The sequence below is a fragment of the Streptomyces sp. NPDC003036 genome (genome assembly GCF_040611175.1).
In the GTDB taxonomy this organism is placed as follows: Bacteria; Actinomycetota; Actinomycetes; order Streptomycetales; family Streptomycetaceae; genus Streptomyces.
This window is the reverse complement of record NZ_JBEXNO010000040.1, coordinates 1-57,671: the sequence shown is the minus strand read 5'-3', so window position 1 is coordinate 57,671 and position 57,671 is coordinate 1. Positions and strand designations below refer to the sequence as shown.

At 73.8% G+C, this 57,671-nt stretch carries 41 protein-coding genes (1 of these 41 running past the window's edge); 27 read left to right on the top strand and 14 right to left on the bottom strand.

Annotation, left to right across the window (positions count from 1 at the left end; translation table 11 throughout):
* Positions 1–1,475 carry the 5' portion of a glycoside hydrolase family 3 C-terminal domain-containing protein gene (locus tag ABZX67_RS26135; protein ID WP_355364540.1) on the bottom strand. Its footprint begins 1,453 nt before the window's first position, so 1,475 of the gene's 2,928 nt are visible here — the first part of the coding sequence; the start codon lies at positions 1,473–1,475; its stop codon lies off the left edge, out of view.
* A 217-nt stretch (positions 1,476–1,692) separates the two neighbouring features.
* Between ABZX67_RS26135 and ABZX67_RS26130 the strand changes: the two genes are divergently transcribed.
* Genes ABZX67_RS26130 through ABZX67_RS26110 form a run of 5 tightly spaced genes read left to right on the top strand, consistent with a single transcriptional unit; the run spans position 1,693 to position 9,564 of the window.
* Positions 1,693–3,366 (top strand): Tat pathway signal sequence domain protein, encoded by a 1,674-nt coding sequence (locus tag ABZX67_RS26130; protein ID WP_355364537.1) that lies wholly within the window; start codon positions 1,693–1,695, stop codon positions 3,364–3,366.
* Complete coding sequence (locus ABZX67_RS26125) at positions 3,363–4,328, top strand: ABC transporter permease subunit (RefSeq protein WP_355364534.1); 966 nt, start codon at positions 3,363–3,365, stop codon at positions 4,326–4,328. Before ABZX67_RS26130 ends, ABZX67_RS26125 begins: the two co-directional genes overlap by 4 nt.
* A complete protein-coding gene (locus tag ABZX67_RS26120; protein WP_355364531.1) occupies positions 4,325–5,251 on the top strand; it encodes a carbohydrate ABC transporter permease in 927 nt (308 codons plus the stop codon). The genes ABZX67_RS26125 and ABZX67_RS26120 overlap by 4 nt, the downstream gene beginning before the upstream one ends.
* 60 nt (positions 5,252–5,311) lie before the next feature.
* Complete coding sequence (locus ABZX67_RS26115) at positions 5,312–7,318, top strand: beta-galactosidase (RefSeq protein ID WP_355364528.1); 2,007 nt, start codon at positions 5,312–5,314, stop codon at positions 7,316–7,318.
* Complete coding sequence (locus tag ABZX67_RS26110) at positions 7,315–9,564, top strand: glycoside hydrolase N-terminal domain-containing protein (protein WP_355364525.1); 2,250 nt, start codon at positions 7,315–7,317, stop codon at positions 9,562–9,564. The genes ABZX67_RS26115 and ABZX67_RS26110 overlap by 4 nt, the downstream gene beginning before the upstream one ends.
* Before the next feature lie 167 nt (positions 9,565–9,731).
* Here ABZX67_RS26110 and ABZX67_RS26105 read toward each other — a convergent pair whose 3' ends face one another.
* Together ABZX67_RS26105 and ABZX67_RS26100 are read right to left on the bottom strand one after the other, a co-directional pair.
* Positions 9,732–10,808, bottom strand: a complete 1,077-nt coding sequence (locus ABZX67_RS26105) for a LacI family DNA-binding transcriptional regulator (protein WP_355364522.1) — start codon at positions 10,806–10,808, stop codon at positions 9,732–9,734.
* A 182-nt stretch (positions 10,809–10,990) separates the two neighbouring features.
* Positions 10,991–13,579, bottom strand: a complete 2,589-nt coding sequence (locus ABZX67_RS26100) for an alpha-L-arabinofuranosidase C-terminal domain-containing protein (protein ID WP_355364519.1) — start codon at positions 13,577–13,579, stop codon at positions 10,991–10,993.
* A 160-nt stretch (positions 13,580–13,739) separates the two neighbouring features.
* Here ABZX67_RS26100 and ABZX67_RS26095 point away from each other — a divergent pair, with 160 nt between their 5' ends.
* Positions 13,740–15,809 carry a SpoIIE family protein phosphatase gene (locus ABZX67_RS26095; protein ID WP_355364516.1) on the top strand — a complete coding sequence of 690 codons (2,070 nt, stop codon included), beginning with the start codon at positions 13,740–13,742 and terminating at the stop codon, positions 15,807–15,809.
* Entirely contained in the window at positions 15,809–16,840 is a 1,032-nt protein-coding gene (locus ABZX67_RS26090) for a PHP domain-containing protein (protein WP_355364513.1), read from the top strand. Before ABZX67_RS26095 ends, ABZX67_RS26090 begins: the two co-directional genes overlap by 1 nt.
* Positions 16,841–17,217: 377 nt before the next feature.
* Here ABZX67_RS26090 and ABZX67_RS26085 read toward each other — a convergent pair whose 3' ends face one another.
* Positions 17,218–17,970, bottom strand: coding sequence for a class I SAM-dependent methyltransferase (locus tag ABZX67_RS26085; protein WP_355364510.1), 753 nt, complete (start codon positions 17,968–17,970; stop codon positions 17,218–17,220).
* 500 nt (positions 17,971–18,470) lie between these two features.
* Between ABZX67_RS26085 and ABZX67_RS26080 the strand changes: the two genes are divergently transcribed.
* The 4 genes from ABZX67_RS26080 to ABZX67_RS26065 all read left to right on the top strand — a co-directional run bounded on the left by ABZX67_RS26080 (position 18,471) and on the right by ABZX67_RS26065 (position 25,562).
* Entirely contained in the window at positions 18,471–18,899 is a 429-nt protein-coding gene (locus tag ABZX67_RS26080; RefSeq protein ID WP_355364507.1) for a CU044_2847 family protein, read from the top strand.
* Entirely contained in the window at positions 18,896–21,139 is a 2,244-nt protein-coding gene (locus ABZX67_RS26075) for a trypsin-like peptidase domain-containing protein (protein ID WP_355364504.1), read from the top strand. Before ABZX67_RS26080 ends, ABZX67_RS26075 begins: the two co-directional genes overlap by 4 nt.
* A 76-nt stretch (positions 21,140–21,215) precedes the next feature.
* The gene (locus ABZX67_RS26070) at positions 21,216–22,259 is read left to right on the top strand and encodes an AAA family ATPase (protein ID WP_355364579.1); all 1,044 of its coding nucleotides are present in this window, start codon (positions 21,216–21,218) and stop codon (positions 22,257–22,259) included.
* Positions 22,260–22,262: 3 nt separating this feature from the next.
* Positions 22,263–25,562 (top strand): SAV_2336 N-terminal domain-related protein, encoded by a 3,300-nt coding sequence (locus ABZX67_RS26065; RefSeq protein ID WP_355364501.1) that lies wholly within the window; start codon positions 22,263–22,265, stop codon positions 25,560–25,562.
* 339 nt (positions 25,563–25,901) lie between these two features.
* Here the strand turns inward: ABZX67_RS26065 and ABZX67_RS26060 are convergent, their stop codons facing one another.
* Complete coding sequence (locus tag ABZX67_RS26060) at positions 25,902–27,002, bottom strand: hypothetical protein (protein ID WP_355364498.1); 1,101 nt, start codon at positions 27,000–27,002, stop codon at positions 25,902–25,904.
* 363 nt (positions 27,003–27,365) lie between these two features.
* Here ABZX67_RS26060 and ABZX67_RS26055 point away from each other — a divergent pair, with 363 nt between their 5' ends.
* Together ABZX67_RS26055 and ABZX67_RS26050 are read left to right on the top strand one after the other, a co-directional pair.
* Entirely contained in the window at positions 27,366–28,223 is an 858-nt protein-coding gene (locus tag ABZX67_RS26055; protein ID WP_355364495.1) for a helix-turn-helix domain-containing protein, read from the top strand.
* A gap of 75 nt (positions 28,224–28,298) precedes the next feature.
* Complete coding sequence (locus tag ABZX67_RS26050; RefSeq protein ID WP_355364492.1) at positions 28,299–29,282, top strand: glutathione S-transferase C-terminal domain-containing protein; 984 nt, start codon at positions 28,299–28,301, stop codon at positions 29,280–29,282.
* A 4-nt stretch (positions 29,283–29,286) separates the two neighbouring features.
* Here ABZX67_RS26050 and ABZX67_RS26045 read toward each other — a convergent pair whose 3' ends face one another.
* The 4 genes from ABZX67_RS26045 to ABZX67_RS26030 form a co-directional block, all read right to left on the bottom strand.
* A complete protein-coding gene (locus ABZX67_RS26045) occupies positions 29,287–30,681 on the bottom strand; it encodes an NADP-dependent succinic semialdehyde dehydrogenase (protein ID WP_355364489.1) in 1,395 nt (464 codons plus the stop codon).
* An 80-nt stretch (positions 30,682–30,761) separates the two neighbouring features.
* Entirely contained in the window at positions 30,762–31,922 is a 1,161-nt protein-coding gene (locus tag ABZX67_RS26040) for an aromatic acid exporter family protein (RefSeq protein ID WP_355364486.1), read from the bottom strand.
* On the bottom strand, positions 31,919–32,791 hold the full coding sequence (locus tag ABZX67_RS26035; RefSeq protein WP_355364483.1) for an SDR family oxidoreductase: 873 nt from the start codon (positions 32,789–32,791) through the stop codon (positions 31,919–31,921). Before ABZX67_RS26035 ends, ABZX67_RS26040 begins: the two co-directional genes overlap by 4 nt.
* Before the next feature lie 118 nt (positions 32,792–32,909).
* Positions 32,910–33,329 carry a nuclear transport factor 2 family protein gene (locus ABZX67_RS26030; protein WP_355364480.1) on the bottom strand — a complete coding sequence of 140 codons (420 nt, stop codon included), beginning with the start codon at positions 33,327–33,329 and terminating at the stop codon, positions 32,910–32,912.
* Between the two features lie 105 nt (positions 33,330–33,434).
* Here ABZX67_RS26030 and ABZX67_RS26025 point away from each other — a divergent pair, with 105 nt between their 5' ends.
* Genes ABZX67_RS26025 through ABZX67_RS26010 form a run of 4 tightly spaced genes read left to right on the top strand, consistent with a single transcriptional unit; the run spans position 33,435 to position 38,204 of the window.
* On the top strand, positions 33,435–34,022 hold the full coding sequence (locus ABZX67_RS26025; RefSeq protein WP_355364477.1) for a TetR/AcrR family transcriptional regulator: 588 nt from the start codon (positions 33,435–33,437) through the stop codon (positions 34,020–34,022).
* A gap of 9 nt (positions 34,023–34,031) precedes the next feature.
* Positions 34,032–36,431, top strand: a complete 2,400-nt coding sequence (locus ABZX67_RS26020) for an FHA domain-containing protein (protein WP_355364474.1) — start codon at positions 34,032–34,034, stop codon at positions 36,429–36,431.
* A 7-nt stretch (positions 36,432–36,438) separates the two neighbouring features.
* Complete coding sequence (locus tag ABZX67_RS26015) at positions 36,439–37,215, top strand: hypothetical protein (RefSeq protein WP_355364471.1); 777 nt, start codon at positions 36,439–36,441, stop codon at positions 37,213–37,215.
* On the top strand, positions 37,215–38,204 hold the full coding sequence (locus tag ABZX67_RS26010; protein ID WP_355364468.1) for a serine/threonine-protein kinase: 990 nt from the start codon (positions 37,215–37,217) through the stop codon (positions 38,202–38,204). The genes ABZX67_RS26015 and ABZX67_RS26010 overlap by 1 nt, the downstream gene beginning before the upstream one ends.
* Here the strand turns inward: ABZX67_RS26010 and ABZX67_RS26005 are convergent.
* Complete coding sequence (locus ABZX67_RS26005; RefSeq protein ID WP_355364465.1) at positions 38,181–39,512, bottom strand: streptophobe family protein; 1,332 nt, start codon at positions 39,510–39,512, stop codon at positions 38,181–38,183. The genes ABZX67_RS26010 and ABZX67_RS26005 overlap by 24 nt on opposite strands.
* Positions 39,513–39,825: 313 nt before the next feature.
* Between ABZX67_RS26005 and ABZX67_RS26000 the strand changes: the two genes are divergently transcribed.
* The 4 genes from ABZX67_RS26000 to ABZX67_RS25985 all read left to right on the top strand — a co-directional run bounded on the left by ABZX67_RS26000 (position 39,826) and on the right by ABZX67_RS25985 (position 45,231).
* Complete coding sequence (locus ABZX67_RS26000; RefSeq protein WP_355364462.1) at positions 39,826–40,791, top strand: DUF6777 domain-containing protein; 966 nt, start codon at positions 39,826–39,828, stop codon at positions 40,789–40,791.
* 13 nt (positions 40,792–40,804) lie between these two features.
* Positions 40,805–41,887 (top strand): ABC transporter permease, encoded by a 1,083-nt coding sequence (locus ABZX67_RS25995; RefSeq protein WP_355364459.1) that lies wholly within the window; start codon positions 40,805–40,807, stop codon positions 41,885–41,887.
* A 106-nt stretch (positions 41,888–41,993) separates the two neighbouring features.
* Positions 41,994–43,643 (top strand): AMP-binding protein, encoded by a 1,650-nt coding sequence (locus ABZX67_RS25990; protein ID WP_355364456.1) that lies wholly within the window; start codon positions 41,994–41,996, stop codon positions 43,641–43,643.
* 10 nt (positions 43,644–43,653) lie between these two features.
* Positions 43,654–45,231 (top strand): aminotransferase class I/II-fold pyridoxal phosphate-dependent enzyme, encoded by a 1,578-nt coding sequence (locus ABZX67_RS25985; protein WP_355364453.1) that lies wholly within the window; start codon positions 43,654–43,656, stop codon positions 45,229–45,231.
* On the opposite strand, the gene ABZX67_RS25980 is transcribed toward ABZX67_RS25985, so the two are convergent.
* On the bottom strand, positions 45,222–46,250 hold the full coding sequence (locus ABZX67_RS25980; RefSeq protein ID WP_355364450.1) for an NAD-dependent epimerase/dehydratase family protein: 1,029 nt from the start codon (positions 46,248–46,250) through the stop codon (positions 45,222–45,224). The two genes, ABZX67_RS25985 and ABZX67_RS25980, sit on opposite strands and share 10 nt — an antisense overlap.
* Before the next feature lie 38 nt (positions 46,251–46,288).
* Complete coding sequence (locus ABZX67_RS25975; protein WP_355364447.1) at positions 46,289–47,050, bottom strand: ABC transporter permease; 762 nt, start codon at positions 47,048–47,050, stop codon at positions 46,289–46,291.
* A 344-nt stretch (positions 47,051–47,394) separates the two neighbouring features.
* Here ABZX67_RS25975 and ABZX67_RS25970 point away from each other — a divergent pair, with 344 nt between their 5' ends.
* Positions 47,395–48,555 carry an N-acetyltransferase gene (locus ABZX67_RS25970; protein ID WP_355364444.1) on the top strand — a complete coding sequence of 387 codons (1,161 nt, stop codon included), beginning with the start codon at positions 47,395–47,397 and terminating at the stop codon, positions 48,553–48,555.
* Here ABZX67_RS25970 and ABZX67_RS25965 read toward each other — a convergent pair.
* The gene (locus tag ABZX67_RS25965) at positions 48,528–49,160 is read right to left on the bottom strand and encodes an ABC transporter ATP-binding protein (RefSeq protein WP_355364441.1); all 633 of its coding nucleotides are present in this window, start codon (positions 49,158–49,160) and stop codon (positions 48,528–48,530) included. The two genes, ABZX67_RS25970 and ABZX67_RS25965, sit on opposite strands and share 28 nt — an antisense overlap.
* Positions 49,161–49,458: 298 nt before the next feature.
* On the opposite strand from ABZX67_RS25965, the gene ABZX67_RS25960 reads away from it, so the two are divergent.
* From ABZX67_RS25960 to ABZX67_RS25940, 5 genes are all read left to right on the top strand, one after another.
* Positions 49,459–50,379 carry a hypothetical protein gene (locus ABZX67_RS25960; protein WP_355364438.1) on the top strand — a complete coding sequence of 307 codons (921 nt, stop codon included), beginning with the start codon at positions 49,459–49,461 and terminating at the stop codon, positions 50,377–50,379.
* Positions 50,380–50,448: 69 nt separating this feature from the next.
* Positions 50,449–51,582 (top strand): hypothetical protein, encoded by a 1,134-nt coding sequence (locus ABZX67_RS25955; RefSeq protein ID WP_355364436.1) that lies wholly within the window; start codon positions 50,449–50,451, stop codon positions 51,580–51,582.
* Positions 51,563–54,553, top strand: coding sequence for an AAA family ATPase (locus tag ABZX67_RS25950; RefSeq protein WP_355364433.1), 2,991 nt, complete (start codon positions 51,563–51,565; stop codon positions 54,551–54,553). The genes ABZX67_RS25955 and ABZX67_RS25950 overlap by 20 nt, the downstream gene beginning before the upstream one ends.
* Positions 54,550–55,674, top strand: a complete 1,125-nt coding sequence (locus ABZX67_RS25945; RefSeq protein ID WP_355364430.1) for a trypsin-like peptidase domain-containing protein — start codon at positions 54,550–54,552, stop codon at positions 55,672–55,674. Before ABZX67_RS25950 ends, ABZX67_RS25945 begins: the two co-directional genes overlap by 4 nt.
* Positions 55,675–55,695: 21 nt before the next feature.
* A complete protein-coding gene (locus tag ABZX67_RS25940; protein ID WP_355364427.1) occupies positions 55,696–56,760 on the top strand; it encodes a serine protease in 1,065 nt (354 codons plus the stop codon).
* Between the two features lie 67 nt (positions 56,761–56,827).
* Here ABZX67_RS25940 and ABZX67_RS25935 read toward each other — a convergent pair whose 3' ends face one another.
* Positions 56,828–57,478, bottom strand: coding sequence for a DUF305 domain-containing protein (locus ABZX67_RS25935; RefSeq protein ID WP_355364424.1), 651 nt, complete (start codon positions 57,476–57,478; stop codon positions 56,828–56,830).
* Positions 57,479–57,671: the final 193 nt, after the last annotated feature.

Below are 57,671 nucleotides of genomic sequence, written 5' to 3'. Positions count from 1 at the left end.
CCGCCGCCCCAGTCGGTCAGGGCCAGCACCGTGCCGTCGCCGTGCGGCTCGGCGGTGAGTGGCGGCAGGTCGGTGCGCCCCGAGAGCAGCGCCGGGTCGAGCGCGCCCTCGGCGGCGCCGGGCGCCGCCTCGTCCACCGGGGCCTCGGGCACCCGCAGCGCCCCGGCGGCGCAGCGCAGTCGGACCAGGTCGGCGCCCTCGGCGTGGGTGACGCGGTCGGCGCCGAAGCGCTCGCGCAGGCCGTCCAGGGGTGTGGAGCGGCGGATGAGGGTGCCGCTGTACCAGTCGAGCTTGCACGCGTCGGCGAGCGGGCCGACCACGGCGACGCGCTGCCCGGCGGCCGGATCCAGCGGCAGGAGGCCGTCGTTGGCGAGCAGGACCACGGCCTGCTCGGCCGCCTCCTGGGCGAGGGCCCGGTGCTCGGGGGTGTCGAGGGCGGTGTCGGGGGTGTGGTGTGCGTACGGGTCGAGCTCCGGGTCGAACTCGCCGAGCCGGAAGCGGACATGGAGCCGGCGGCGTACGGCGGTGTCGATGTCGGTCTCGTCGATCAGGCCCTCGTCCCGCGCCCGGCGCAGGCGGGCGACGGTGAGGGAGCTGTCGGTGCCGTGGTCGGTGAAGCTGTCCACTCCGGCGCGCAGGGAGGCGGCAAGCGCCTCCTCGTGGGTGTCGAAGTAGTGCTCGGAGTCGACCAGGTTGCTGGGCGCGCCCGCGTCGGAGCAGACCAGGAGCTCCTGGTCGGTCCAGGTGCGCAGGTGCTCGGCGAGATACGGCGAGACGTGGTTGGGGCGGCCGTTGACCAGGTTGTAGGCGGGCATGACCCCGGCCACGGCGCCCGCCTCGACGGCGGGGCGGAAGGCGCGCAGGTCGTACTCGCGCAGTACGCGGGGGCGTACGGAGGAGGAGCTGGTGTCGCGGTCCGTCTCGTTGTTGTGGGCGAGCCAGTGCTTGAGGACGGGCGCGGTGCGCCAGTACGCGGGGTGGTCGCCGCGCAGGCCACGGGTGTAGGCGGTGGCGAGGGCGGAGGTGAGGGCGGGGTCCTCGGAGTAGCCCTCCTCGCCGCGGCCCCACAGGGGGTGGCGCAGCAGGTTGACGGTGGGCGCCCAGACGTTGAGGCCGACGCGGTCGTCGCGGGCGCGCATCGCGCGGGCCTCCGTGGAGACGGCCTCGCCGACGCGGCGGACGAGGTCGTCGTTCCAGGTGGCACCGAGGCCGACGGCCTGCGGGAAGACGGTCGCCGGGCCCATCCAGGCGACGCCGTGCAGAGCTTCCTGGCCGGTGCGGGAGGCGGCGATGGCGAGGCGGTCGACGGCGGGCGCGAACTGGTGGAGCATCGCGATCCGCTCGTCGGGCGTGAGGCGCCCGAGCAGGTCGTCGACGCGCTCGTCGAACGGCAGCCGTGGGTCGCGGAAGGGCGGGGGCGGCTGCGGTGCGGGGGCTCGCCCGGCGGTGGGCTCGGCGGTCGGCTCGGCGGTCACGTGGCGTTCCCCTTGTCCGGGTGGTCCAGGCCTTCTTCGAAGCGCTTCGATGCTGATCCCGGCGGCGTACGGGTGTCAAGAGCCCCAGCAGCTACGGGAATTCACAGGGCCTCAATCCTGGAACCGACTCTTGTGCAGGCTCAGGCGTTCACCTAACCTCGCACCCACATCGAAGCGCTTCGACTCCCCCGCTCACGCGCCATGAAGGGTTGACGCAATGACGCCGAACTCCCCCTCCGCCCCGAGCCGGAGAGCCTTCCTGGCCTCGACGGCGGTCGCCGCGGTCGCGGTGGCCGGCGGGGCGCCCCTGCTCACCGCCTGCGGCGGCGGGCAGAACCGGAAGAAGGACGGCGCCACCTCCGGCAAGGATGCGGCGAAGCTCCTCCCGGCCTTCGCCGCCAGGACGGTCGCCGCCCCGGACATCCCGTCGAAGAACGGCTCCGCGGCCGGTTTCACCACCGCCGTCGCCACGGGCGCGCTCAAGGCCTCGGTGGCGGTGAAGGCGGGCAAGGGCGGCACCATACGGATCATGGCGCCGCTGTGGGGCTCGCCGCCGAAGAGCGACAACCCGTACTACCGGGCGATGGACGAGGCCATCGGCGTCCGCACGGTGTGGCAGAACCAGGACGGCAACACGTACGACGAGAAGCTCGGCGCCGTCCTCGCCTCCAGCGACATCCCGGACGTGGTGGTCGTGCCCGCCTGGAACCTCACCGGGAAGATCCCCAGCGCGGTCAACGCCAAGTTCGCCGACCTCGGCCCGTACCTCTCCGGCGACAGGGTGAGGGCGTACCCGAACCTGGCCGCCGTGCCCACGGACGCCTGGCAGCGGTCGATCTTCGGCGGCGCGCTGCGCGGCATCCCGATGCCCGCCTCGTACGTCGTCAACATCGCGCCCTTCTACCGGCAGGACGTCTTCGAGAAGCGGGGCTACCGGCCGCCGAGGAGCGCCGCAGAGTTCCTGGCCTGGGCGAAGGAGGCCACCAGCGCCAGGGCGAAGGTGTGGGCGTGCGACGACCTGAAGTGGACGGCCTTCACCATGTTCGGCGTCCTCCCCGGCAGCGACAAGGCGCTGTGGTGGGACCTCCAGGGCGACGCGCTGGTGAACCGCGTGGAGACCGAGGAGTACCTGGAGGCCCTGGAGTGGACGCGCTCGCTGTACGCGGCGGGCGTGGTGCACCCGGACGCGAAGGCGGCGCAGGGCGACGGGGGCAACCGCTTCACCTCGGGCCAGGTGCTCGTCTACAACCAGGACCTGTCCCACTGGTACTCCAAGAGCGCCGAACAGGCCGCCCAGAACCCCGACTTCCGGATGGGCGCCTTCGACATCGTCGGGCACGACGGCTCGCCGCCCACGCTCTACGCGACCCATCCGGCGAACATCTGGGCCTTCGTCAGCGCCAAGGCGCCGGAGGCCGTGGTCAAGGACGTGCTGGCGGTGGCGGACTTCTGCGCGGCGCCGTACGGCACGAAGGAGCGCATGCTCACGGACTACGGCGTCGAGGGCGTGCACTACACCGTGCGCAAGGGTGTCCCGGTGAAGACCGACACCGGCCACCTCCAGGTCACGGGGGCCTTCGACTACCTCGGCGACCCCGCCCCCTACATCGCGCACCCGGACCGCGCCGACATCACCCGGCTCCAGGTGGAGTGGCAGCAGCGGATGGGGGCCTTCACCAAGAAGACCGCCTTCTACGGGCTGACCGTCACGGAACCGAACCGCTGGGCCAACCTGGCCGACGACTTCGAGCAGCTGGAGGACGACGTCGTACGCGGCCGCAAGAAGATCGGCGACGTACGGCAGGCCGTGGCGGAGTGGAAGCGCGCGGGCGGAGACGAGCTGCGCGACTGGTACCGCAAGCTGCTCGACGAGAGCGGCCCGGCGGCGTGAGGAAGACCGCCGACGGCCGTACGCGTGCCACCGGGAGGACGGGCCTGAGGCTGCGGCTGCGGCGGGACCGGACGCTGATCCTGATGACGCTGCCGGCGCTGCTGCTGGTCCTGGTCTTCCACTACATACCGGTGCTCGGCAATGTGGTGGCGTTCCAGGACTACGACCCGTACCTCAGCGAGAACGGCTTCGTCGCCATCCTCCAGAGCCCGTGGACCGGCCTCGACCAGTTCGAGCGGATCTTCGCCGACTCGGCGTTCTGGCGGGCGGTCGAGAACACGCTGGTGCTGTTCCTCCTCCAGCTGGTGCTGTTCTTCCCGGTGCCGATCGTGCTGGCGCTGCTCATCAACAGCGTCGTCCGGCCGCGCGTGCGCGCCGTCGCCCAGGCGATCCTGTACCTGCCGCACTTCTTCTCCTGGGTGCTGGTCATCACCGTCTTCCAGCAGATCTTCGGCGGCGCCGGCATCATCGCGCAGACGCTGCGGCAGCACGGCATCGAGGGCTTCGACCTGATGACCGACCCGGGCGTCTTCAAGTTCCTGGTGACGGCCGAGGGCGTCTGGAAGGACGCCGGCTGGGGCATCATCGTCTTCCTCGCCGCGCTCTCCTCCGTCGGCAACGACCTGTACGAGGCGGCGGCGATGGACGGCGCGGGCCGCTGGCGCCGCATGTGGCACATCACGCTCCCGGCGCTGCGCCCGGTGATCGCGCTGCTGCTGGTGCTGCGGGTGGGCGACGCGCTGACGGTCGGCTTCGAGCAGCTGCTGCTGCAACGGGACGCGGTGGGCCCGGACGCCGCCGAGGTGCTGGACACCTATGTGTGGTGGAACGGCATCCGCAACCAGGACTTCGGTTACGCGGCGGCCGCCGGGCTCGTCAAGGGTGTGGTCGGGGTGGGGCTGGTCCTCACGGCGAACAAGGTGGCCCATCTCATGGGCGAGCAGGGGGTGTACCGGAAGTGAGCTCCGACTCGGCCGCGCGGGGCCGGTGGTGGGCGGCGCCGCCCCGCCCGGTATGGGAGGAACCGCCGAGCAGGGCGGGCGTGGCCGCCAAGGGCATCGTCCTGGCGGGGGCGTGCCTGGCGGTCCTCTTCCCGCTGTGGATCGTCGTCGTCACGAGCCTGTCCACACCCGAGACCATCAGCAGGGCGGGCGGCCTGGTGGTCGTCCCGCGGGACCTGACCTTCGTCGCGTACGAGGAGCTGCTCGGCGGCGGCCAGGTGCAGCGGGCGGCGCTGGTGAGCCTCGGGGTCACGGCGGTGGGCACCCTGTTCAGCATGACGGTGTCGGTGCTGTGCGCGTACGGCCTGTCGCGCCCCGCGTCGCTGGGGCACCGCTGGATGCTGATGACGCTGCTCGCCACGATGTTCTTCGGCGCGGGCCTCATCCCGACCTATCTGCTGGTGCAGGCGCTGGGGCTGACCGACACCTATCTGGCACTGATCCTGCCGAGCGCGGTGAGCGTGTTCAACATCCTGGTCCTGCGGGCCTTCTTCATGAACATCTCGCCGGAGCTCATCGACAGTGCCCGGATCGACGGCGCCGGGGAGGCCCGGATCCTGTGGCGGATCGTCATGCCGCTGTCCCGCGCCGTGCTGGCGGTGATCGCGCTGTTCTACGCGGTCGGCTACTGGAGCGCCTGGTTCAACGCCTCGATCTACCTGACCGACCAGGACATGATGCCGCTGCAGAACGTCATGATCCAGATCGTGCAGAAGCAGGAGCCGCCGACCGGGCTCGGGCAGCTGATCAGGACCAACCAGCTCTCCCCGCTCTCCGTTCAGATGGCGGTCATGGTGCTGGCGCTGGTGCCGGTCGCGATCGCCTCGCCGTTCGTCCAGAAGCACTTCAAGAAGGGGATGCTCACCGGCGCCGTCAAGGGCTGAAGTGTCCGTCCGAGCCCGTGGGAACCGTATGACCTTATGACCGTAGGGAGACCATGTCCGATGCCCCGCCTCGACGACGCCACCCGTGGCCGGCTGCTCTTCGGCGGCGACTACAACCCCGAGCAGTGGCCCGAGGAGACCTGGGCCGAGGACGTACGGCTGATGAAGGCCGCCGGGGTGAACTCCGTGACGGTCGGCGTCTTCTCCTGGGCCCGGCTCGAACCGCGCCCCGGCGCCCGCGACTTCGGCTGGCTGGACCGGGTGATGGACCTGATGCACGCGCACTCCATCGGGGTGGTGCTCGCCACGCCGACCGCGTCGCCGCCGCCCTGGATGGGGGCGCGCCACCCGGAGACGCTGCCGCGTGACGAGGACGGCCGCACGGTGTGGTGGGGTTCGCGCCAGCACTTCTGCCCCAGCTCGCCCGTCTACCGCCGGTACGCCGCCGCGATCACCGAGGACCTCGCGCAGCGGTACGGACCGCACCCCGCGCTCACGATGTGGCACATCAACAACGAGTACTGCACGCACTGCTGGTGCGACGGGACGGCCCGCCACTTCCGCCGCTGGCTGCGCGCCCGCCACTCCACGCTCGACGCGCTCAACGACGCGTGGGGCACCGCCTTCTGGAGCCAGCGCTACGGCTCCTGGGAGGAGATCGTCCCGCCGCGCCGCGCCCAGTACCTGCGCAACCCCGCCCAGGAGCTGGACTTCAGGCGGTTCACCTCCGACGCGCTGCTGGAGTGCTTCACCGCCGAGCGGGACATCGTCGCCCGGCACACCCCGCACATCCCGGTGACGACCAACTTCATGCCGTTCTGGTCCGGGCTGGACGGCTGGACGTGGGCCGGCCGGGAGGACGTGGTGTCGGTGGACGTCTACCCCGACCCGAGGGATCCGTACGGCGGCCAGTACAACGCCATGGTCGGCGACCTGACCCGCTCGCAGGCGGGCGGTGGCCCGTGGATGGTGATGGAGCAGGCGGCCGGGCCGGTCAACTGGCGGGGCGTCAACCACCCGAAGCCGCCCGGCCTGAACCGGCTGCTGTCGCTCCAGTCCGTCGCCCACGGCGCCGACGCGGTCTGCTACTTCCAGTGGCGCCAGTCCCGCCAGGGCGCCGAGAAGTTCCACTCCGGGATGGTGTCCCACGCCGGTGAGCGGGGCCGCACCTTCCGGGAGGTGCGGCGGATCGGCGCCGAACTGGCGCGGCTCGGCGAGGTCGTGGGCACCCGCGCCGAACCCGGCGTCGCGGTCCTGCACGACTGGAACTCCTGGTGGGCGGATCAGCAGGGCGGCCGCCTCTCCTCGGAGGTCGACTACGCCGAGGTGGTCCGCGCCTGGCACCGCGCCCTGTGGGAGGCGCACCTGCCGGTCTCCTTCGCCCACCCCGAGCACGACCTGACCGGCTACCCCATGGTCGTCGTGCCGCATCTGTACCTGCTCGGCGACGCGGCGGCCGACAACCTGGTGGCGTACGCGCGCGGCGGCGGCACCCTCGTCTCCGGCTTCCTCACCGGGGTCGCGGACGCGGACGACCGCGTACGGGACGGGGGCATGGACGCGCGGCTGCGGGCGCTCTTCGGCATCGGCACGGTGCACGAGTGGTGGCCGCTGGAGCGGGGCGAGACCGTCGCGTGCGACGGCTCCGACGGCACGCCGTGGGCCGGTACGCCGTGGGAGGGCACGCTGTGGTCGGAGGAGCTGGAGCCGGACGCGGCGGCCGAGGTGGTGGCGGCGTACCGGGGCGGTGAGCTCGACGGCCTCCCGGCGGTGCTGCGCCGCGCCACCGCCTGGTACGTCTCCACGCTGCCCGCTCCCCCGGCGCTGCGGGACCTCCTCGCGGCCGTGGCCGCCGGGGCGGGCGTACGGCCGGTGCTTGAGGGACTGCCGGTGGGCGTGGAGGCCGTACGGCGCGGAGAGCTGCTCTTCGTGCTGAACCACGGGCGCGCGCCGGTGACGGCGACCGTGCCGGGGACGTACCGCGAGGTGCTGACGGGCGCGGTGGTGAGCGGTGCGCTGGAGCTGGAGCGGTACGGCGTGGCGGTGCTGCGGGAGGGGGAAGCGTGACGGGCGGTGGGCGCGTGGACGGCACCGGGCCGGTGCACGGTACGTGGGAGCCCGCGCCCGCGCACCGCTGGGAGGACGCCTTCCTGAGCGGCAACGGCCGCCATGGCGCGCTGGTGTTCGGCGACCCCGACGACGAGCGGGTCGTCGTCACGCACCACACCCTCGTGCGGCCGGTGCCCCTCGCCGACACGCAGCCGCCCCGGCTGGCGGCCCGGCTTCCGGGCCTCCAGGACCGGTTGCTGAGCGGCGAGCTGGACGCGGCGGAACGGTTCACCGACGGGCGCGGTTTGCGCTGGGTGGGGTCCTTCCATCCGGGGTTCCAGGTACGGGTCCGGCGCGAGGGCCCGGCCGCCGGGCCCCGCGGCTTCCGGCGGGAGGTGGACTTCGCCACCGGCGTGGCCGCCGCCGTCCGCGCGGGCCGGGCGAGCCGGGTCTTCGTCTCGCGCGCCGACGACGTGATCGTGCAGTACGCGACCGGGGCGCCGCTCACCGCCGCCGTCTTCCTCGACCCCCGGCTCCCCGGCGCTCCGGAGGGCTTGGCCCTCGGGCGGGGGGCCGCGCTGCACCGGCGCGGCGCGCTGCTGACGCTGCGGGCCCGCCACCCGGACCCGGCCCCAGGCGGCGAGGTGGGCTTCACGGGCGTGACCCTGGTGCTCGCGGCGGGCGGCCGCACCGCGATCGGCCGGGACGGCCTGCGGGTGTCGGACGCCGAGGCGCTGCTGCTGCTCACGCGGGTCCGCCGCCACCTCGGCGAGGCCCCGGTCGAGGACGAGGCGGCGTCGCTGCGCGCGCTCGTCCCGGAGGGCGCCTCGCCCGCCGAGGCGTACGCGCGGCTGCTGGAGCGCCACGAGGCCCTCCACCGGGGCGCGTACGAGCGGGTCACGCTCGACCTCGGCGGCGACGCCGCCGAGCGCGCCCTGCCCGGCGGCGAGCTCCTGGCCGGGCCGGGCAACCCCGCGCTTGTGGAGCGACTGTTCGCGGCGGGCCGCTACCACCTGCTGTCGGCGAGCGGGATGCTGCCGCCGCGCCTGACGGGCCTGTGGACCGGTGACTGGAACACCGCGTGGGCGGGGGCGTTCACGACGGACGCCAACCTGGGCCTGCAGACGGCGTCCGCCGCTGCCGCCGCCCTGCCGGAGGTGAGCGAGGCGCTCGCGGCGCTGGTGTACGGGCAGTGGGCGGACTGGCGGGACAACGCCCGCGCGATCTTCGGGGCGCGGGGCGTGGTCGCCCCGGCCCATACGGACGGCGTGTCGGGCCACACGTACCACTTCCAGCGGTCCTACCCGCTGCATCTGTGGACGGCGGGCGCCGACTGGCTGATGCACCCGCTGGTGGAGCACGCCGAGACGACCGGCGCCGCCGATCCGCGGCTCGCCCCGGCGCTGGCCGAGGTCGCCTTGTTCTACGAGGACTTCCTCACCCGCACCGGGCCTGACGGGCGGATCGTGATCGTGCCGTCGTACTCGCCCGAGAACCGGCCCGTGGGCGGCAGTTGGGGCGCGCTCAACGCGACGATGGACATCGCGGCGGCCCGCCACGCCCTGACCGCGGCCGCGGCACACTCCCCCGCCGACGCCGGGCGGCTGCGCGCGCTCGCGGACCGGCTGCCCGCCTACCGGGTCAACGCGCACGGCGCCCTGGCCGAATGGGCCTGGCCGGGGCTGGAGGACCGCTACGACCACCGCCACCTGAGCCACCTGTACCCGGTGTGGCCGCTCGGCGAGATCAACCCGTACGACACACCGGAGCTCGCCCGCGCCGCGCGCCGCGCGCTGGAGCTGCGCGGCGCGGAGAACGACTCCGCCCACGGGCACCTCCACCACGGGCTGGTCGCCGCGCGGCTGCGGGACGGCGAGCGGGCGGCGGCCGCGCTCGGCAGGGTGCTGGACGGCGACTTCTTCCACGCCTCGCTGATGAGCGCGCACTACCCGGGACGGGACGTGTACAACGCCGACGCCGCGCACGCCCTGCCCGCCCTGCTGATCGAGATGCTCGTCCAGTCCACGCCCGGCCGGCTGGTGCTGCTGCCCGCGCTGCCGGCGGCGTACCCGCGGGGCGCGCTGCGCGGCGTGCGCACCCGCTTCGGCGCCGAGGTGGACCTCGTCTGGGGCGACGGCGCGGCCGGCGCCACGGTGCGGCCGTCCCGCACGGTCCGGGTCGAGCTGCGGACACCCGCCGGCCGCCCGCAGGCGCTGGCGCTGACGGCCGGGGAGGAGCGCGTCATGTCCTTCAGCGCGCGCTAGGGCCTCTCGTTCGGATCTTGCTGGGCTCGTGACGCCTGGTGCCGCACCTCTCCCCCGTAGCCCTTCGGGCACGGGAGGTGCCCCCAGCGTTGTCGTCGGTCGCCAATGGCCCCCGTAGCTCTTCGAGCAACGGGGGAGGCTCCCTCCTCCGCCTTGCGATGCGTCCCCTAGGGCCTGCGGGCCTGGGGAGACCCCGTGCGCCAGACGCCACTCGCTGATCCAGCCTGATCCGAACGAAAGACCCTAGCCGGGCCCGTGCTCGCGCGGACGGTCAGCTCCGGGGCGAGCAGGACGACTTCGTCGGTGCCGCGGCCCTCCAGTTTGGCGACGACCTGCTCGACGGCGTACCGGCCCATCTTCTGCGCCGGTACGGCGACGGAGGTGAGCGGGACGGAGGCGTGTGCGGCGACCTGGTCGGGGCAGATCGCCATCACGGAGACGTCCTCGGGCACGGCGCGGCCCTGCTGGCGGAGCAGGGCGAGGAGCGGGTCGGTGGCGGCCTCGTTCTGGACGACGAAGGCGGTGGTGCCGGGCCGTTCGTCGTGGACGCGGGCGAGGGTGGCGGCGACGGCGGCGTAACTGCCCTCGCAGGGGCGGTGCAGGAGGCGCAGGCCGAGCTCGTCGCTGCGGCGGCGCAGCCCGGCGAGGGTGCGTTCGGCGAAGCCGGTGTGGCGTTCGTAGACGGCGGGGGCCTCGCCGATGACGGCGACCTCGCGGTGGCCGAGGGAGGCGAGGTGGTCGGCGCACAGCGCGCCGGCGGCCTCGAAGTCGAGGTCGACGCAGCTCAGTCCGGTGGTGTCGGCGGGCAGGCCGATGAGGACGCCGGGGCGTGCGGCCTCGCGCAGCAGCGGCAGCCGGTCGTCGTCGAGCTCCACGTCCATGAGGATCATCGCGTCGGCGAGGGCGCTGCCCTCTATGCGGCGGACGGCGGCGGGGCCCTCCTCGCCGGTGAGCAGCAGGACGTCGTAGCCGTGGGCGCGGGCGGTGGTGGCGACGGCGATGGCGATCTCCATCATCACCGGCACGTACATGTCGGTCCGGAGCGGGATCATCAGCGCGATGATGTTGGATCGGCTGCTGGCGAGCGCGCGGGCGCCGGCGTTGGGGTGGTAGCCGAGCTGGGCGATGCTGCGCTCGACGCGGGCGCGGGTGGAGGCGGAGATGGACCGCTTGCCGCTGAGGACGTAGCTCACGGTGGAGGCGGAGACTCCGGCGTGCTGAGCGACGTCGGCGAGGGTGACCATGCGGCTCTCCCGGAGGTGAAGCGCTTCGATGCGTGGGGCTCCGAGATTAAGGCGGCTACGGGGAGCTGTCCAGGGGCTGTTCGGCGGCGATGGTCGAAGCGCTTCGACTGCGGTCGGCGAAAAGGCCGGGGAGCGCCGACGGCGCTCCCCGGCCAGGGTAGTGAAGCGGAACCCTCCCCGCCCTACCGGGTCTTGATCCGCAGGAAGGTGACCGAGTGGGCCGGGAAGGTGTACGTGAACTCCCGCGCGATACCGCTCAGGGTGGACTCGCGCGGCTGGATCGGCCGTGCGTCGGCCGTGTTGACGGCGTCCGGAGCGCCCTGGAGCGTGGTGAGCCGGGCCGTCGGGGCGACCTTGTCCGTGCCGAGGTCGACGCGGGTCCGGGCAGGCGCGGCCTGCGCGTTGACGACCTTGACGACGAGGTCGCCGCCGTCCCTCGTCACCACCTGGCGGAACGGTTCGGCCGTCTTGTCGTCGGTGAAGGAGCCCCACTTCTTCCCGTCGAGGTAGAGCGTGACCTGGCGGCCCCGCACCTGAACGTGGAGGTCGTACGTCCGGCCGGTCTCGATGGTGGTGGCGGCCTCGAGCAGCGTCTGCTTGCCGCCATCCACGGACTCCTCCACGGCGGAGCGGGTGTTGCCCCAGCCGCCGAGGTTCCACCAGTAGTGGTTGCCGGTGTCGCGGACGCCGAAGGCGACGAGGAAGCCCTCCTTGCCGGATTTCTTGGTGGCCTTGAGCCGCAGGTCGTAGTCGTGCCAGCCGGTGTCGCCCGCCGTCACGAGGGTATTCTCGGCGGCCGCGTCGGACTGGAGATACGCGCCGTCCACCACGGCCCAGTCGCCGCGCCCGGCGGCGCGGGTCCACCGCGCGTCACCGGCCGAGAAGTCGTCCTTCAGGAGCGGGGTGCCGTCCGCGCCGGTCACCTCGACGTCGTCGTACGCGGCGCTCGTCGCCCACGTCGACAGGCCGACGGCACCGGTGATCGGGCCGGAGACGGAGGGTGTCGCGGAGGCGCGGCTCGGTACGACCCGGTCGCCGGTGTTGTTCATGAAGAGCTTCTGCACCTCGTAGCTGGTCGAGCCCCAGGAGCGGTGGTTGTCGAACCAGATCATGTCCGGGCGCCACTGGTTCTGGTGGACGTCGGCGAGGAGCGGGGCGTAGGAGGCGAGCTTGACGACGTCGGCGTTGCGCTCGAGTCCGGTCATGTAGGCGGCTTCGGCGAGCGCGTTGGAGAAGCGGTTGTCGAGGGACGCGTACTCGCCGAGGAAGACCTTGGGACCCTGGCGGTCGTAGGAGTCGTAGCGGTCGTTGTTCTCCAGGAACCACTGGGGGCTGTTGTAGTAGTGCTCGTCGACCATCGCGACGCCGGCCTCGCGGTTCAGCTGCCAGTGGCGGTCGAAGACGCCGCCGGCGTCGTCGGGGCCGGAGTTGGAGACGACGGTGATGTCGGGATGCTTCGCCTCGATGGCCTTGCGGAACTCGGTGAAGCGGGCGAAGAAGGCGTCGGGGAGGTTCTCCTCGTTGCCGACCCCTATGTGCGTGAGGCCGAAGGGCCTGGGGTGTCCCATCGCGGCGCGCTTGCGGCCCCATTCGCTGGTGACCGGGCCGTTGGCGAACTCGATGAGGTCGAGGGTGTCCTGGATGTGGCGCTTGAGCAGCGCCGGGTCGTCGGTGGCCTGGTTCTGGCCGCAGCCGGTGACGAGGGCGGGGACGACCGGCAGCGGCATGGCGCCGATGTCCTCGGCGAACTGGAAGTACTCGTAGTAGCCGAGGCCGTAACTCTGGTGGTAACCCCAGAAGTTGGCGTTGACGGCGCGCTGCTCGACGGGACCGATGGTGTCCTTCCACTGATACGACCGCTTGCGCTCCCAGTTCGGCGCCTCGTACGCCTGGTGGCTGCCGGTGTTGACCAGGCAGCCGCCCGGGAAGCGCAGGAAGCCGGGCTTGAGGGCGGCGATCTTCTCGGCGAGGTCCTTGCGCAGGCCGTTCGGGCGGCCCTTGTAGGTGTCGCGCGGGAAGAGCGAGACCATGTCGAGGCGTACGGTGCCGGTGCCGGCCGCCGTGACGGCGAGGCGCCCGCCGGTGGTGGTCACCTTGGGGACGAGCGTGCCGGTGTACTTCGCCCAGCGGTCGCCGCGCACGGTGAGGTCGAGGGGCGCGGACAGCACGGTGCCGTCGGCGGCGCGCAGCTCGGCGGCGAGGCGGGTGCCGGAGGGGCGGTCGGTGCGGGCCCAGACGGAGAAGTCGTAGCGGCGGCCCTCGGTGAGGGCCATGCCGGCGCCGTAGCCGCTGTTGACGACGCCGAAGCGGCCGGTGGGGGTGTTGGCCGGGGCGAGGTCGAGGCGCAGGTGCCGGCGGTTGCGCTCGTTCAGCCGCTCGGCGTCGTCCGCCACCTTCAGCTCACCGGCGGCGCCGCCGGTGGCGGTGCGCTGCCAGGCGGTCAGCGGGGTGTAGGCGGGGTTGTCGGCGGGAGCGAATTCGAAGGAGCGGTTCTGTACGAGCTCGGCGTACAGCCCGCCGTCGGCGGCGTTGTTGATGTCCTCGTAGAAGACGCCGTACATGGTGCGGTCGATCGCCGGGCCCGCGCGGCCGGGGCTGACCGTGAGCGCGTAGTCGGCCGGCGCGGCGGCCGCCGGGGGGTGCTGGGCCCGGGTGTCGTCGGCGCGGGTGGTGTCGGCGCGGGTGGTGGGCGCGGTCAGCACCGTACCGGCGAGGAGGGCCGGGAGGAGAGCCGCCAGCGCGAGGGCGTGCCTCGGCCGTGTGCGTGGCATGGGTGTGCTCCTGGAAGGGTCATTCGTTCGAGATATCGGACATTGACCAGCACTTCGAACAGACCATAGGCATGGGGCGTGAACGCGTCAACGGGCTGAACGCGAAGGGCGGGTGCCGATGCCTTGGCGTTCCCGCGTGACGCACTCGACAATGAGGGTGATGACGGACAACCGGGCACACAGCGGCGAGATCGGCACGCCGGAGCGCCTCGCCATGAACCGCACCGGCAGCTTCGACTGGGATCTCGACGCCGGGACGATCGACGTCGACGAGGCGGGCCTGCTCGTGTTCGGCGTGACCCCCGGCACGTTCGACGCCCGGCCCGCCTCCCTGGTGCGCCGGCTCGAGCCGGAGGAGCGGACGCGGCTGGAGGCCGTGATCCGCGAGGCGCTGACCAGCGGCCGCACCTCGTACGCCGCCCACTTCCAGATCCCGCTGGACGACGGCTCACCGCAGTGGACGCACGTCCAGGCGCGCATCCTGCGGGGCCCCGACGGCCGGGGCCACCGGATCGTGGGGATCGTCCGGGACGCGACCTTCGAGGTCACGCACTCCGCCTTCGTGGTGGAGCTGGAGAAGCGCAGGGAGCGCCAGACCAACATGGTCGAGCGCACCACGCAGGCGCTGTCCCGGGCGGTCACCGTGGACGACGTCACGGCCGCGCTGACCGGCCCCGGCGGCCTCGCGCGCCTCGGCGCCGACGGGTTCGCGCTCGGCCTGGTCGAGAACGGTTCGCTGAACATCATCGCGCTCAGCGGCGAGTCGCTGGACGTGCTGGAGGACCTGCGGGTGCAGCGGCTGGAACGCGGGATGCCGCTCGCCGAGACCGTGCTCAGCGGACGCCCGCTGTTCTCCAGCTGCTTCCAGAACCTGGTCCGCGGCTACCCCGCGCTCGCCCCGTACGCCGGGCGGCTGCGCTTCCGGGCCGCCGCGTACCTGCCGCTGGTGGCGCAGGCCCGGACGCTCGGCGGGATGGCGCTGTTCTACCGCGGCCGCACCGCCTTCAGCGCGGACGAGCGCAACCTCACCCTGGGCCTCGCGGCGATCGTGGCGCAGTCGCTCCAGCGCGCGATCCTCTTCGACGAGGAGCGCGAGGTCGCCACCAGCCTCCAGGCCGCGATGCTGCCGCGCCGCATCCCGGCCGTCGACGGCGGCGAGATCGCCGTGCGCTACCACTCGGCGTGGAGCGGCCGCCAGGTCGGCGGCGACTGGTACGACGTGATCCCGCTGCCCCGGAGCAGGGTCGGCGTCGTCGTCGGAGACGTCCAGGGCCACGACACGCACGCGGCCGCGATCATGGGCCAGCTGCGTATCGCCCTGCGCGCGTACGCCGGTGAGGGCCACTCCCCGTCCACGGTGCTGGCGCGGGCCTCCCGGTTCCTCGCCGAGCTGGACACCGAGCGGTTCGCCACCTGCGCCTACGCGCAGGCCGACCTGGGCACGGGCACGGTCCGGGTGGTGCGCGCCGGCCATCTGGGCCCGCTGATCCGGCACACCGACGGGCGGGTCGGGGCGCCGAAGGTGCCGGGCGGGCTGCCGCTCGGCGTGGCGTCGGTCTTCGGGGACGAGGAGTTCCCGGAGACCCGGCTCGACCTGGTGCCCGGCGAGACGCTGGTGATGTGCACCGACGGCCTGGTCGAGCAGCCGGGCGTGGACATCGGCGAGGGCATGGCCGCGCTGGAGCGGGCGGTGAGCAGCGGGCCGCCGGGCGCGGAGGCGCTGGCCGACCACCTCTCGGAGCGGTTCTGGGAGCGGTGGGGCGCGGGCGACGACGTGGCGCTGCTGGTGCTGCGGCGCAGCCCCGACCCCGGCACGCCCCGGGCGCCGCGCATCCACCAGTACATCCACCAGGCCGACCCGCAGGGCCTGTCGGAGGCGCGGGCGGTGGTGCGGCGGGCGCTGCGCGACTGGGGGATGCGGGAGTTCGCGGACGACGCGGAGCTGGTCACCGGCGAGCTGCTGGGCAATGTGCTGTTGCACACGGAGGGCGGCGCGGTGCTGACCCTGGAGGTGCTGCCGGAGCCGGTGCGCCGGGTGCGGCTGTCGGTGCAGGACCGCTCCAGCGCCTGGCCCCGGCGGCGCTCGCCGGGCGAGGCGGCGACGGGCGGGCGCGGGCTGCTGCTCCTGGACGCGCTGGCGCTGCGCTGGGGCGTGGAGCCGCGCGGCGAGGGCAAGGCTGTGTGGTGCGAGATCGGCCCGTCGCCCCGGCGCGGCCCGGGAGGCGCGTGATGGACCCCGTCGAGGCGCTGGACCGGATCGCCTTCCTGCTGGAGCGGGCGCAGGCGCCGACGTACCGCGTGCGGGCGTTCCGTACGGCGTCGGCGGCCCTGTCGGCCCTGGACGAGGGCGAGGTGGCCGGGCGGGCGGCGGCCGGGACGCTGGAGCAGCTCAAGGGCGTCGGGCCGAAGACCGCGCAGGTGGTGCGCGAGGCGCTGAGCCGCGGGGTCCCGGCGTACCTGGAGCGGCTGGAGGAGGAGGCGGGCGCGGCGGCCACGGTCGGGACGGAGCTGCGGGCGGCGCTGCGCGGCGACTGCCACCTGCACTCGGACTGGTCGGACGGCGGCAGCCCGATCGAGGCGATGGGCCGGGCCGCGGCGGCGCTCGGCCACGAGTGGGCGGTGCTCACCGACCACTCGCCCCGGCTGACGGTGGCCCGGGGCCTGTCGGCCGAGCGGTTGCGGGAGCAATTGGACGTGGTGGCGGAGCTGAACGAGCGGTGGGCTCCCTTCCGGCTGCTGACCGGTATCGAGTGCGACATCCTGCTGGACGGCACCCTCGACCAGGAACCGGAGCTCCTCGACCGCCTCGACGTGGTGGTGGCGTCCGTCCACTCCAAGCTGCGGATGGAGGCGCCCGCCATGACGCGGCGCATGGTAAGGGCCGTACGCAACCCGCTGGTGGACGTGCTCGGCCACTGCACCGGCCGGCTCGTCGGCGGGAAGCGGCCGGAGTCGCAGTTCGACGCGGAGGCGGTCTTCGCCGCCTGCGCCGAGTCCGGCACGGCGGTGGAGATCAACAGCCGCCCCGAGCGCCTGGATCCGCCCCGGCGGCTGCTGCGCGAGGCGGTGGCGGCCGGGGTGTTCTTCGCCATCGACACCGACGCCCACGCCCCCGGCCAGCTGGACTGGCAGATCATCGGCTGCGCCCGCGCCGAGGAGTGCGGCGTACCGGCCGACCGTGTGATCAACACGTGGTCGGCCGACGACCTGCTGACGTGGACTCGCACGCGGCGGGCGCCCAAGCGCGCGCGAGCGGACTGAGAGAGTCCCGAAAAGGAGTTCGAAGGGCCCTTCCACCTGCTGTGAGGCTCCTTGATCACTGGATGTGCATGGGGAGAAGAAGCAGCCGGGAACCGGGGGACTTCACGCACAAGGGCCTCACCATCGTCGGCGCCGGCGACCTCGACAACGACCGGAACGCCGACCTCCTGGCGCGTACCGCCACGGTGACCTCGACCGCTACAACGGCACGGGGACCGGCGCCATCGGCGACGGCACCAAGATCGGCACCGGCTGGAAGTCCTTCCCCTGGATCCGCTGAACCGGATGCCCGGGGCCCGCCCGGCCGCGCTCATCTGCCGGAGCGCACCGGATGGCGCCCAGGACTGGACGAACGCCGGTGCGGGGTATGAGCCCCGTCAGGCGTCGCGCCGGATCCGCAGGAAGTCCTGGTCGCAGCTGAGGGCGAACCCTCCCCCGGGCTCGGCACAGTGGGTGTGCAGGTAGTCGGCGACGGCTGTCCGGGCCGAGGGGTTCTCCAGCGGGCCGACCACCAGTTGGCAGACTTCCAGGGCCGTGGGCAGGTCCGGGACGCGGACGGAAGCGCGCTGGCGGACGAGTTCGGCGCGGTACGACCGGTCTGCGGCACCGTCCAGGTACGGGAGCAGTGCGTTCAGGCTGCGCGTGGGGCCGCCGAAGTGCCGGACCATGGCCATGCAGGCGTTGTGGGGGTGCTGGAGCACCAGGACGAGTTCACCGCCCGGGCGCAGCCAGGACAGCATCCTCGCCACGTGCCCGGGCCAGTCGGCCTCGGGCACGTAGTACAGGACGTGTGAGCACAGGACGAGATCGGCGGGACCGGCGGGCTCGGCGGCGGCGATCGGGACGGGCAGTACTTCGGCGTCCGGGCAGGCTGTGCGCAGCTCCCGCCGCAACGCCGGATCGGGCTCGACGGCGACCGTCCTGTCGAACCTCTCGGCGAGGCCGGCGGTGAACAGCCCGGTTCCGGCACCCGCATCGACGAAGACGTCGTGCTGCGGCAGCTCGTCGACGATGGCGTAGAGGAGGCGCTGCTGGTGCTCCTTCTCGTCGGTGTGGGCGAGGTACGTCCGGAAGATGTCGCCGTAGCGCGGGTGGGAGGGGTCCAGCTCCCTCCACGTGTGACCGTCCATGCGGGCTCCTACCAGTCATGGTTGCGGGCATGGCCGCGGCGATCGGCAAGCCGCTCGCCGCGGCAGCGCGGCCGTGCGCGGCCCGTCGTATCCGTCACGGCGATCGAGTGGCCGGGCCCTGGACGTCGTCACCGACACCGCCGGCAGCCGGCCGGTGCGGAACGCACCGGCGTGCCGGGCACGACAAGATCACCTCCACGGGATCCTGCCGCAGCCGGTGACCCGCCCGCGATGCCCCTTTCGGGGATCACGGAGGTGCGCCCGCGCACTGGGGGCGCACACTGACGGCACAGCTGCTCCGCGGGCCGCGTCCCCGCAGCCGTCACGGTGCATCAGATCCCGCACCGCCTCCTCGAACGTGGACGTGCTCATGCCGCCCGCGTACTCCCCGGCGCCGGTGCGGGTTTGCTCCAGGGTTCGAGGGTTCCAGGGTTCGAGGGTTCGCACCCGCTTACGGAAACCACACCAACCCCGCGGCCATGATCGGACACAATGACCGCATGCCCGAATACGCAGAACTCGATCTCGCCGGCGCCGCATTGCGGGTGGAGCTGTCCGACACCGGAGCACCGGCGGCCGGCGGCCGCACGGCCCCGGAACGGGGCGAAGGACCGGACCTGCCCGGTGGTTTCGGCACGGCCACGCCCGTGGCCCGCGGCGGCGGCCGGACGGCGGCGCTCGCGGCCGACGCCCTGCGCACGGCGCTGCGCCCGCTCGGCCCGCTCCTCGAAGAGGTGCACGCGGCGGTGGCGAGCGCGCCGAACCCGCCCCAGGAGCTGACGGTGGAGTTCGGCGTCCAGATCGGGCAGGACCTCAAGCTGGGCATCGTCGGCGCGAACGGGAACGCCACGATGACGGTGTCGGCGACCTGGCAGCACGGCGCCGGGCCGGCCGCCGGAGCCGAGCACCGACAGGACCGGCACGGATGACGTGGTTCCGCAGCCCGGCAGCCGCCGGCACCCGCGTCTCGCTGCTCTACGAGGGCAGCTCCAAGGCCGCGGGCGCCGCCGCGCTCCTCTCCCCGAACCGCGTCCTGACCTGTGCCCACGTCGTCAACGACGCGCTCGGCAAGGACCTTTACGCCGCCGAGCGGCCGGGCGCCGCCGGGCCGCTCACCGTGGCCTTCCGCGGCTCCGGCGCGACGGGCCACCGGACGGCCACCGTGTCCGTGTGGGTGCCCCCGCAGCGGCGCCCCTCGGCCCTGGAGTGGGAGGGCGACCTCGCCGTCCTGGACCTCGACGAGCCGGCGCCCTCCTGGCTGCGGCCCGTGGTGTGGCGGGACATGGAGGAGGGCCAGGAGCTGCGGGCCTGGCACGGCGGCGGCGAGGCGATCACCTTCGCCGACATCGTCGTCCGCCTCAAGGAGGGCCGGTACGGCTACCTCGACGGCCGGCTGTCGGGGGCGGCCATCGGGCCCGGCTACAGCGGCGGTCCGCTGTGGACGCGGGACGCCTCCTCGGTCGCCGGGCTCGTGGTGGCGCACCTCATGCCCGAGGAGACCCAGCCGTTACGGGCCCAGCAGGCCGTACGGCGCAGCTGGGCGGTGCCGTGGCAGGCGGTGCGCGAGGAGCTGGCCCGCGCCGGCGCGGCCGACGTCCTCGACGAGTGCGCCGTCGCCACCCCCACCGGCGCGGGCACCTGGTGCGGCGGGCCGGACGTGGCGCGTGCGGCGGCCGGGCTCGCCCCCGTACTGCGGGCGCTGCTGGACGACCCCGGGCGGCGCGCGGACCACGCCAGGACGCTGGCGGCCGGGCTGGGCCGCCCGGTGCCGCCGCCCGAGGAGGGCGCGGCGCCCACCGTGGAGGAGCTGGCGGAGTTCCTGGTCACCGAGGAGCGGGCCCTGGCAACGCTCACCGAGTCGCTGGCGCCCGCGGTCCGCGGCCCGGCCGACCGGGAGGCGCTCGACAGCCTGCTCGCGCTGGGGCGGCTGGAGGAGAACGTCCGGCTGCTGTCGGTCGGGGAGCACCGCCACCTCCTGGACGACCTGCGCCGGGTCACCGCCGCCGACGCCACGCTCGTGCCGCGCGCCGCCCGGGAGGCCCTGCGCTACATGGTGCTGCCCGGGCCGCTGGCGGCCTCGGGCCGCCTGACGGAGGCCGACCTCGACGCCGTGGTGCTGAGCCTGGAGGGGTTCCCGGACGGACCGGCGCCCGACGGGGGCGCGCCGCCGGTGCCGGCGCTGCTCCGGCTCGCCGCGTTCGTGGCGTCGGCCGCGCCGGACCGGGAGACCCGCGGCTCCCTGCACGGCTGGTGCGACCGGGTCGCGCAGCGGCTCGGCATCAGCCCGGTCGCCCTGGCCGAGCGCCGCGCCGACGCGGCCGGCTGGGCCGCGCACCGCTCCTCGCCGGTCAGCCGGATCGTGCTCAGACTGACCGCCGACGGCGCCTGCGGCACGGGCGCGGGCGCGGGCGCGGAACAGCCGGGCGGAGCCGGGCGCTACCGGTGCCGGGTGGGCCTGGTGCGCCAGGACGGTACGACGTCGACCGTCGCGGCGCCGGAGGGCGCGTGCGCCCCGGAGGAGATCGGCCGCCTGGTGCGCGAGGCGGCCGAGAGCGGCCAGGGGGACGACCCGTACCCGGTCACCCGGGTGGACGTCGTCGTGGGGCGCGACGGGCTCCAATTGCCGGTCGACAGCTGGGACACGGGCAACGCGCTCGGCGACCTGTTCCCCGACCTCGGGGGCCTGCGGCTCGCGCTCGGCGCCAAGTACCAGGTGGCGCTGCGCTGCCCGGAGATGAGCCGCCGCTCCCCGCGCCGCGACGCCGAGATGCGCCGCCGCTGGGCGTCCGGGCATCCGGAGGTACTGGTCGTCGACGAGACCTCGGCGACGCTCCAGCAGCTGTACCAGCGGCTGGAGACGAGCCACAAGGACGTCGCCGGGGTCGTCCTGCACGGGCCGCGCGAGGAGCGGGACCGGCTGCTGGACCTGTGCCTGGCACTGGGGGTGCCGGTGGTGCTCTGGGACCGCGAGGCGGACGGCCACGCGGACGCGGCCCGGCTCGACGCGCTCGCGCCCGCCGGGCCGCTGCACCAGCTGCCGGAGCGGGTGCGGGAGTTCCGGGAAGGGGTCTTCGGCTCCTCGGTCGTCTCGGCGGCGCGGCCCGCCCTGGTGTGGGAGGACGCCGAACTGCCGGTGCCGGACTCCCTCGAACTGCTCGACCCCTCCTGAGACCCCGCATGACACCTCTCATGGCACGCCTCATGGCACCCCTCATGACATGGAACGGAACGGAAGCGAACGGCTGATGACGGTGAACGGTCCCGGCACGGGACGCGAAGAGGGCGACGGCGGCGCCGAGGCGTGGCGGCTGTTCCGGGGCGACGGGCGGCCCCGTACGCCCGCGTTCCCCGAGGCGCCCCCGTGGCGGCGGTTCCGCGGCGCGGCGGACGGCGCGCCGCGCCGCCCGCGGCCGTACCTGATCGGCCCGGCCGAGGCGGACGTCGTCAACGCCGCCCTGCTGCTGCGGCGGCCCCTGCTGGTCACCGGGCAGCCCGGCACGGGCAAGTCCTCGCTGGCGCACGCCATCTCCCACGAACTGTCGCTCGGGCGCGTGCTGCACTGGCCGGTCAACAGCCGTACGACGCTCCAGGACGCGCTCTACCGGTACGACGCGATCGGCCGGCTGCGCGAGACGAACCTGCGGCGCGACCGCGACCTCGACGGGGACGGCGCGCCGGACGAGGGTCCCGGCATCGGCTCGTACGTGCGCCTCGGTCCGCTCGGCACCGCGCTCGTGCCGTCCGGCCGGCCCCGGGTGCTGCTCGTCGACGAGCTCGACAAGGGTGACGTCGACCTGCCCAACGACCTGCTGAACGTCTTCGAGGAGGGCGAGTTCGAGATCCCCGAGCTGGCCCGGCTGCCCGAGGAGCAGGCCCGGGTGCGGGTGATGACGGCCGATCCGCACTCCTGGACCGAGGTCGTACGGGGCCGGGTGTGCTGTGCGGAGTTCCCGGTCGTCGTCATCACCAGCAACGGCGAGCGGGACTTCCCGCCCGCCTTCCTGCGCCGCTGCGTACGGCTCGACCTGCCGGAGCCCGACGAGGAGCGGCTGCGCGCGATCGTCCGGGCACACCTGGACGCGGCGGGCGCCGGGAACGGCGACGGCTCCGGTGCCTCCGGTCTGGAGGGCGTCGACGACCTCATGCGCGCCTTCCTCGCCCGCCGGGCGCGCGGCGAACTCGCCACCGACCAGCTGCTGAACGCGGTCTTCCTGCGCCGGGGCGGTGTGGACCTGGACGCCGACGGGCTGCTGGACGCCGTGCTGCACCGGCTCGGCGGGACGGTGTGACCGGTGCTGGAGCGGGTGCGGGACGTCCTGGCGGACTGCGGGGCGGAGCTGTCGGCCGAGGAGCTGCTGGACGCGCTGTGGTTGGCGGCCCGGCTGCCGTCCGCGGCGACGCCCGCGGGTCCGCTTCCCGGCGTGGCCGGTCCGCCGCCCGCCGCTGAGCCCTCGCGCGGACCGGAGCCGCGGAATCCGGACCGGGCCGGGCCGTCCGGCGAGCCGCCGGAGCCTTCCGGGCCGTCGGGGGGTCGCGAGCCGTCCGGGGCGCCGGGCGGGGCCGGGGCCCTGCACGCCGCGCCCGTTCCGGCGGCGCGGCGGGAGCGCTCCGCGGCCGAGGTCCCGGCGATGCCCGTACGCGCTCCGGGCGAGAAGGCGCTGGGCGGCGCCGAGTTGCGTCTCGGCCGGGCGCTGCGGCCGCTGCGGCACCGGCGTCCGGACGCGCTGCGGTGGGAGCTGGACGTGCCGGCCACGGTCGCGGTGATGGCCGAGACGGGGCTGCCGGACGCGGTGGTGCGGCCGGCCGTGACGCGCTGGCTCGACCTAGTGCTGCTCGTCGACGACGGCGTGTCCATGCTGCTGTGGCAGCGGCTGGCGGCCGAGGTACGGGTGCTGATGGAGCGGAGCGGGGCGTTCCGCGACATCCGCGTCTTCGGCCTGGACAGCCGGAGCCCGGGTGGCCCGCGGCTGCGCCACCGCCCCTTCGGTGACGGGCCCGCCACGCTGTCGCTGTCCACCGTCGGCGACCCGTCCGGGAACACGCTGCTGCTCGTGGTGAGCGACGGTGTGGGCGCGGCGTGGCGCGACGGCCGGATGCACGCCGCGCTGGAGCGGGCGGCGGCGACCGGACCGGCCGCGGTGCTCCAGGTGCTGCCGCCGCGGCTGTGGGACGGCTCCGGCATCCGGGCCGAGCGGTGGAAGGTCACCACGCGCCGCCGGGGCGCGGCGGGCGGCTCGTGGCAGATCGCGGACCCGGTGCTGCCGCCCGAACTGGCCCCGTTCGACGGGATCCCGGTGCCGGTGCTGGAGGCGACGCCCGAGTCGGTCGGCACCTGGGCGGCGCTGGTCGGCTCGCCCGGGGGCAGCGCCGTCCTGCCGCTGCTGGCGCGGCCCGGGACGCACGCCGGCGGTACGCCGCCGGGGGGCGGCGGCACGCCCGTACGCGCGGGTGGGGAGGCGTCCCCGGATGCGGTGCTGCGGTTCCGGGAGGCGGCGTCCCCGGAGGCGTACCGGCTGGCCGCGCACCTGGCGGCGGTGGCGCCGCTGCCGGTGCCGGTGATGCGGCTGGTGCAGGGTGCCATGACCCCGGCAGTGGACACCAGCCACCTGGCGGAGGTGTTCCTGGGCGGGCTCATGCACCGGGACGAGGAGGGGGCGCGCAGCCTGCCGCACCAGCGGGAGTTCGACTTCCGCGAGGACACGCGGCGGATCCTGCTCGGCACCGTTCCGCCCACCGAACTGGTGCGGACCACCCGGGCGGTGACGGCGCGGCTGGCCCAACTCGTCCGTTCCTCGGCCGACTTCCCCGCCTGGCTGCCGCATCCGGAGGGACCGGAGCGGGTGGCGGTGGACGGGCCGCGTCCGTTCGGGTGGGTGGACGAGCGGGTGATGCGCAGGCTCGGGGTGGCGGCGCCGGCTCCGGCGACCGGGACAGCGGCCGCCCCCGAGCCGCCGCCCCGTCCGGACGGCCAGGAGGAACTCCCGGTCCCGCCGGGCGTGCGGCTCCGTCTGACGGGCGCGGACTGGGTGCCCGTACGCGTCGGCGACCCGCGCTTCGCCGGAGCCGGCGCGCTGCCCTACCGGGTGTTCGCGGAGCACCGGCGGGGGTGGACCGGGATCGGAATGTACCTCGCGGTGGACGGCGAGGGCGTCCCCGTGGTGATCCGCAGGCCGGAGGCTCCCGCGCTGCGCGAGACCGACCTGGTCGCCCGGGAGGTCATCGCGCTGAACCGGATGGCCGGCGTCCATGCGCCCCGGCTGGTCGCCCGCCACGTGGACGGTGCCCGGCCGTGGGTGGCCGTCGAGTGTGCCCTGGACGACGAGGAGGTGCCCGGGCCCGCACCCGGCCTGACGGCGTTCGTCCGCCGCTACGGGCCCCTGCACGAGGACGGCCTGCTCGCCATAGCCCGCCAGTTCGCGAACGGGCTGGTCACGGCGCACCGCAAGGGGCTGGTGCACGGCTCGCTGGTACCGGGGTTCGTGCTGATCGCGGGCCGGGAGGTGCGGATCACCGGCTGGCTGACCGCGACCGTGGCGGGCCGGCCGAGCAGGCACCGGAGGGTCTTCGCCCGGCCGGGGCCCTACCAGGCGCCCGAGCTGGCGCACCACTCGGTGCCGCCGACCCCGGCCTCCGACGTGTACTCCATGGGCGCGATCCTGCTCGCGGCCGCCTCCGGTGGCAGGGCGGGCGCCCGGCGCGAGGGCGGACGGGAGGAGGCGCCGGTCGCCGGCGCGCGGCTCACCCACGTCCTGCTCGACTGCGTCGAGCCGGTTCCGGCGCGGCGCCCCACCGCCGAGGAGGTCCTGCGCGCCCTGAACGAGATCGCGCGCCGCGAGGTGCCGCACCGGCACCGGCTGCGCGTCACCCTCGGCCGGAGCGCGTCCGGCCGGCCGGTGCGGGTGGACATGGCCGGCCCCGAGTCCGACGGCAGCGGCCCGCACATGCTGTGCCAGGGCGCTCTGGACGCGGGCCGGCGGGAGTTCCTGGACACCGTGCTGAGCCAGCTGACCCGGCGCAACCCGGCGGACGGCCTGCGTCTGCTGCTCGCCGACTTCACCGGCCGCAGCGGCCTCGAGCGGTACGCCGACCCGGCGGTGAGCGGCGCCGCCCTGGGGCTGTCGGACGTGCCGTCCCGGGCGCTGGACCTGCGCGAGAGGCTCGTCGCCGAACTGGGGGTCCGGGAGGACGCGCTGGCGTCGGCCGAGTGCCCGGACATCGCGGCGTACGAGGCGCGGCGGAGCGCCGAGCCGGGGATGCCCGCCCTGCCGCGCCTGGTGGTCGCGGTGGACGAGGTGACGGAGATCCTGCCCCGGCAGCCGGAGCTGAGCAGCGTGCTGCTGCGGGCGGCGCGGACGGGCGGGAGGCTCGGCATCCACCTGCTGCTCGCCACGCGGAACGAGGTGCACCCGTGGTTCGCCCGGTCGTTCCTGGAGTACATCCCCGCGCGCGTCACGCTGCGCACGCGGCGGGTGGGTATGCCCGCTCCCCATGACGTACCGGACGGGGGGCGGCTGGCGCACGCGGAGTGGCAGGGTGACGTGTGGTTCGAGCCGGCGCCGGAAGACGGCGAAGACGGCGGAGAGGCCCCTTAGGCCGGGAGGCACGGGAGGCACGGGGGAGCACGGAGGCCCAGGGGCCCGAGAGGCTCCGGAGGAGTGACGCCCTATCACGGGGGGTGTAACGAGACGAGGGTGATCCCCTGCGTTCCGCCAAGGCCCTGGCAGCGACCTTGCGGTACCCACGCGATGCCCGGCAGGGCACGCTGCCCGTGCCCTGCGCTGCCCGGTTCCGGCATGAGGCGCGGGTAACGCCCCCCGTAATAGCGGCTTTCGCGGACCGGTGGCGCCCTGTGCGGGCGGCCCGGCCGACCCCGCTCAGGATGCCGTACATCCGGGGATATTTCTTCTGAAGGTTCTTCGGTGAAAAAGCGATCACGTCGCGGAGCCGCGGCCGCCCTCGTCGCGGCCCGTCCCCCGCCGCTCGGCGGAGAGGGCCCACTGGTAGGCGAGGGCGGCGAGCGTCGGCACGCCCCAGCGGTCCCGGAGGTGCCCGAGCTCCTTGCTGAGGGTGCGCAGGCCGATGCCCAGGCGGCGGGCGGTGATGCGCTGGTCGATGCCGGCGGCCGTGTCGTTCAGGATCTCGCGCTGGCGCCGGGTGAGCCCGCCGCCCGCCCCTGCGGTACCGCCGGCCCCACCGCTGCCGCAGGGTCCCTCGCCCTCGGCTCCCCCGAGGTCACCGTGCCAGACGTCGGCACGGCGCCAGGCGTCCGTGAAGCCCTCGGCGAGGAAGGCGACCAGCGCCCGGTCGCCGACGTGCCACGCCGCGTGACCGGGGCTGTAGTTGTCGACGTGGTCCGGGATGAAGGCCTGGCGGCGGTCGACGACGACGCACTGCTGGAAGGGGGCGGCGAGGGTGCGGAACCGGGCTCCCTTCGCGGTCATGGCGGTCACCCACCCGCGGCTCGCGGGGTCGTCCCGCTCGCTGTCGTGGTAGAGCGTGTGCACCCGCACACCGCGGGCGAGCGCACCGGCCTCGCGCGCCATGGTGCTCTCGACGAGCTCGGGGCTGTGCGGGCCGCAGGGCCGCGCGATCAGCAGTTCGGTCTCGGCGCGGCTGACGGCCTGCCCGATGCGGGCGTCGACCTCCTCCGGTTCGGCGAGGAACTCGCTGCTGGCGCCGGAGCGCCACTTGGCGCGCTCGAAGTGCACGCCGAGCTCGTCGGCGAGGCCGGGTATCTCGGCCATCCGGGCCGCCCGGACGGCCAGGGCGCGCAGCTCGTCGTCGAGGAGCCTGCGGCCCGCCTCCTGCGGGTCCAGGGCGATCGGCGCCCGCGCGCCCTCCGGGTCGAGGGCGACCAGGCGCCAGTCCGTCAGTTCCCGCAGGGCGTCGGCGTCCGCGTCCTCGACGCGCTCGCCGCGGGTGACGCGGGCGTACAGCTCCCTGGCGGCGGCCGACAGCACCGTCGTCCCGTCCGCCACCGCGCCGTCGCCCTCGCCCTCGTTTCCGTTCGCGTGCCTGGCCCTGTCTCCCACCCGTCTCCCCCTGCCCCCGTCGAAGGACCCCGTCGAAGGCCCCTGTGACGGCCCGGTGCGGATGCGTGTGTGCGCCGTGCGCAGGTACGCACCCCCCAGGCGCTTGATCGTCGGCGTCCGACGGGTCAGCGTACCCGTGCGCCCCTCCCCCGCTCCCGCCGCGCGGGCGCGGGCCCTCGCCGAGCCGCAGAACCGCCGTATGCCCATGAACGGACGCACCCCATGCACCAGCCCGTACGCCGCGACGCCCGCACCGGGCCCGCACCGTTTCCGGCCGCCGCCCGTACCCGGGACGCGGTCACCGGACCGCCTCACCACGTACAGGCTGACCAGGAATTCCGGGAACCTTGGGGGAAGAACCGCATGGACAAGGTGGCACTGCGCTGCCTGCTGCGCGAGCGCCGCGCGATGATCAAGCCGGAGAGCCACGGGCTGTCCCGCCCGACCCGGCAGGGACGGCGGGCTCCCGGCCTGTCCCAGGCGCAGATCGACCAGCTCCTGCACCGCGCGCCGGACACGTACGGCCGGCTGGAGTCGGGCCGGTACACCAACCCGCCGGTGGGCCTGCTGCACGACGTGGCGCGGCTGTTCAACATGACCGAGCAGGAGTGGGTCGCGCTGTGGCGGTACGCCCTCGGCCAGGATCCGCCGCATCCGCTCAACTCCCGGTCGGGCGAGGAGATCCCGGGCGTGTGGCAGACGGTGCTGGACGGCTTCTCCCACATGGCGTACATCAGCGACCGCTCGTGGAACATGCTCGCCCACAACGCCCACATGGCAAGGGTCTTCCCCCGGCGTGAGGTCCCCGCCAACACCATGCGGTGGATGGCGGTCGAACCGGAGGCCCGGACCGTGCTGGCGGACTGGGAGACGGCGTGGGCCCCGATGGTGCTGCCGCAACTGCGGGTGGCGCTCGCCGCCGACCCGGGCAACCGGACGCTGCGCGGCATCGTGCGGGACGTGCTGGCCGACCCGGTGGCGGCGCCGATCTACGAGTCGGCGAGCAGCCGCATCCGGCTGGACGGCGACGAACGGCCCTTACGCCACTCCGAGCTCGGCCCCGGGTGGGTGACCCTGTGCGCCGCGCAGCCGCTGGCCGCGCCGGGCGCCCGCCTGATCATCCTCCACTTCCAGCCGGGTGAGCGCCGCCGTGAGCCGGTCCCGGCGCTGCGGGCGCCCGCCGACGGTTCGGGGAGCCCCGCAGGGGTGACGGCGCGATAGCCCGCGGGGTGGCGCGGGTACCCGTCCCTTCGCGTACGCGACGTACGCCGTCAGGACGAGGAAGGGTGGGCGACCGTGCAGCAATCCGCCGAGTGGACGCGTTCCGCGAGCCACTTCACGGACCGGATCACCGCCGACGGCCGGGACGGCTGGCCCGTCGAGGCCGGCCGCTACCGGCTGGTCGTCAGCCGCGCCTGTCCCTGGGCGAGCCGCGCCCTGGTGGCACGGCGGCTGCTGGGGCTGGAGGACGCCCTGTCGCTGGCGGTGGTCGATCCGATCCAGGACGAGCGGAGCTGGCGGTTCACCCTGGACCCGGACGGCCGGGACCCGGTGCTCGGGATCCGCTTCCTGAGCGAGGCGTACCAGGCGCGGGAGGAGGGGTACGACGGCGGGGTCAGCGTCCCGGCGGTCGTCGACGTGGCCGGCGGCGCGCTGGTGACCAACGACTACCAGCGCATCACGCTGGACCTGGCGACCGAGTGGCGCGCCCTGCACCGGCCCGGAGCGCCCGACCTGTACCCGGAGGCGCTGCGCGACGAGATCGACGAGCGGATGGACGGCATCTACCGGGACGTCAACAACGGCGTGTACGAAGCGGGTTTCGCCAAGCGCCAGGAGAAGTACGACGCGGCGTACGCGCGGCTGTTCGCGCGGCTCGACCAGGTCTCGGAGCACCTGGCCGGGCAGCGGTACCTGGTGGGCGACACGATCACGGAGGCGGACATCCGGCTGTTCACCACGCTGGTGCGGTTCGACGCGGTGTACCACGGCCACTTCAAGTGCAACCGCAACAAGCTGACCGAGGACCGGGTGCTGTGGGCGTACGCGCGGGACCTGTTCCAGACGCCGGGGTTCGGCGACACGGTCGACTTCGACCACATCAAGCGGCACTACTACCAGGTCCACCAGGACATCAACCCGACGCGGATCGTGCCGCGCGGCCCCGACCTGCGCGGCTGGCGCGCCCCGCACCACCGCGAGGAGCTGGGCGGCCGGCCCTTCGGCGACGGTACGCCGCCGGGCCCGCCGCCCGCGGACGAGGTCGTGCAGCCGCTGTGACCGGTCAGGCCGCCTGCCACACGGTGGTGGCGTTGCAGAACTCCTTGATGCCGTGGCCGGACAGTTCGCGGCCGTACCCGGAGCGCTTGACGCCGCCGAACGGCAGCGCGGGGTGCGAGGCGGTCATGCCGTTGACGTACACGCCGCCCGCCTCCAGGTCGCGGACGAAGCGCCGCAGCTCCTGCTCGTCGCGGGTCCAGACGTTGGAACTGAGCCCGAAGTAGGTGTCGTTGGCGAGGCGTACGGCCTCGTCGAGGTCCGCGACGCGGTAGAGCGTGGCGACGGGGCCGAAGGTCTCCTCCTGGTGGATGCGCATCTTTGGGGTGATGTCCGTGAGCACCGTCGGGGCGTAGTACCAGCCCCGGTCGGCCAGGCCCTCGGGGCGCCGGCCGCCGCACAGGACGGTGGCTCCGGCGCGTACGGCGTCGTCGACGAGCTCCGCCAGGCCGTCGCGGCCCGCTTCGCTGGCGAGCGGGCCGACGTCGGTGGACTCGTCCATCGGGTCGCCCACGCGGAGCGCCGCCATGCCGGCCGTGAAGCGCTCGGCGAAGGCGTCGTAGACGTCCGTGTGGACGATGAACCGCTTGGCGGCGATGCATGACTGGCCGTTGTTCTGGGCGCGGGCGGTGACGGCGGTGGTGGCGGCCTTCTCGACGTCGGCGGAGGGCATCACGATGTACGGGTCGCTGCCGCCGAGCTCCAGGACGGTCTTCTTGATCTCGTCGCCCGCGATGGAGGCGACGGAGCGGCCGGCCGGTTCGCTGCCGGTGAGGGTGGCGGCGGCGACGCGCGGGTCGCGCAGGACGCGTTCGACGGCGCGCGAGCCGATCAGCAGGGTCTGGAAGCAGCCCTCGGGGTAGCCGGCGCGGCGGAAGAGGTCCTCCAGGTAGAGGGCGGTCTGCGGCACGTTGGAGGCGTGCTTGAGGAGGCCGGTGTTGCCGGCCATGAGGGCGGGCGCGGCGAACCGGACGACCTGCCAGAGCGGGAAGTTCCACGGCATGACGGCGAGTACGGGCCCGAGGGGCCGGTAGTGGACGCGGGCGGTGGCGGCGCCGGCGTCCCGGACGTCCGCCTCGGGCGGGTGCTCGTCGGCGAGGAGCCGCTCGGCGTGGTCGGCGTACCAGCGCATGGCCTTGACGCACTTGGCGGCCTCGGCGCGGGCGGCGCCGATGGGCTTGCCCATCTCGGTGGTGAGGGTGCGGGCGATGTCCGCCTGGTCCTCCTCCAGCAGGTCGGCGGCGCGCCGGAGCAGGCGGGCGCGGTCGGCGAAGGAGGTGGTGCGGTAGTCGCGGAAGGCCGCCTCGGCGGCGGCCACGCGCCGGTCGATACCGGCGTCGTCGAGTGCGTCGAAGGTCTTCAGCGTCTCGCCGGTGGCGGGGTTCACCGTCGCGATGGGCATGGCTGTGTTCCTCTTCCTCGCGGTCGCTGACCCGACCCTCCCGCGCGGGGGGCGGCCCCGCAACGCGAGCGGAGGGCGGGTCAGTGGACACGTGCGTTCTCCAGGTCGTGCAGCAGCTGGCGAGTCTCGGCGGTGAGGCCGCCGACCGAGGTGGCGGTCTCGCCGTCCCGCCCGGCCTGCTCGGCGAGCCGGGCCTTGAGCCGGTGGTGGGCCTCCCAGGCGCGGTCCATCGCCTCGTCGCGGTCCCGCCGGTCCGGGGCGGGCCCGGCCGGCCGGCTCAGGGCGGCGCAGTCGGTCTCGCACACGTCCGCCAGGGCCTGCAGCAGGGGCGGTACGTCGGCGAGGACGTCGTCCGGCGGCGGGGCGAACCGCGGCCGTTCGCCCGCCGCCTCGGCGAGCAGCGCGGTGAGGGAGGTCAGGTGGTCGGCGACGCGTTCCCACGCGGCGTCCCACTCGGTGGACGGCAGGTCGGGTGGGGCCTGCCGGCGGATGCGGGGGACCGGGTTGAAGCGGAGGCTCTCGCGGGTCCAGGTGCGGGCGTCGCGCAGCGCGGCGAGGCGACCGGTGAGCCGGCGGGCGCGGCGGTGCCACTCCTGGGCCTGGCTGCGGTCGTGGCCGTGCCGGATCTCGTCGGCCATGGTGCGCAACAGGTCGGCACCCTCGCGGGGCAGTCGGCACAGCGAGTCCCGGGCGTCGCGCAGGTGCACGGGCGGCAGGATCAGCGCGTTCACGCCGATTCCGATGACGGCGCCGAGGAGCGTCTCCAGCAGCCGGTGCAGGATGTCGAAGCCCGTGTACGCCCCGTACACGAGCACGAACAGCGCTGTGGTGGAGGCGTACAGGCCCTGGTCGCCGAAGCGCGGGTAGTTGCCGAGCAGCACGGTGACGGGCAGGGCCAGGGCCATGGCCGCCATGGTGTCGCCGGTGAGGCCGACCGCCGCGGCGGCGACCACGGTTCCGGCCGCGATGAGGACCACCTGCTGCAGACCGGTGCGGACGGACCGGTAGACGGTGCTCTGGACGAGCGCGACGGCCGTCCAGGGTGCCATCAGCGCGAGCGGCGCCTTCCACCACCAGCCGGCGACGGCCCAGGCGAGAATGGCGGCCCCGGCGGCCTTGAGCGACTGGACGGCCAGGTCCCGCTCGGGTCCGGGCCCGGTGAGGGCCCGGCGCACGGAACCGCCGACCGTGGCCGTCTCCCAGCGGACGCGATGCCACGCTTCTCGGGCGGGGCGTATCACGGAAGGGGCGTACCTCCGGTGGCGTTGACAACCTCGGCGGTGATGTAGCTCGCGCTCGGCGAGGCGAGGAAGACGTACGCGGGCGCCATCTCGACGGGCTGGGCCGCGCGTCCGAGGGGTGCCTGCTTGCCGAACTCGGCGGTCTCCGGCATGGTCGCGGGGATCAGCGGCGTCCAGACCGGGCCGGGGGCCACGGCGTTGACGCGGATGCCGCGCGGGGCGAGCATCTGCGCGAGCCCCTGCGTGAAGGTGACGATGGCGCCCTTCGTCATGGCGTAGTCGAGCAGGGGCGGGCTCGGTTGGTACGCCTGCACGGAGGTCGTGTTGATGACGCAGCCACCCTTCGGCATGTGCGGGAGCGCCATCTTGGTGAGCCAGAACATGCCGTAGAGGTTGGTCTTCATCACCCGGTCGAACTGCTCCGTCGTGATGGCCTCGATCCCGTCGGGCTGAGCCATCTGGAAGGCGGCGTTGTTCACCAGGACGTCGATGCGGCCGAACTCGGCGGCGGCGCGCTCGATCAGGCCGCGGCAATGGTCCTCGTCCCTGATGTCGCACTCCACGGCGACGGCCTTGCGCCCGGCCGCCTCGATCAGGCGGGTGGTCTCGCGGGCCTCGTCGAGCTCCTCGGGGAGGTGGGTGAAGAGCACGTCGGCGCCCTCACGCGCGTACGCGAGGCAGACGGCCCTGCCGATGCCGGAGTCGCCGCCGGTGACGACGGCGGCCCGGTCCGTCAGCTGTCCGCTGCCGCGGTACGAGTCCTCGCCGTGGTCCGGCCGCGGCGTCATCGCCTCGGTCCACCCGGGGTGGGGCTGCTCCTGGTCGGGGAAGTCGGGCCGGGGGTGGCGGGTGACGGGGTCGTCGGTCATGGTGGTCCTTACTCCTGAACGTCCGGTCGGCGCGGGGTACGCGCCGAGTACGCGCATGGTGTGCGGTGTGTGCTGTTCCGCGTTCCCAGGAGCGGCGGACCGAATCCCGCCGGACGGGTCATTCGGCGGTGTGCGCGATACGGCGCTCGGCCGCGGTGATGGGCAGGTCGTTGATGCTCGCGTAGCGCTTGCACATCAGGCCGTGCTCGTCGAACTCCCAGTTCTCGTTGCCGTACGCGCGGAACCACCGGCCGTCGGCGTCGTGGTACTCGTACGCGAAGCGGACGGCGATCCGGTCGTCCGTGTACGCCCACAGCTCCTTGCGGAGCCGGTAGCCGAGCTCGCGCTGCCACTTGTCGGTCAGGAAGGCGACGATCTCCTCGCGGCCGTTGATGAACCGGTCGCGGTTGCGCCACTCGGAGTCCGGGGTGTAGGCGAGGGCCACTTTCTCGGGGTCGCGCGTGTTCCAGGCGTCCTCGGCGAGCTGCACCTTCAGGCGGGCGGTCTCCTCGGTGAACGGCGGCAGGGGCGGGCGCACGGCGGTCTCCTCTCGCGTGAGAACGATCGTTCTCACCTCGTTCGGTACCCTACGAGAACGGTGGTTCTCACACAAGGGACCCAGGAAGGCACAGGGAGTGGAGCGATGGACGACGAAGCCGCCCGTACGCGCGTCCTCGACGCCGCCGAAGAGCTGTTCTACGGGCGGGGCATCCAGGCCGTCGGGATGGACGCCGTCCGCTCCGCGTCCGGCGTGACCCTGCGACGGCTGTACCAGCTCTTCCCCTCGAAGGCCACGCTCGTGGAGGCGTACCTGCTGCGGCGCGACGCCCGCTGGCGGAGCGCGCTCGCGGCGTACGTGGACGGTGCGGGCGGCGCGGACGGCTCGCCGGACGTCCGGCTGCCGGCGGTCTTCGACTGGCTGGAGCGGTGGTTCGAAGAACCGGGCTTCCGCGGCTGCGCGTTCGTCAACTCCTTCGGCGAGCTGGGCACCTCGCCCGAGGTCGCCCGGGCGGCGCGCGCCCACAAGGAGGCGTTCCGGCGGCAGATCGACGACCTGGTGGCGGAGGCGGGGGCCGCCCCGGCGGCCGGCGCGCACCTCGCGCTGCTCGCCGAGGGCGCCATCACCACGGCCGCCCTCACGGGCTCGTCCGCGCCCGCTCGCGAGGCACGGGAGGCGGCACGGCTCCTGCTGGCAGTCCACCGATCTGCGCATACCGGCGCAGAACGATAAAATTCCCCTATGGGAAAGCGGCCTTTCGCGCCCACCGCACCCGAGCTGGTCCTCGACATCGACGGGGACAGCACCGTCATGACCCCCGGCCGGGTCTACCGCGTCGGGCGCGACCCCACCAGCGACATCGTGCTCCACGACGCCCGGATCTCGTGGCACCACGCGGAGTTGCGCGCCGACGGCGGCCACTGGACCGTGCACGACGACGGCAGCACCAACGGCACCTTCACCGAGGGCGGGCGCGTACGCGTGTGGGAGGTGGGCCCCGGCAGCGTCATCCGGTTCGGGCACCCCTCCGAGGGTCCGTGCGCCGTGCTGTCACCGCACGGATCGGCGCCCCGCGGGCCCGCGGCGCGGGGGTCGTCGGCGGCCCCGCCCCTGGCCCGGCCGTCCTCCGTCTCGATGCCCGCCGCGACCGGCACCTTCCGGCAGCCCACCTCCGTGCGCCCCCTGCCCACCGCGCGCACGGTGCGCATCGGGCGCGCCCCCGACAACGACCTGGTGGTCGACGACCTGACGGTCTCGCGCCGGCACGCCGAGCTGGAGGCGCACCCGGACGGCACGTACTGGATCCACGACACCGGCAGCCACAACGGCACGTTCCTCAACGGGCGGCGGGTGGCCCGGGCACGGGTGACGCCCGACGACATCGTCGGCATCGGGCACTCGGCGTTCTGTCTGGTCGGCGACCAGCTGGTGGAGTTCACCGACACCGGCGAGGTCTCCCTCGACGTCCAGGACCTGTCCGTCACGGTCGACCACGGCCGCAAGACGCTCCTCGACGAGGTCACCTTCCCCGTCGGCGAGAAGGCCCTGCTCGCCGTCGTCGGGCCGAGCGGCGCCGGCAAGTCCACCCTCCTCAACGCACTGACCGGCCAGCGCCCCGCCGACCACGGCACCGTCCTGTACGACGGGCGCGACCTGTACCGCGACTACGCCGAGCTGCGCCAGCGCATCGGGCTCGTACCGCAGGACGACATCCTGCACCTCCAGCTGACCGTGCGCCGCGCCCTGACGTACGCCGCCGAGCTGCGGTTCCCGGAGGACACGGCGAAGGCCGAGCGGCGGGCGCGCGTGGAGGAGGTCATCCGCGAACTGGGCCTGGAGCAGCGGGCGGGGCAGCCGATCCACAGCCTCTCCGGCGGCCAGCGCAAGCGGGTCAGCGTCGCCCTGGAGCTGCTGACGAAGCCGTCGCTGCTCTTCCTCGACGAGCCGACCTCCGGTCTCGACCCGGGCATGGACCGGTCGGTGATGCACATGCTGCGCGGGCTCGCCGACGACGGCCGTACGGTCATCGTCGTCACGCACAGCGTGCTGAGCCTCGACGTGTGCGACCGGCTGCTGGTCCTCGCCCCCGGCGGGCGGATCGCGTACTACGGACCGCCCGGCGACGCGCTCGGCTTCTTCGGGTTCGCGCAGTGGCCCGAGGCGTTCGAGGCGTTCGAGAACGACCGCGACCACGACTGGGCGGGCCGGTACCGCGCCTCCGCCTTCCACCAGCGGTACATCGCGGGAGCCATGCGGCGGCCGCCGCAGCCGTCGGGCGACGGTGACGGCGCCGCCGCCGATGTCGTACCCGAGCCGCCACCGAAGGCGCAGAGCTGGGGCGCCCAGCTGCGTACGCTCGTACGGCGGTACGCGTCCGCGCTCGGTGCCGACCGGACCTTCCTCGCCATCATGATCGCGCTGCCGTTCGTCATGGGCGCGATGGCCCGGGCCCTGTCGGAGGGCCGCCTCGGGCCCGAGTCGACGATGAACGTCCTGCTCATCCTGTGCGTGGGCGGGGTCCTGACGGGTGCCGCCAACGCGGTGCGGGAGCTGGTCAAGGAGCGGACCATCTACCGCCGGGAGAGAGCCGTCGGCCTGTCCAGATCGGCGTACCTGATGTCCAAGGTGGTGGTGCTCGGCACGATCACGGTCGTCCAGGCCGTCGTGCTGACGCTGGTGGCACTCATCGGCGTGCCGCTGAACGCCCCGCGCGGCGAGGGCGTGCTGATGCCGCCGCTCGTGGAGATCGTGGTCGCCGTGGCACTGCTGGCCTTCACGGCGATGATGCTCGGGCTGTTCGTGTCCGCGCTGGTGCGCAAGGAGGAGGTCACCATGCCGCTGCTGGTGCTCCTCGCGATCGTCCAGGTGGTGTTCTGCGGCGGGCTCCTGACGATCAGCGGCTCGCTGGTCATCGAGCAGCTGGCGTGGCTGGTGCCGTCGCGGTGGGCGTTCGGGGCGATGGGAGCCACCATCGGCATCGGACGGATCGTGCCGGGCGAGAAGACGGCCGATCCGCTGTTCGAGCACTCCCTCAGCACGTGGCTGCTGGACGTGGGGATGCTGGCGGTGCTGAGCCTCGTCCTCGGGGTGCTGGTCGCCCGGCTGCTGCGCCGGCACGAACCCGTGATCATGCGAAAGTAGGCGGTTCATGGTCGCCCACCCGACGAGCCCCGACTTCCGGCCGACGCACGTCGTCCCGCGCGGCGGCCTGCCCGCCTGGGAGGCGCCGGACCGGGCGCGGCCGACGGCGACGCTGGACCCGTTCCTGCCCGTGCAGCTGGTGGACCGGGTCGGCGACTGGGGGCGGATCCTGTGCTCCAACGGCTGGACCGCCTGGGTGGACGGGCGGCTGCTCGTCTCCGTACCGGCCGATCCCCCGGCCGCCGGGCAGCCGGCGAGCCGAGCGGCCGATCCGCGGCCGCTGCTCGGCCGGGCCGAGGATTCGCTGGGCCGCTACCGGCGCGCGGCGGAGGAGCTGGCGTCCGGCCGGACGGACGGCGAGGACTTCCGCCGCCGCACGCGCGGGCTGCGGGTCGGCGTGGTCGTCGACGGGGAGGCGCTGTGGCTGTACGACGCCGAGCACGAGCGCTGGGTGTACTGCGACGGGCGCAGGATGAGCACGTACGCGGCGTCGGCGGGCCCGTCGGCGAGCGCGGCCCCGGCGGGCTCCTCGCCGTCGGCGGCCCCCGCAGCACCCGTAGCACCCGCGGCCCCGACATCCGCCGCGCCCTCCGACGGCCCGGCGGAGGGTGACGCGCAGGCGGACCTGGGCGCGGACCGGGACGCGGGCTCGGACGCGGACGCGGGCTCGGACGCGGACGCCACGCGCGTCGTCGAACCCGCCACTCCCGTGCCGCATGAGCCGACGCGGGTCGTCGAGTGGCCCGGCGACGGCGGCGGCCCCAGCGCCGGGCGTGAGCGGTGATGGGCGGCGGCACCGGGAGCGGCGAGCTGCCGGCCGGGCGGCCCTCCGGGCTGACCGGCACGCGGATCGCGGACTACCAGGTGGAGCGGGAGATCGGCCGGGGCGGCATGGCGGTGGTGTACCGCGCCCGCGACCTGCGGCTGGACCGCACGGTGGCGCTCAAGCTGCTGGCGCCGGAGCTGGCGCGCAACGACACCTTCCGCAAGCGGTTCGTGCACGAGTCGCGGGCGGCCGCGGCGATCGACCACCCGCACATCGTGCCGGTCTTCGAGGCGGGCGAAACCGACGGCGTGCTGTACATCGCGATGCGGTACGTCGCCGGGCACGACCTGCGCGCCCTGCTCGACCTCGAGGGGCCCCTGCCGCCGGAGAAGGCCGCGCGGATCGCCGTACAGGTGGCGTCGGCGCTGGACGCGGCGCACGCGCACGACCTGGTGCACCGGGACGTCAAGCCGGGCAACATCCTGGTCGCGGCGGGCACGGACAGCGACCACCCCGAGCACGCGTACCTCACCGACTTCGGCCTGACGAAGAAGTCGCTGTCGCTGACCGGGTTCACGACGGTCGGCCAGTTCGTGGGGACGCTCGACTACGTGGCGCCGGAGCAGATCTCGGGGCGCCCGGTGGACGGGCGGTGCGACGTCTACAGCCTGGGGTGCGTCGTGTTCGAGACGCTGGCGGGCGCGCCGCCGTTCCGGCGGGACGACGACATGGCGCTGCTGTGGGCCCATCAGTACGACCCGCCGCCCGCGCTGACCGGTGAGCGGCCGGAGCTGCCGTCCGCCGTGGACGAGGTCATGGCGAAGGCGCTCGCGAAGACGCCGGAGGAGCGGTACGACACGTGCCTGCGGTTCGTCGCGGAGCTGCGCGAGGCGCTGCTGGCGGGCGACGGCCGACGCACGCCGGAGCCCGCACCCCCGCCCGCGCCGGAGACGGGACCGCCGCCCGGGCCGCCGCGCTGGGCGCTACCGGTCTTCCGGGGGCTGTAGCGGGGCGCCGGGCGTGACCTGGACCTCGCCCCGGCGGCGTACCCGGGAGGCGAGCAGTCCGCCGAGGAAACCCGCGACCAGGCCCCAGGCCAGGGCGAGGCCGACCATCGTCCACAGGTGCGGCCGCAGCGCGACCTGGCCGCTGAAGGCGTCCACGTCGCCGATGATGATCATCGACAGGCCGTACCGCGCGGAGACGTGGGTGACGGGGATGATCACCAGCATGGTGAGCGCGAAGGCGGCGCCCAGGTGCACGGCGTGCTGCCACAGCCGTGTGCGGGCCGGTGAGCGGACCGCCATGACGAAGGCGGCGGCCAGCAGCAGGACGGCGGCGACCGGGATGAGCCACCAGGCGCGCGCGTCCTGTTCGGCGAGGGATCCCACGTCGACGGTGGCGTCCGGGGAGCCGCGCATCACCGCGTCCAGGACCTTCGGCATCGGCAGCCCGAAGGGCCCCTCCGCCCGGCCGTCCCAGGCGCCGCCGATCCCGACGCCGAGGGCGAGCCAGACGACGTTCGGCAGGCCCAGGAGGATCACCGCGAAGGTGTCGGCGGGGTGCCCCCGGGTGGCCGCCACGACGAGGCCGACGACCAGCCCGACGACGACGTACGCGAGGACCAGCAGCAGCATCGCGAAGGCGGCGGGACGGACGGCCTCCTGGTAGCGCAGCAGCCGGGCGGGCAGGGCGGCCGTGCCCGAGACGAGCAGGGCGGCGAGGAGCACCCCGAGCACCCACAGCAGGCCGAACAGCAGCGTGGGCCCGAGGTCGGCGCGGAAGCCGAGCGTGGGGGTGGCGCCGAGGAAGTCGAGGATGTCGCCCGCCGTGTCCCCCGGGTCGAGGGTGAAGCTGTGGCGCGCCAGGGCCGTGAGCGCGGCGAGCGCCGCCAGCCACAGGACGGCCGTCCGGGCGATGCGGGCGAGGAGTTCACCGGTGCCGGTGACGGCGTGGTGGCGCAGCGGCCGCAGGAAGACGGTGCCGGTGGCGAGCGCTCCGGCAAGGGTCACGGAGAGCGGCATCGCGGTCAGTTCGGCGTCCGTCCCGGCGAAGGCCCCGGCGTCTCCGGCGAGTCCGACGGAGCCGCCCGCCGCCATGACGACGACGGCGGCCACGACGCTGGGGAACGCGCCCTGGGGCAGGTCGGCGGCGCCCGCGACCCACAGGCCGAGCGCGGCCGTGACAGCCATGGCGGCGACCCCCGCGAGCACCGCGAGGAGGGCGTGGCCCCAGTCGCGGGCGACGCGCCCCGCGCCGCCGGGCGGGGTGCCCCCGGGGCTGACCTGACGGACCTGACGGGCCTGACGACTCACGGTGTCACGTTAAGCGGGCGGCAGTCCCCTCGCCCGCGGGAAGGGGCCGTTCGGCGCTGCGCCGCCGCCTCGGCTTGCGAGCCCCGCCCGTGCGGAACACACAATGGCCCGGAACGGAAGAAAGGGAATAACTGTGACTTCCCAGCCGCCTCCCGATCGCCCCACGGGCCCTCCCTCGGGTCCGCCGACCGGCCCGCCCTCCGGACCCCTGTCCGGTTCGGGCTCCCAGCCGTCGGGGGACGGCGGGGGTGGTCGCGGCGGCGCCGGCGGCCCGTGGTGGCGCTCGGCCCCCAAGATCGCGGCGGTCGCCGGCGTGGTCGTGCTCGCCGTGGTGCTCGCCGTGGTCCTGCCCCGCCTCGGCGGGGACGGGGACAAGGAGGGCGGCGGCACGGCCGGAGGGGGGACCATCTCCCTCCAGAACGCCTCGGCGGCCGGCCCGGACCCGTTCACCGACTCGACGGAGGACGAGGACGACCGGCCGACCGCGGCCCCGACCACCCCGCCCGCGCCGACGACCCCGCCCCCACGGGAGAACAAGCCCACGGTGTACGAGGGTTCGTGGGACGGCCTCTACGGCGGCACCAAGAACGTGGCCAGTTGCGACGTGGAGCGCCAGATCGGCTTCCTCGGCAAGGCGCCCGAGAAGAACGCGGCCTTCGCCTCCGCGCTGCACGTGGCGCCGTCCGCGGTCCCGGCGTACCTGCGCGGGCTGACCCCGATGCGGCTGACGAAGGACACCTGGGTCACCAACCACGGCTTCCGCGACGGCAAGGCCGCCCCCTACCAGGCGGTGCTGCAGGCCGGTACGGCCGTCATGGTCGACGCGCACGGCGTGCCGCGGGTGCGCTGCGCCTGCGGCAATCCCCTTCAGGAGCCGGTGCGCCGGGGCACGTACCGGCCCGTCGGCGACCCGTGGCCGGGGTACGACCTGTCGAAGACGGCGGTCGTCAAGCCGTCGCGCTCGGTCGTGAAGGAGTTCGTCATCGTCGACGTCAAGGAGGGCGGCTACATCGAGCGCCCGCCGGGCGAGGAGGGCCACCGCAAGGACGACGAGACCGCGTCGCCGTCCCCCGGCCGCACCCCGCCGTCCCCGGGCCGCACCCCGCCGTCGCCCGAGGCGCCCAGGACGCCCAAGTCGCGGGGGCCTTCGACGCCGGACGGGCCGACCACGCCGGAGCCCGCGCCCGACACCTCGCCACCGAGCCCGCAGGACCCGGATACCGACACGTCCCCGGCCGCGCCGCCGGAGCCCGCGGAACCCCCGCCTCCGGCGGTCTGACCCCTCCCCGCCCATGCCCGAGACAGCCGCCGAGCAACGCGGGGAACGTCCCGAACACGGCGCCCACGGCAGGCCCCCGACCCGGGCCGACCGGTGGGCGTCGGTCCGGAAGTCGCCCTTCCTGCCCGCCTCCGTACTGGTGCTGATCCTGGCCGCCGCGGCGGCGCTCTTCGCCGGCTCTTACACGTACACCATGGCGAACCCGACGCCCCGCCAGATTCCGACGGCGCTCGTCGGACCGGCCGACGCGCCGCACGGACGGCGGTTCGTCGCGGGCATGGAGGAGGCCCTCAACGCCTCGCTGAAGGTGCGCCGGTACGCCGACGAGGCCGGGGCCCGGCGCGCCGTGGAGGAGCAGGAGGTCTTCGCCGTCCTGACGGTGCGGCAGCGCGGTGTGGAGCTGGACGTGGCCGGGGCGGCGGGCGCGACCGTGGCGCAGGTGCTGGCCGAGGCGGGTCCGGCGGTGGGCAGGGCGACGGGCGTGCCGGTCCGGGTGCGGGACGTCAAACCGCTCCAGCCCGGCGATCCGCGCGGGCTGGCCCTCTTCTACATCTCGCTCGCCGCCGTGATCATCGGCTTCGTCGGGGCCATCCAGCTGAGCGTGCACGCCCGCGCGCTCGACCCTGGCGAGCGGATCGCCTTCACCGCGGCGTACGCGCTGCTGGGCGGTTTCGCGATCGCGGCGACCGCCGACTGGCTGCTGGGCGCGCTGGACCTGCCGTTCGCGGAGTCGTGGCTGATCCTCGCCCTGACGATGTTCACCTCGGGCATGGTGTTCACGATGTTCAACACCCTGATGGGGCGGTGGGCGATGCTGCCCACCTGGGGCCTGATGGTCCTGCTGGGCAACCCGTCGTCCGGCGGCGCCGTGTCCTGGCCGCTGCTGCCCTCCGCCCTCGGCCACATCGGGCGCTGGCTCCCGCCCGGCGCCTCGGTGAACGCGCAGCACACGGCGGTGTACTTCGGCGACCACCAGCACCTGTTCCCCTTCGCGGTCCTGGGCGGATGGGCGCTGCTGTCCTGCGCCGTCTTCTGGGTCTGGCGCCACCGCCACCCGGGCGGCCGCGACCGGGCCCCGGCACACGCGGCGGCCTGAGCGGCCCGTAGGTCTTCGCTCGTGCGGGTGAAGCGTGTTTCGACCGGCAAGGCCGCCTCGTTACGTCCTCGAATGCGGACGTAACGAGTGGTGGATGAGGCATGCGATGAGCCGTGAGCACTGGTTGTTGTCTCGATTGGACTCCTGGGAAGGGGACGATGCGCTGGCGCATCGCTATGCGGCGGATGGGGAATTCGTGGAGCTGTCGCGTGCCGCCCTCCTGGCCGCGGTGCGGGATCACGCGGAGGGTCTGGTGCGCCGCGCAGTGCGGCCGGGCGACCGGGTCGCTGTGGTCGCCGCACGGCCGCAGCCTTTCGTCGCGGCGTTTCTGGGGGCGATGTGGGCGGGGGCGATCCCGGTTCCGGTGGCCCCGCCTGCGTGGAGCGGCGAAGCGGGCTGGTCGGAGACGGTAGCGGCGGCGCTGGACCTGGTGGCGGCCCGAATCCTCGTCGGTCCGGAGGAGGTGCTTCGACTGGTGCCGGGCACATCCGTTGCCCGGGTTGGCCACGCGGAGTTGCCGGTCACGGCGACGGGCACGGTGACAGCGGCGGAGTTCGACGCGGCACGAACTGCGTATGTGCAGTTCAGCAGCGGCAGTACGGGAAGACCGCGGGCCGTGGGCGCGACGTGCGGCGCCCTGTTGGCCAACAGCGTGGGAATCATGCGCGACGCCTTGGGGGCGAGGGCCGAGCGGGACCACGGAGTGAGCTGGCTGCCCCTTCACCACGACATGGGTCTGGTGGGGTTCGTCCTCGCCCCGATGGCGGTGGGCGTGTCCGTCACGCTCATGACTCCGATCGCTTTCCTTCGTGATCCGCAGGCGTGGATGGGCACCATGGCACGGGTGGGCGGAACCATCACCGCCGCGCCCAACTTCGCGTACGCCCTCGCAGCCCGCCGGTCCAGCCCTCAGCGAGTCGCCGGACTGAACCTGACGCGGGCACGGGTCCTGCTGTGCGGAGGGGAGCCCATCAATCGGCGGGCACTGGAATCCTTCACGCGGCTGCACTCGATCGCCGGGCTGGACGCGACGGCGGTCCGCCCGTGCTACGGCATGGCGGAGCACACCCTCGCGCTGACTGTTGCTCCCGCCGGCGTGCGCAGTGACCGCGTGGACTCCGAGGATCTGCACGTACGCCAGCGAGCACGCCCTGCGGGAGCGGGCAAGGCGGCGCTGGATGTGGTCTCGTGCGGCCACCCACTGCCCGGCCATTCCGTGCGCATCGCGGACGGGACGGGACGACCGCTGGACGAGCGGCAGGTGGGCGAGATCTGGGCGAGGGGCCCGTCCGTGGCCGGTGGCTATATCGGGGACGAGGACGCCTCGGTTCAGGTGTTCCGAACGGACGGCTGGCTGCGCACCGGAGACCGCGGCTATCTGACCCGTGAGGGTGGTCTGCACGTGGTCGGGCGCTGCAAGGACGTGCTGATCGTCAACGGCCGCAACATCGATCCGCAACGGGTCGAGTGGCTCGCGGAAACGGTCGAGGGGGTACGGCCGAACGGAGCCGTGGCCTTCACGCGTCCCGGCAGTGACACCGAGGAGGTCGTGGTGGTGATCGAGTGCCTGCCCGGCAGCGATGCCACAGTGGCCGACATGGTTCGCCAGGTGGTCGCCGAGCAGTTGTCGGTGCAGGTCGCCGACGTGGTCCTGGGACGGCCGGGGTGCGTGGAGCGGACCACCTCGGGCAAGCCGCGCCGCTACCGGATGCGCGCCGCCTACCTCACGCACCGCGCCGAAGCGACGAACGGCTGAGAGGATCGTCATGTCTTCCCGTGACATGCTGCTGGGCGTACTGCACGAGGCTTGCCGGACTGTGTCCGGACGCCGTGTCGCGCCGTTGGAGGAGCACACCGACCTGCGCGCGCTGGGCCTCGGCTCGCTCCAGGCGATGGAGATGCTCGTCGTCATCGAACAGGAACTGGGCGTGCGGCTCGCGGATACGGCTGTGCAGCAGGCGCGAACGGCCGGTGACTTGTGCGACGTGATCGCGGCCGCCGTGGCCGGCACCGCGCCCGCCGGCACACCGCTGCCGGCCGCCCGGTCCGGCCAACCCCCACAGGCCGCGGCGGACGGGCACCAGCCGGCCGACGCCGTCCCCCGCACCGATGCCCCGCCGGGGCCGGCGGATCGGCAGCACGGCCTGCAGGCGGTGGTGGACCTGGTGCAGGAGGCGCAGGGGCCGAGCCCCTACTTCGCACTGCACGACGGCAGGCCCGGGGCGACCACCCTGACCGATGGGGAGAGGCGGACGATGTTCTCCTCCTTCGACTACCTGGGCCTGGGCAGCGATCCCCAGGTGATTCACGCGGCGAAGGAGGCCATCGACCGCTACGGCACCACGGTGGCCGCCAGCCGTGCCGCCTCCGGCGAGCGTCCGGTCCACCGCGCTCTCGAAAGCGCGTTGGCCGACTTCCTGAAGGCGGAAGCGGCCTTGGCCTTCGTCTCCGGACACGGCACGAACGTCTCGGTGCTGGGTCACCTGGCCGGCCCGCAGGACCTGATCGTCCACGACGCTCTCGCCCACAACAGCCTGGTGCAAGGCGCCGAACTGTCGGGCGCCCGCCGACGCGTCTTCCCGCACAACGACATCGCCTTCCTCGACCGGCTCCTGACCGCCGAGCGGCACCGCCACCGTCGGGTCGTGGTCGTGGCAGAGGGCGTCTACAGCATGGACGGCGACCTGGCCGACCTGCCGGCACTCGTGGAGCTGCGGGAGCGGCACCAGGTGATGCTGTACGTCGACGAGGCGCACAGCATCGGCGTGCTGGGCGCCTCCGGTGCCGGTGTGGTCGACCACTGGCAGCTGCCTCCGGACGTCATCGACGTCCGTATGGGTACCTTGTCCAAGGCGCTGGCCAGCAGCGGCGGATTCATCGCCGGAGCCGGCAGTCTGATCACGCATCTGAAGCAGACGACTCCGGGTTTCGTGTACGGCTGCGGTATGGCGCCCAGCGTCGCCGGGGCCGCGCACGCGGCCCTCGGCCAGTTGCGCGTTCGCCCCCAGCTGGCCGCGACCGCCCGACGCCAGGCGGACCTGTTCCGTACGCTCGCTCGGGAGGCCGGACTGAACACCGGCAGAAGCAGCGCGGGCTCCTGCGTGGTTCCGATCGTCGTCGGTGACGATCGGGCCGCTCTCGACCTTGCCACGCGCCTCGGGGAACGGGGTATCAGCGTGTGCCCCTTCGTCTCTCCCGCCGTGGAACGCGGACAGGCGCGGCTGCGGTTCTTCGTCACCGCGTGCCACACCGACGCCCAGATCCACCACGCGGTGACCGCCACGGCCGCTCTGTTGGCAGGCACCAGCGGCGCGGCGGTCGGCGGGCCGGCGGATCACGTGTGAGGAAAAAGCCCGGCCAAGCCCTCCGCCAGCCCTACCGTCGAGGTGAACCCCCACTCACGGCGCGCCTTGCCGTCGGCACAGGTCCACCAGGGGTGAACCAGCTCGCTCGCCTTGTCCCGGGTCAGGGCGGGCGGGGCGACGCCGCGTAGCCGACAGGCCCCCTCGCCGAGCGCGGCCGCCGCCTTGACCACGGCGGCCGGCGCGCTCACCCGGCGCGGGGGTCTGCGTCCGAGCGCCGCGGCCAGCGCCGCGGCGAAACCCTCCCAGGTGTGCATGCGACCGTCGGAGACGAAGTAGAGCCCCTCGCCGCCCGTGGGGCTTGTCCGAGGGGCTCGCAAAGCCGCGGCCAGCAGGGCGGCGCACAGGTCGTCGACATGGATGAGGCTGAAGCCGCGCTCGCCACGACCGCAGGCGATCAGCAGTCCGGTGCGGATCATGGGCACCACGGACGGCACCAGCATGGTGTCACCGGGGCCGTAGACGGCCGGCGGGCGAATGATGGTGACCGGCATCCGGTCGGACAGCGCCCGCACGGCTTCCTCTCCCGCCAGCTTGCTGCGCCCGTACGTCGAGACCGGCGCGGGCACGTCCGCCTCGGTGCGGGGACGGTGGCGCGCCGGGGCCGGGCCGGCGGCCGCGAGGGAGGAGCAGTGGACGAACACCGGCGGCGTGGGCAGGGCGGCGGCCGCGCGGGCGAGGCGGCCGGTGCCGGTCGCGTTGCAGTCCCAGTACGCCTCGCCCCGCAGCGCCGACGTGACCCCGCCCAGGTGAACCAGTACGTCAGCGCCGTCCACCAGTGCCGCAAGGCCCTCACCTGTGGTCAGGTCGCCACTGACATAGCGCATACCGCGGGCGGGGAGCCGGCTCGTATCGGAGGTGGGCCGGACCAGCGCGACGATCCGACCGCCCGCCGCGCTGATGCGGTGGCACAGGCGGCGGCCGATGAACCCGCCGGCCCCCACCACGGCGACCTGCTTCTCCCGCCACAACCACTCGTCCCCGGCCGGCCAAGGCCGCACCGAACGACAGGATTCGTCGCGGGGCTGCCGCACGGCGGTCACCGGCCGGCGGCGGGAGCCGCCGGCGGCTCGGGCAGCACAGCCGCACGCGGAGCGATACGGGTACGACGCTGGAACGTCCACAGGCTGAAGGCGGCGGCGACCGCGAACCATGAGAGGGGCAGCAGCAGATAGCCGGGCAGCGCCGTGTCGGTGAAACCGGCGGCGACCGCGGTCTGCATGGCACCGTACGACGGAAGGAAGGAAACGATGTCGGTCGCGGCGGAGGCACTTTGCACGGGGTTTTGCAGCACGATGTCGGTGACGGACAGCATCACGATGGCGAACATGCCCTCCACCTCCCTGCGCAGCAACGCGCCGAGGGCGACGCCGATCGCGCCATAGGTCAACGCGGTGCAGAACAGTGCCGCGGCCAGCAGGACGGGCTGGCGAGGTGACCAGAAGACGCACAGCACCACGGTGGCGTACGCCACCAGAGCGGTCGCCGCCAGGGACATGCAGATCACCTTCGCCGCCAGCAGGTGCACGCGCGGAAAGCCTGCCATCACCAGGCGCTGGTCGAAGCAGCCACTGCTGAAGGTCGCCGCGAACATCATGAAGCCGATGATCCCGGTGATCGCGTTCATGGCACCCGTGATCTGCGTGAGCTGGCTGCCGTTGGCCGCCACGACCTCTCCGGTCGCACGCAGCCGGAACTGCACCGGGTCGGATCCGACCGTCAGCCGGGCCAGCGTCACCCACAGCGGGACGAACACCACCATCAAGGCGACGGCCAGCCGGTTGCGCGCGTGCTCCACCATCGTGAACCGCGTGGCACATCCCAACAGTCGCACAGCTCTCACGGCCGCCTCATCTCTCCCTCATCACAGCCCCGCCGCTACCTGCCGGTCGCCATCGCCGGGCCCACGACTGCCGACCACCGTCCTCAAGGCTCGTCAACGAGGCGTCCGAGGCCGAGGACACGCGTGCGGGACGGACGAGGGCCCGCAGGTGGGGCGCAGGTGCGGCCGCCGATGCCCGATGACCGAGGTCGGACCGCGGGCACCACCGTGATCGCGACGCCACCTCGGTCGTTGGGCATCACGCACGCCCACCCCTACGCGCCCGCTCCGTCAAGGCCGTAGCCGAGCAAGGAGTTCCCGCCGTGCCCGTAGCACCACCGGCCATCGGCCATGTCGAGGTCACCGCCGTGCGGACCTCATCCGACCGCGCCGCCTTCATGGAGCTGCCTTACCGCCTTCACCGGCACCTGCCGCTGTGGGTACCACCGCTGCGCGGCGAGCTGCGTGCCCTCCTGGACCCGCGCAGGAACCCGTTCTTCGGCCACGCGGAGGTCCGGTTGTTCCTGGCCCGCCGCCGGGGCGAAGTCGTCGGCAGGATCGCGGCTCACACCAACCCACGCTTCGAGGAGCACCATGGCTGCTCCACGGGGTTCTTCGGCTTCTTCGACACCATCGACGACGTGACGGTCGCCCGGGCCCTCGCTGATGCCGCGGCCACCTGGCTGGGCGGGCACAGCCGGCCGACGATGCTGGGACCTGTGTCCTTCACGACCAACGACGAGTGCGGACTCCTGGTCGACGGCTTCGACCAGCGCCCGGCGGTCATGATGCCCTACACGCCCGCCTACTACCCTCGTCTCCTCGAACGGACCGGGTTCACCACGGCCAAAGACCTGTTGGCCTGGGAGTTTCCGACCACACTCCACGAGGACCCCGGCCTGACCCGGGCAGCCGCCCGCCTCGCCCGCGGCCGAGCCCTCACCGTCCGGCGGGTCGACCTGCGCCGCTTCGCCGAGGAAGCCGAACTGATCCGCACGCTCTACAACGATGCCCTGGGCGACAACTGGGGTGTCTGCCCCTTCGAGCGGAACGAGTTCGGCATCCTGGCGCGCCGGATCAAACCGTTCCTCTGCCCCGACCTGGTCGTCATCGGCCAGGTGGACGGCCGCCCCGCCGGGTTCGGCCTCGCCCTGCCCGACATCGCCCGCGCGCTGGCCGCGGCCCGTGGCAGCCTGTTCACCTGTGGACTGCCACTGGGCCTGGCCCGCTTCCTGTTCGCCCGGCGACGCCTGGACCGGGCCCGGCTGGTGGCCATGGGCGTCAGTGAGGAACACCGCGGCCGCGGGCTGGAGCTGTTGATGTATCTGGCGCTGTCGAAGGCGGCCCACGACCGGGGTATGACAACCACTGAAGCGTCCTGGGTTCTGGAGGACAACCACCACGTCAACGCGGCCACGACCCGCGTCGGTGGCCGCGTCACCAAGCGCTATCGCCTCTACAGCCGTCCCGTCCCGACTCGGTGAACCGCAGGCCCCGCGTCCGCGGCCGTGCGCTCGTCGACCACCAGACACCCCGCTTCCATACGCCAGAGCCGGTCGAACCGTTCGATGTCGTGAGCGATGTGCGACACGACGAGCAACGCGCATCCCTCCGCCCGCAGTTCTTCGGCCAGATCCCAGAACCGGTGGTAGGTCTCCCAGTCGAAGCCCTGGTACGGCTCGTCCAGCAACAGCACGGGAGGATCGTGCATCAACGCCAGCACCACGTTGAGCTTCTGCCGTGTGCCACCACTGAGTCTGTCGACACGATCCCCACGGTACGAGCTGAATCCCAACGTCTCCACCAGTTCGTACGCCCTACTGAGGGTCGGAAGCCCATAGGCGGCACGGAAGAACTCCAGATGCTGGTCCACCGTGAACGAAGCGTTCAGCACGGGCTCCTGCGGGCAGTACCCCACCCGGCCCGCGACCTGCACTTCGCCTGCGTCCGGGGCAAGGCGTCCAGCGAGGATGTTCAGTAGTGTCGACTTTCCCGACCCGTTCTCGCCCACCACCCCGGCCAGGCAACCGGCCCGCAGTTCCAGATCGACACCCCGTAGCACCTTTCTGCGCCCGTATGCCTTGTCCACGCCACTCACCCGAAGCGCCGGGCTCGACTGGCTCGCGCCCTGGGTGGGGCGGCCGCTCCGAGTGTCCGGCGCGTCCCTGCCTCCGTCATCGGTGGCTGCTGTGCCCAATGAGTCCATGCTTCCCCAACGAGCGACACCGCCCCTGCGCTACATCCCCGAGCCCTCCTGATCCGCGCCCGCACCGGCCCTCCCTGCAGCCGCCGGAGGGCTCGGCCTGCGCGGCCCCGTGGTCGCCATGCGGGGCCGCGAGGCGGCTGGGATACTGGTAAGTACCCTTCCAGGGGGGACGGGAGCCGCCATGCGACCCAGGGTGATCTACGTCCACGGCAACGGCAACAAGGTCCGCGCCGAGCTGCTGAAGTCGCAGTGGGACCAGGCGCTCTTCGGCCGGGACATGGGCGAGGTGTCCCGCATGGCCTACTGGGCGCCCCTGCGCTACGACACGCCGCTGCCCGACTCCGAGCCTGACCCGCTGGACGGCGCACCCGAAGCCTTCGAGGAGATGCCCGGGCCGACGGCCGTCGAGGCGCCGGAGGAGTTCGTGGCGCGCACGCTCGGGGAGTCGTGGTTCGAGTCGGGCGGCGCCGCCCCGGAAGGCCCGTGGACGGGCGAGGCCGGGGACCCGCTGGGCCGCTGGCTGCGCGACATGACGTACCTGGCGGACACGATGGCCGAGACGGAACCGCGCCGAGGGTCCGGCCTGGACGAGGCGTTTCCGCTGCCGGCGCCGGTCCGCAAGGCGGTGTTCCGGATCCTCGTCAAGCACACCTTCAAAGACGTGCACGCCTACTTCTTCGGTGGCGCGGGCCCCGCCATCCGCGACGTGCTGCGGACGGAGCTCGACGCGGTCGGCGACGCGCCGCTCCTCGTTGTCGGCCACAGCCTCGGCTCCATCGTCGCGTACGAGGTGCTGGCCGAGACGCGGCGGGAGGTGGAGCTCTTCGTGACCGTCGGCTCGCCGCTCGCCGTCAAGGAGGTGCAGGACCACCTGGCCGCGCCGCCCGCCGTGCCCGCCGGGGTACGGGCCTGGCGCAACGCGTCGGACCTGCGGGACCTGGTGGCCCTGGACCACACGCTGCGCCCCGAGTACGCGCCACCGGAGCTGATCACGGACCTGCTGGTGGTGAACGACAGCCCCAACCACCACCGGATCGCCCCATACCTGTCGGACACGCAGGTCAGGAATGCGTGCCAGGAGGTCCTGGACCGCCTTGCGTGAGCCTGAACCGGGTGTGAATATGACAAAAGAGGGGGGCGAGGAGGGGGCCTCAGCCCTGGTAGGTGGCCCATGCCCCTGGCTGAAACGGAATGGGATCTCGTGACCCAGTGGGTGCGCGAGTACCTCCTGGACACCGTCGACCCGCACACCGGACTCGCCCAGGCCGGCTTCCCGCCGGACTTCGTCGCCACGCTGCCGCTGACCGCCGTCAGCGCCGAGAACGCCCACACGCTCGTCCGCGCCTCCCGCCGGGACATCCCACGCCAGCTGCGGCTCGTCGAGGCCGTCGCCGCGAACGACCGGTTGGCCGTACGGCCCGAGATCGCCAAGGCGCGGGAGTTCCTGGAGCGGCTGCGGGAGGACCAGCGCGTCCACGCCTCCCAGGACAGCTTCCGCACCCTCCTGCTCAAGAACGGCACCGAGGCGTTCATCGACCGCCAGGACCTGCGCGAGACACTGCGCCATTTCGTCCAGGACCCCGAGAAGTCGGTGCTCGTGGTGGACGGCGACCCGGACAGCGGCCGCTCGTACACGTACACGCTCATCCGGCACGTCGGGCAGCACAGCGGCTTCCGGCCGGCGCGCGTCACCCTCTCCCCCACCTCGACCGCGGCCCGGGTGCTGCGGCGGCTGGCCGAGTTCGTCGCCGAGCCGCACGCCGCCGCGCCACCGCCGCTCGACCCCGCCGGACGGGACGAGCCGCTGCCGTCGGTCGAGGACGCCGTCCACTCGGTGGTCCGCCGGGCCACCGCCGCGGAGGACACCTTCTGGCTGGTGCTGGACGAGTGCGACAAGCTCGACGCCACCTCCGACGTGTGGGACCTCATCGGACAGCTCGCCCTCGCCATCTACGAGCACGCCGCCGTGCGGGGCCCCCAGGCGCCCCGGCTGGTGCTCCTCGGCTACGGGCCCACGACGCGTCAGCTGCCGTACGACGTGCGTGGCAGCGTCTGCCGGGACACCGCGAGGGTCGCGGCCCGCGCCGACCTGCGCGCCTTCTTCGACCAGTACTTCCACGAGGCCCCGCCCGCCCCCGTCGCCGCCCTCGCCCCCGGTCCTCCCAGGGACGCGGAGATCGCCGCGCTCGTGGACGTGGCCGTCGAGGAGGTGCTGCGCGCCGCCGGGGCGGGCGACGGCGACAGCTACATGCGCAGGCTCTGTACGGCGGTGGAGGAAGCCATCCATGTCTACCGGACCCTCTGACCGCGGCCCGGCCGGGCCCGAGGCGCTGCGAGAGCTGTTCGCCACCCGGCTGCGCCGGGAGCTGCGTGCCGGCGCGGAGCCGCCACCCGACGTCTCGGGCCGCCACCGCGCGTACCGCGAGGCGGCGTGTCTCCTCGGGTCGTTCGACCCCCAGCGGCTGCGACTGCCGGACGACGAAAGGCCGCACGGCGACGCGATCCTGGAGCTGCTCGACGACTGCGCCGGCGGCGGGGCGGACACCGGGCGGTGGAGCCTCAAGCGCCGGGTACGGGAGGAGACGCTCGCCGGGCTGGCGGGGCCCGGGGCCGCGCGGCGGCTCCTGGAGTGCAACGCCCACCAGTTCGCGGACGAACCCGGGCCCGAACAGGCCGCGCTGGCCTGCCTCTCCGGCCACCCGCCCGACCTCGGGCGGAAATCCGCCTACGAGCTGACCGACATCCTCCAGGCGGTGCTGTGGCTCTCCCTGGTACCGGGCGTCACCGGACTGCCGGAGGTGGACGAGGTCCGGCGCGCCCTCGACCGGGCCCGGCTGCTGGAGCCGCTGAGGCGCCTCGTACGCGAGCCCATCCAGGGCCGCGCCGCCGAGCTGAAAGAGCTGCGCGCCTACACCGGCCTGTCCGGCGGCGGTCCCGGGTCCCTCTCCGTCGGGCCCCTGGTCGTCCACGGCCCGGGTGGCATGGGCAAGTCCACGCTGCTCGCCGCGTTCCTGCTGGAGAGCGCCGACCGGGAGACGCCCGGGTTTCCGTTCGCGTACATCGACTTCGAGCGGCCCTCGCTGTCGGTGCACGAGCCGAGCACCCTCATCGCCGAGGCCGCCCGTCAGCTGGCCGTCCAGTACCCCGGCGACCACGCCGCCTTCGACGCGCTGGCGGACGAGGCGCAGGAGGTGGCGGGCGGCGAGCGGGAGGACCTGGAGCGGCTGTCGCGGCTGCACCGGCTGTCCACCACCAGGGCGGTGCTGGGGCGCAGGTCGTCGTACGAGTACCAGGTGCTGGCCACCGAGCGGGAGACGGTGCTGGTGCGCCGGGTCGCCGAGGTGCTGGTGCGGGCGATGGCCGGTGCCGGGCAGGCGGACGCGCCGTTCGTGGTCGTCCTGGACTCGTTCGAGGAGGCACAGTACCGCGGGTCGCCGGCCATCGGCCGGCTGTGGGCGGTCTTCACCGCGTTCCACTCCGTCCACCCGCGGCTGCGGGTGCTGATCTCCGGGCGGGCGCCCGTCGGCCACCCGGCGCAGACGGTCGCCTCCCGGGACCTGGAGCTCGCCGAACTCGACCCGGAGGCGTCGACCGGGCTGCTGAAGTCGTGCGGGGTGGCCGATCCGGAGGTGGCACGCATGCTGGCGGACCGGGTGGGAGGACATCCGCTGAGCCTGAAGCTCGCCGCCCGTGCCGCCCTGGTCGCCGGGGTCGCGACGGGCGATCTCATCGACACCCTCCCGGCGCCGCGCCGGCGGTTCTTCGAACGCGTGGACCGGATGCTGGTCCAGGGCATCCTGTACGACCGCATCCTCCACCACATCGCGGACGACGAGGTCCGGCACCTCGCCCATCCGGGGCTGGTGCTGCACGTGATCACGCCCGAGATCATCAAGGAGGTCCTCGCCGTGCCCTGCGGCCTGAGCGTGGAGACCCCGGGCGACGCACGGCGGCTCTTCGACGAGCTGGCCCGGCTGGACCTGGTCGAACCGGCCGGCCCGTCCGCGCTACGGCACCGCCCGGACGTGCGCTGCATCATGCTGCGGCTGCTGGGCCAGGACCGTACCGAGCTGACCCGGGAGGTCGAGCGGCGCGCGGTGGAGTTCTACGCCGCCCGGGGCGGGCCCGAGGCGCGTGCCGAGGAGATCTACCACCGGCTGCGGCTGGGCGAGAACCCCCGCTCTGTGGAGGAGCGGTGGCTGCCCGGCGTGGAGCGGTTCCTCACGGGCGCGGAGCGGGACCTGAGCCCGCGCGCGGCGGCCCTGCTGGCGGCGAAGTCCGGCCGGGCGGCGCCGGAGCGGGTGATGGAGGGCGCCGAGCAGGAGGACTGGGAGCGGCTGGCGGCCCGCGAGGTGGAGGACCTGCTCGCCCAGGGCCTCGCCGGGGACGCGGCGGCCCGGCTCACCGAGCGCCGCCCGTGGACGCCGTGCAGCCCGCTGCACGCGCTCCACGCCGAGACGCTCGACCGGCTGGGCCGCCGCGCGGAGGCCCGTGAGGCCGTGGCGGCGGCGGTGAAGGGGGCCAGGGCGGCGGGGCCGCCCGGGGCGGCCGACAGGTCACGGGTGTGCGCCGAGCGGCAGTTGGAGCTGCTGTTGCTGGCCGCGCGGCTCGCCCAGGAGGACGGCGATCCGGCGGCCGCCGACCGGGATCTGCGGCGCGCCGAGGACATCGCGGTGCGCCTCGGACACGAGCTGGAGGCGATCGGCGCCCTGCTGGCCCGTACGCGGCTGAGCGGCGGCGGTGGCAGCGGGGTTCCGGGGGACGAGAAGGCCGACGGCCGGCTGGCGCGGCGGCTTCGCGAGGTACCGGGCGCGGTGCTTGCCGGTCAGCCGGAGCTCGTACGGGCTGCCGCCTCGCAGGTCCACGCGCGGGATCCACAGGCGCTGGGCCATGCGCTGGCGGCCGTGGGCCTGCCGGCCGACGACGGTGTACCGGACGTGCTCGGAGCGGCGATCCGCCGGGCGGTGGCGCACCGGCCCGGGCTCCTGGGCACTGTGATGGACCTGCTGGTCGACGCGGCGGGTCCGGCGCGGCGGCCCGACGCGCCACCGCCGTCCAGCGTCACCGGGATCCTGCGCCTGGCGCGCGGCCACGGCACGCTGGACGCGCTCGCGCGGCGGCTGCTCGACGTGCCGGACGACAGCGGTGAGATCGCCGCCGGAGTGGCGGCGGCGATGGGCCTGGACGCCCCGGGCCGCGACCGGCCCGGGCCTCCCCCGCCGGCCCCGGCCCCGACGACCCACACACCCACGACCCGTACGACAGGACCACCATGACCCCGACCCCGTATCTCCCGCCCGACCGGATCCTCGAAGTGCGGGACGCCGCCCTCCAAGCGGGACTCGCCGACCCGTCGGTGCGGCCCCTGCTCTTCGAGAACATCATGCCGGCTTACCGCGGCACCCTGCCGCTGTTGCCCGCGCCCGGGCGGCAACTGCACTCGGACCTCAACGAGATGAACCGCGTGGAGCGGCTCGTGGACACCCGCGTACCGCTGGAGATCTGGCTGCGCAACGCCATCGCGCAGACCAGCGAGGCGGCACCGCTCGCCGTCTTCCAGCGCGCCCTGGACGACGTGGTGCGGGACGCGTCCGGCGAGCCCGAGGTCCTGACCGGGCTGGACCTCCCCGAGGTCAAGGAGCAGCAGGTCCACCGGGACGACACCGTGCCCTTCGGTTTCCTGCGGGACGGCGACCGGGCCGGAGCGGCGGTCGCGCGCGTCACGGTCCCGCCGTACGAAGGCGGCGCACCGCTCCAGCCGAACGGCTCTCCGCACTCCGGTACGGGCTGGCTCATCACGCCGGACCTGCTGGTCACCAACCACCATGTGGTCAACGCCCGCACCGGCGGCAGCGCGGCGGCCGCGCCGGACGACCTGCGCCTCCAGGCACAGCACGCCCGTGCCCGGTTCGACTACGACACGGACGCGGACGGCGAGACGGAGGATGCGGCCGTCGCCCTGCTCGTCGCTGCCGATCCGGACCTGGACTACGCGGTCCTGCGCCTGGCCGAGGCCCCGAGCCGCCCGGTGCTGAGGGTCGCCCGGTGCCCGCTGACGGTCGTGCCGGACGACCCCGTCGCCGTCAACATCATCCAGCACCCGAGCGGCCTGCCCAAGCGCGTGGCGCTGCGCAACAACGTCGTGTACGAGGCCGACAAGCGCGACCTGCGCTACTTCACGGACACCCGCGGCGGGTCCTCCGGCTCGCCCGTCCTCACCGACGACTGGCGGGTGGTGGCGCTGCACCGCGGGACGAAGTGGGTGGGGAACGCGAGCTTTCAGGGCAGGAGGGAGACCTTCGTGAACGTGGGGACCCAGCTGGCCGCCGTGCTGGGCCACCTGGCGGTGACGAGTCCCGCCGTCCACGCCGAGATCGAGGCGGCGCAACAGGAGTGACACACAAGTGAGGTGAGGCGTATGCGAGAGAGAAACAGGTCCCCCGTGGCCACGGAGACCGAGCGGGTGTTCACCGACCTGGCCGAGGTCGCCGCGCGCGTACGGGAAGGGCTGGCGCGCGAGGTGCCGGAGTCGGAGCAGGAGCTCGCGCCGAAGGAGGGGCCCGCCGGTCACATCGCGGACTTCGCCGGGCAGGAGCGGGCCCGGGTTCTGTCGGCGGGGGCCGACGGTCTGGAGAAGCTCGCCGAAGGGCGCGGCGACGACATCACCGACGACGAGTTCTTCGGAATGGAGGCGATCGTCCTGCTGGAGGGCAGGCCCGCCCTCCTCGTCCAGGACTCGGACTTCCCGTCCCAGGCGGGTGACTGGGCGGTGCTCGACGGCCATCGGCCCGCGATCCGCGACTCGATCGCGCGCGTGGGGCGGGTGGAGGTCACGGGTCACCTCAGCCTGGACTGGATCGGCACCGGCTTCCTCGTCGGCACGGACGTGATCATGACCAACCGCCATGTGGCCGTGGAGTTCGCGCGGGCCGACGGCGACGGCTGGAGCTTCCAGCAGGGCATGGCGGCCCGGCTGGACACGGCGGAGGAGTACGGCGCGCTGCCGGGGACCGGGGGCCCGTCGTACGGGATCGAGGAGGTGCTGGGCATCCATCCGGAGGTGGACATGGCCCTGCTGCGGATCGCCCCCGGCGACGGCGGTGACGGGCTGCCGACGCCGCTGGCCGTGGCGGCGGACGCGCCGGCCGACCTGCCGGGGCACCCGGTGTACTGCGTGGGCTATCCCGCCTGGGACGGCCGGCGCAACGAACCGGAGTCGATGCGCCGGATCTTCATGGACGTCTACAACGTCAAGCGCCTCCAGCCGGGGACGGCCACGGAGCTCGCGGCCGAGCAGTACGTCATGAAGCACGACTGCTCGACGCTCGGCGGCAACAGCGGCTCGCCCGTCTTCGACCTCGCCGACCACCGCGTCCTCGGCCTCCACTTCGGCGGCCGGTACGGCGTCGGCAACTACGCCGTGCCGCTGTGGCAGATGGTGGAGGACCCCCTGCTGGAGGGAGCCGGGGTGAACTTCGTGTGACCCTGCGGCTGTGCGGGGCGGGCCGGGCGGCTCCGTGTGACGGTGCCGCCCGGCCGTACCCATCGGCTCAGCCCTTGCCGAGCAGCTTGTTCATCTCGGTGATCTCGGCGGACTGCGCGGCGACGATGTCGTCGGCCATCTTCTTGGCGGGCGCGTAGGAGCCCTCGGCCTGCTCCTTCTTCGCCATCTCCACCGCGCCCTGGTGGTGCTTGACCATCAGCTCCAGGAACGCCGTGTCGAAGGCCTTGCCGGAGGAGTTCGACAGCCGCTCCATCTCCTCCTCGGTCATCATGCCGGCCATGCCGTCGTGGCCGTCGTGACCGCCGTGGTCCGTCCCGGCGTCGTCGCCGGGCACCTGCTCGCCCCAGGAGGTGAGCCACCCGGTCAGCGTCCGGATCTCCGGGTCCTGGGCCTTCTTGATCTTCTCCGCGAGCTCCTTGACCTCCGGGGCGGCGGCCCGGTCGGCGGCCAGCTCGGACATCTCCACGGCCTGCCGGTGGTGCGGGATCATGCCCTGCGCGAAGGCGACGTCGGCGGCGTTGTGCGCGCCCTGCCCGGGCGAGGCCGGGGCGCTGGACGTGGTGGCCTGGCCGGTGCGGCCGGACGGGGCGTCACCGTCGTCGCCGCCGCAGGCGGCGAGGACGAGCGCGGCGGTGACGACGGCGGCGGCGGAAGCGGCCGCACGGCGGGCATGGGAACGTCGGGTGGTCGTGAACATGGGGTGGTGCACTCCTTGCGCGTGAGGTGGGTACGGCTCGGGGCACGGCGACGGTCCCGTCAGGGGCCGCGCGCCGCGCGGGGGCCGCTATATGCGCAGGCGGCGGTCCGCGGGCTGGTGAAGATCGCCGGGCCCTGGCCGCCGCCCCCGCCGCCCGCCGAGGAGGTCCGGCGGCGCACCGGGCCGCTGCACA

Bases quoted from the DNA above. Each gene is read 5' to 3' on its own strand.
- ABZX67_RS26130 (WP_355364537.1), top strand. From the start codon at position 1,693: ATGACGCCGAACTCCCCCTCCGCCCCGAGCCGGAGAGCCTTCCTGGCC.
- ABZX67_RS26115 (WP_355364528.1), top strand. From the start codon at position 5,312: ATGCCCCGCCTCGACGACGCCACCCGTGGCCGGCTGCTCTTCGGCGGC.
- ABZX67_RS26105 (WP_355364522.1), bottom strand. From the start codon at position 10,808: ATGGTCACCCTCGCCGACGTCGCTCAGCACGCCGGAGTCTCCGCCTCC.
- ABZX67_RS26100 (WP_355364519.1), bottom strand. From the start codon at position 13,579: ATGCCACGCACACGGCCGAGGCACGCCCTCGCGCTGGCGGCTCTCCTC.
- ABZX67_RS26095 (WP_355364516.1), top strand. From the start codon at position 13,740: ATGACGGACAACCGGGCACACAGCGGCGAGATCGGCACGCCGGAGCGC.
- ABZX67_RS26090 (WP_355364513.1), top strand. From the start codon at position 15,809: ATGGACCCCGTCGAGGCGCTGGACCGGATCGCCTTCCTGCTGGAGCGG.
- ABZX67_RS26085 (WP_355364510.1), bottom strand. From the start codon at position 17,970: ATGGACGGTCACACGTGGAGGGAGCTGGACCCCTCCCACCCGCGCTAC.
- ABZX67_RS26080 (WP_355364507.1), top strand. From the start codon at position 18,471: ATGCCCGAATACGCAGAACTCGATCTCGCCGGCGCCGCATTGCGGGTG.
- ABZX67_RS26075 (WP_355364504.1), top strand. From the start codon at position 18,896: ATGACGTGGTTCCGCAGCCCGGCAGCCGCCGGCACCCGCGTCTCGCTG.
- ABZX67_RS26070 (WP_355364579.1), top strand. From the start codon at position 21,216: ATGACGGTGAACGGTCCCGGCACGGGACGCGAAGAGGGCGACGGCGGC.
- ABZX67_RS26055 (WP_355364495.1), top strand. From the start codon at position 27,366: ATGGACAAGGTGGCACTGCGCTGCCTGCTGCGCGAGCGCCGCGCGATG.
- ABZX67_RS26045 (WP_355364489.1), bottom strand. From the start codon at position 30,681: ATGCCCATCGCGACGGTGAACCCCGCCACCGGCGAGACGCTGAAGACC.
- ABZX67_RS26035 (WP_355364483.1), bottom strand. From the start codon at position 32,791: ATGACCGACGACCCCGTCACCCGCCACCCCCGGCCCGACTTCCCCGAC.
- ABZX67_RS26025 (WP_355364477.1), top strand. From the start codon at position 33,435: ATGGACGACGAAGCCGCCCGTACGCGCGTCCTCGACGCCGCCGAAGAG.
- ABZX67_RS26020 (WP_355364474.1), top strand. From the start codon at position 34,032: ATGGGAAAGCGGCCTTTCGCGCCCACCGCACCCGAGCTGGTCCTCGAC.
- ABZX67_RS26015 (WP_355364471.1), top strand. From the start codon at position 36,439: ATGGTCGCCCACCCGACGAGCCCCGACTTCCGGCCGACGCACGTCGTC.
- ABZX67_RS26010 (WP_355364468.1), top strand. From the start codon at position 37,215: ATGGGCGGCGGCACCGGGAGCGGCGAGCTGCCGGCCGGGCGGCCCTCC.
- ABZX67_RS25995 (WP_355364459.1), top strand. From the start codon at position 40,805: ATGCCCGAGACAGCCGCCGAGCAACGCGGGGAACGTCCCGAACACGGC.
- ABZX67_RS25990 (WP_355364456.1), top strand. From the start codon at position 41,994: ATGAGCCGTGAGCACTGGTTGTTGTCTCGATTGGACTCCTGGGAAGGG.
- ABZX67_RS25985 (WP_355364453.1), top strand. From the start codon at position 43,654: ATGTCTTCCCGTGACATGCTGCTGGGCGTACTGCACGAGGCTTGCCGG.
- ABZX67_RS25975 (WP_355364447.1), bottom strand. From the start codon at position 47,050: ATGGTGGAGCACGCGCGCAACCGGCTGGCCGTCGCCTTGATGGTGGTG.
- ABZX67_RS25960 (WP_355364438.1), top strand. From the start codon at position 49,459: ATGCGACCCAGGGTGATCTACGTCCACGGCAACGGCAACAAGGTCCGC.
- ABZX67_RS25955 (WP_355364436.1), top strand. From the start codon at position 50,449: ATGCCCCTGGCTGAAACGGAATGGGATCTCGTGACCCAGTGGGTGCGC.
- ABZX67_RS25950 (WP_355364433.1), top strand. From the start codon at position 51,563: ATGTCTACCGGACCCTCTGACCGCGGCCCGGCCGGGCCCGAGGCGCTG.
- ABZX67_RS25945 (WP_355364430.1), top strand. From the start codon at position 54,550: ATGACCCCGACCCCGTATCTCCCGCCCGACCGGATCCTCGAAGTGCGG.
- ABZX67_RS25940 (WP_355364427.1), top strand. From the start codon at position 55,696: ATGCGAGAGAGAAACAGGTCCCCCGTGGCCACGGAGACCGAGCGGGTG.
- ABZX67_RS25935 (WP_355364424.1), bottom strand. From the start codon at position 57,478: ATGTTCACGACCACCCGACGTTCCCATGCCCGCCGTGCGGCCGCTTCC.